This window comes from Ignavibacteriota bacterium (assembly GCA_016212665.1).
Taxonomy (GTDB): Bacteria; Bacteroidota; Ignavibacteria; order UBA10030; family SZUA-254; genus FW602-bin19.
In genome coordinates, this window is sequence record JACREZ010000019.1 from 1 (window position 1) to 57671 (window position 57671).

The 57671-nt window shown below is 43.8% G+C and carries 44 protein-coding genes (1 of these 44 running past the window's edge); 37 read left to right on the forward strand and 7 right to left on the reverse strand.

Going from position 1 to position 57671, the window contains the following annotated elements; all coding sequences use genetic code 11:
* Window positions 1-506: 506 nt before the first annotated feature.
* The 25 genes from HY960_06325 (at window position 507) to HY960_06445 (ending at window position 30820) form a co-directional block, all read left to right on the forward strand.
* On the forward strand, window positions 507-743 hold the full coding sequence (locus HY960_06325) for a hypothetical protein (protein MBI5215352.1): 237 nt from the start codon (window positions 507-509) through the stop codon (window positions 741-743).
* A 338-nt stretch (window positions 744-1081) separates the two neighbouring features.
* On the forward strand, window positions 1082-1588 hold the full coding sequence (locus tag HY960_06330) for a universal stress protein (protein MBI5215353.1): 507 nt from the start codon (window positions 1082-1084) through the stop codon (window positions 1586-1588).
* A gap of 64 nt (window positions 1589-1652) precedes the next feature.
* Complete coding sequence (locus HY960_06335; GenBank protein MBI5215354.1) at window positions 1653-2201, forward strand: cytochrome C554; 549 nt, start codon at window positions 1653-1655, stop codon at window positions 2199-2201.
* A gap of 26 nt (window positions 2202-2227) precedes the next feature.
* Window positions 2228-4480 carry a cytochrome b/b6 domain-containing protein gene (locus HY960_06340; GenBank protein ID MBI5215355.1) on the forward strand — a complete coding sequence of 751 codons (2253 nt, stop codon included), beginning with the start codon at window positions 2228-2230 and terminating at the stop codon, window positions 4478-4480.
* Complete coding sequence (locus tag HY960_06345) at window positions 4473-6494, forward strand: hypothetical protein (protein MBI5215356.1); 2022 nt, start codon at window positions 4473-4475, stop codon at window positions 6492-6494. The genes HY960_06340 and HY960_06345 overlap by 8 nt, the downstream gene beginning before the upstream one ends.
* On the forward strand, window positions 6487-7326 hold the full coding sequence (locus HY960_06350; protein ID MBI5215357.1) for a cytochrome b/b6 domain-containing protein: 840 nt from the start codon (window positions 6487-6489) through the stop codon (window positions 7324-7326). The genes HY960_06345 and HY960_06350 overlap by 8 nt, the downstream gene beginning before the upstream one ends.
* Before the next feature lie 115 nt (window positions 7327-7441).
* Complete coding sequence (locus HY960_06355; protein ID MBI5215358.1) at window positions 7442-8329, forward strand: electron transfer flavoprotein subunit beta/FixA family protein; 888 nt, start codon at window positions 7442-7444, stop codon at window positions 8327-8329.
* A 4-nt stretch (window positions 8330-8333) separates the two neighbouring features.
* Complete coding sequence (locus tag HY960_06360; protein MBI5215359.1) at window positions 8334-9347, forward strand: electron transfer flavoprotein subunit alpha/FixB family protein; 1014 nt, start codon at window positions 8334-8336, stop codon at window positions 9345-9347.
* A 4-nt stretch (window positions 9348-9351) separates the two neighbouring features.
* Window positions 9352-11073: an acyl-CoA dehydrogenase family protein gene (locus tag HY960_06365; protein ID MBI5215360.1), complete on the forward strand. Its 1722-nt coding sequence runs from the start codon at window positions 9352-9354 to the stop codon at window positions 11071-11073.
* Window positions 11074-11178: 105 nt separating this feature from the next.
* Entirely contained in the window at window positions 11179-11376 is a 198-nt protein-coding gene (locus HY960_06370) for a hypothetical protein (protein ID MBI5215361.1), read from the forward strand.
* Window positions 11377-11505: 129 nt separating this feature from the next.
* A complete protein-coding gene (locus HY960_06375; GenBank protein ID MBI5215362.1) occupies window positions 11506-13002 on the forward strand; it encodes a NapC/NirT family cytochrome c in 1497 nt (498 codons plus the stop codon).
* A gap of 11 nt (window positions 13003-13013) precedes the next feature.
* Window positions 13014-13466 (forward strand): Rieske 2Fe-2S domain-containing protein, encoded by a 453-nt coding sequence (locus HY960_06380; GenBank protein MBI5215363.1) that lies wholly within the window; start codon window positions 13014-13016, stop codon window positions 13464-13466.
* The gene (locus HY960_06385) at window positions 13463-14536 is read left to right on the forward strand and encodes a cytochrome bc complex cytochrome b subunit (GenBank protein ID MBI5215364.1); all 1074 of its coding nucleotides are present in this window, start codon (window positions 13463-13465) and stop codon (window positions 14534-14536) included. Before HY960_06380 ends, HY960_06385 begins: the two co-directional genes overlap by 4 nt.
* The gene (locus tag HY960_06390; protein ID MBI5215365.1) at window positions 14533-16014 is read left to right on the forward strand and encodes an ammonia-forming cytochrome c nitrite reductase subunit c552; all 1482 of its coding nucleotides are present in this window, start codon (window positions 14533-14535) and stop codon (window positions 16012-16014) included. Before HY960_06385 ends, HY960_06390 begins: the two co-directional genes overlap by 4 nt.
* A gap of 14 nt (window positions 16015-16028) precedes the next feature.
* Complete coding sequence (ccsA, locus tag HY960_06395; protein MBI5215366.1) at window positions 16029-18260, forward strand: cytochrome c biogenesis protein CcsA; 2232 nt, start codon at window positions 16029-16031, stop codon at window positions 18258-18260.
* A gap of 97 nt (window positions 18261-18357) precedes the next feature.
* A complete protein-coding gene (locus tag HY960_06400) occupies window positions 18358-19866 on the forward strand; it encodes a hypothetical protein (GenBank protein ID MBI5215367.1) in 1509 nt (502 codons plus the stop codon).
* 2 nt (window positions 19867-19868) lie between these two features.
* Window positions 19869-21242 (forward strand): sigma-54-dependent Fis family transcriptional regulator, encoded by a 1374-nt coding sequence (locus HY960_06405; GenBank protein ID MBI5215368.1) that lies wholly within the window; start codon window positions 19869-19871, stop codon window positions 21240-21242.
* A 138-nt stretch (window positions 21243-21380) separates the two neighbouring features.
* Window positions 21381-21812, forward strand: a complete 432-nt coding sequence (locus tag HY960_06410) for a response regulator (GenBank protein ID MBI5215369.1) — start codon at window positions 21381-21383, stop codon at window positions 21810-21812.
* A gap of 37 nt (window positions 21813-21849) precedes the next feature.
* On the forward strand, window positions 21850-23187 hold the full coding sequence (locus tag HY960_06415) for a cytochrome c3 family protein (GenBank protein MBI5215370.1): 1338 nt from the start codon (window positions 21850-21852) through the stop codon (window positions 23185-23187).
* Entirely contained in the window at window positions 23178-24017 is an 840-nt protein-coding gene (locus tag HY960_06420; GenBank protein ID MBI5215371.1) for a hypothetical protein, read from the forward strand. Before HY960_06415 ends, HY960_06420 begins: the two co-directional genes overlap by 10 nt.
* Window positions 24010-25029 carry a hypothetical protein gene (locus tag HY960_06425; protein MBI5215372.1) on the forward strand — a complete coding sequence of 340 codons (1020 nt, stop codon included), beginning with the start codon at window positions 24010-24012 and terminating at the stop codon, window positions 25027-25029. Before HY960_06420 ends, HY960_06425 begins: the two co-directional genes overlap by 8 nt.
* 96 nt (window positions 25030-25125) lie before the next feature.
* A complete protein-coding gene (locus HY960_06430) occupies window positions 25126-26016 on the forward strand; it encodes a hypothetical protein (protein MBI5215373.1) in 891 nt (296 codons plus the stop codon).
* Window positions 26017-26123: 107 nt separating this feature from the next.
* On the forward strand, window positions 26124-27782 hold the full coding sequence (locus tag HY960_06435) for a hypothetical protein (protein ID MBI5215374.1): 1659 nt from the start codon (window positions 26124-26126) through the stop codon (window positions 27780-27782).
* 147 nt (window positions 27783-27929) lie between these two features.
* Complete coding sequence (locus HY960_06440) at window positions 27930-28922, forward strand: 6-bladed beta-propeller (protein MBI5215375.1); 993 nt, start codon at window positions 27930-27932, stop codon at window positions 28920-28922.
* Window positions 28919-30820: a hypothetical protein gene (locus tag HY960_06445; protein MBI5215376.1), complete on the forward strand. Its 1902-nt coding sequence runs from the start codon at window positions 28919-28921 to the stop codon at window positions 30818-30820. The genes HY960_06440 and HY960_06445 overlap by 4 nt, the downstream gene beginning before the upstream one ends.
* Before the next feature lie 152 nt (window positions 30821-30972).
* Here the strand turns inward: HY960_06445 and HY960_06450 are convergent, their stop codons facing one another.
* Window positions 30973-31695: a hypothetical protein gene (locus HY960_06450; GenBank protein ID MBI5215377.1), complete on the reverse strand. Its 723-nt coding sequence runs from the start codon at window positions 31693-31695 to the stop codon at window positions 30973-30975.
* A 184-nt stretch (window positions 31696-31879) separates the two neighbouring features.
* Here HY960_06450 and HY960_06455 point away from each other — a divergent pair, with 184 nt between their 5' ends.
* The 11 genes from HY960_06455 to HY960_06505 all read left to right on the forward strand — a co-directional run bounded on the left by HY960_06455 (window position 31880) and on the right by HY960_06505 (window position 46262).
* Entirely contained in the window at window positions 31880-34603 is a 2724-nt protein-coding gene (locus tag HY960_06455) for a T9SS type A sorting domain-containing protein (protein ID MBI5215378.1), read from the forward strand.
* Window positions 34604-35306: 703 nt separating this feature from the next.
* Window positions 35307-38267: a hypothetical protein gene (locus HY960_06460; GenBank protein MBI5215379.1), complete on the forward strand. Its 2961-nt coding sequence runs from the start codon at window positions 35307-35309 to the stop codon at window positions 38265-38267.
* A gap of 238 nt (window positions 38268-38505) precedes the next feature.
* A complete protein-coding gene (locus HY960_06465; protein MBI5215380.1) occupies window positions 38506-39165 on the forward strand; it encodes a response regulator transcription factor in 660 nt (219 codons plus the stop codon).
* A gap of 252 nt (window positions 39166-39417) precedes the next feature.
* Window positions 39418-39768 (forward strand): response regulator transcription factor, encoded by a 351-nt coding sequence (locus tag HY960_06470; protein MBI5215381.1) that lies wholly within the window; start codon window positions 39418-39420, stop codon window positions 39766-39768.
* Entirely contained in the window at window positions 39765-40010 is a 246-nt protein-coding gene (locus tag HY960_06475) for a hypothetical protein (GenBank protein ID MBI5215382.1), read from the forward strand. The genes HY960_06470 and HY960_06475 overlap by 4 nt, the downstream gene beginning before the upstream one ends.
* An 86-nt stretch (window positions 40011-40096) precedes the next feature.
* The gene (locus HY960_06480; GenBank protein MBI5215383.1) at window positions 40097-40939 is read left to right on the forward strand and encodes a hypothetical protein; all 843 of its coding nucleotides are present in this window, start codon (window positions 40097-40099) and stop codon (window positions 40937-40939) included.
* 57 nt (window positions 40940-40996) lie between these two features.
* Window positions 40997-42205: a hypothetical protein gene (locus HY960_06485; GenBank protein MBI5215384.1), complete on the forward strand. Its 1209-nt coding sequence runs from the start codon at window positions 40997-40999 to the stop codon at window positions 42203-42205.
* Window positions 42206-43540 (forward strand): hypothetical protein, encoded by a 1335-nt coding sequence (locus HY960_06490; GenBank protein MBI5215385.1) that lies wholly within the window; start codon window positions 42206-42208, stop codon window positions 43538-43540.
* 30 nt (window positions 43541-43570) lie between these two features.
* Window positions 43571-44347 (forward strand): hypothetical protein, encoded by a 777-nt coding sequence (locus tag HY960_06495; protein ID MBI5215386.1) that lies wholly within the window; start codon window positions 43571-43573, stop codon window positions 44345-44347.
* 106 nt (window positions 44348-44453) lie between these two features.
* Window positions 44454-45701 carry a hypothetical protein gene (locus HY960_06500; protein MBI5215387.1) on the forward strand — a complete coding sequence of 416 codons (1248 nt, stop codon included), beginning with the start codon at window positions 44454-44456 and terminating at the stop codon, window positions 45699-45701.
* Between the two features lie 24 nt (window positions 45702-45725).
* Window positions 45726-46262 carry a T9SS type A sorting domain-containing protein gene (locus HY960_06505; GenBank protein ID MBI5215388.1) on the forward strand — a complete coding sequence of 179 codons (537 nt, stop codon included), beginning with the start codon at window positions 45726-45728 and terminating at the stop codon, window positions 46260-46262.
* 115 nt (window positions 46263-46377) lie between these two features.
* Here the strand turns inward: HY960_06505 and HY960_06510 are convergent, their stop codons facing one another.
* Both HY960_06510 and HY960_06515 read right to left on the reverse strand, forming a co-directional pair.
* Window positions 46378-49662, reverse strand: a complete 3285-nt coding sequence (locus tag HY960_06510) for a glycosyl hydrolase (GenBank protein ID MBI5215389.1) — start codon at window positions 49660-49662, stop codon at window positions 46378-46380.
* 221 nt (window positions 49663-49883) lie between these two features.
* Window positions 49884-51569, reverse strand: a complete 1686-nt coding sequence (locus HY960_06515; GenBank protein MBI5215390.1) for a YHYH protein — start codon at window positions 51567-51569, stop codon at window positions 49884-49886.
* A 240-nt stretch (window positions 51570-51809) separates the two neighbouring features.
* Between HY960_06515 and HY960_06520 the strand changes: the two genes are divergently transcribed.
* Complete coding sequence (locus HY960_06520; GenBank protein MBI5215391.1) at window positions 51810-52838, forward strand: radical SAM protein; 1029 nt, start codon at window positions 51810-51812, stop codon at window positions 52836-52838.
* Between the two features lie 88 nt (window positions 52839-52926).
* Here HY960_06520 and HY960_06525 read toward each other — a convergent pair whose 3' ends face one another.
* From HY960_06525 to HY960_06540, 4 genes are all read right to left on the reverse strand, one after another.
* Window positions 52927-53991 (reverse strand): hypothetical protein, encoded by a 1065-nt coding sequence (locus tag HY960_06525; GenBank protein ID MBI5215392.1) that lies wholly within the window; start codon window positions 53989-53991, stop codon window positions 52927-52929.
* Between the two features lie 83 nt (window positions 53992-54074).
* Entirely contained in the window at window positions 54075-55217 is a 1143-nt protein-coding gene (locus HY960_06530) for a DUF2029 domain-containing protein (protein ID MBI5215393.1), read from the reverse strand.
* Window positions 55218-55312: 95 nt separating this feature from the next.
* Window positions 55313-56788, reverse strand: a complete 1476-nt coding sequence (locus HY960_06535) for a hypothetical protein (protein ID MBI5215394.1) — start codon at window positions 56786-56788, stop codon at window positions 55313-55315.
* A 180-nt stretch (window positions 56789-56968) separates the two neighbouring features.
* Window positions 56969-57671 carry the final stretch of a T9SS type A sorting domain-containing protein gene (locus HY960_06540; GenBank protein ID MBI5215395.1) on the reverse strand. The gene runs 2399 nt beyond the window's last position, so only the last 703 of its 3102 coding nucleotides appear in the window; the start codon falls outside the window, past its right edge; the stop codon is at window positions 56969-56971.

Genomic DNA, 57671 nt, shown 5'->3' on the forward strand with positions numbered 1-57671 from the left:
ACCCGTAGCCGTACCACGGACACCCGTAGCCGTACCACGGACACCCGTAGCCGTACCACGGACACCCGTAGCCGTACCACGGACACCCGTAGCCGTACCACGGACACCCGTAGCCGTACCACGGACACCCGTACCTGTGCTACGGACTCCCGTAACTGCGTCACGAACTCTAGCAACTGCGCTACGGACATCCTCAAACGCTCAACGGAATCTTGCAAATATAACCACGGAGAAAGTCCACCTTCAACCATTACGAAAACGCCCTTGTACAACTGGCATCGCCACGAAGACAAATCTATTAGATTATCAGGATTCCGAGAGAACTTCGGTTGCGAGGCTATGCAAGTGTGTCACTAATGAAATACGAAACGGACTGTCGAGAAATTGTACACTGCTTTTTGTTTGATTTGTTTTGAAAGCGTCATGTTGCTCTTCTTGTATGTTGTTTGTGCATGGCATAACGATTGCACATTTTCCTGTGATTATTTGAACTACATTTTTTTTTGATGAATCAGGTTTATGGTTCTTCTCCGCAAGGGAATTCGGACAATGCTCGCTTGGTGAAGTTGATGCACTCACGTTCTGTTCTCCATCATTTAATCTATTCGATGGAACACGATGCAACGTACAGGGATGAACAGGTAAAAATCGCTTCGCTTAAAGTTGAACTATCTACACTCGACCGGATTCTCCGTCAGCCGACGCTTGGCGCAGAGAAGAGAAACAAAGAAACAGAGCATTAGGCTATTTCTATTCGAATAGAATTGCCGACAATTGTTGAGGAACACGTACGCTTGTTCGTGTGAGAGGGGAGAAATATTTTTCCACGATTACGAAAAAGCATAGTCCAACGATGCTCGGTTGTCCCCTGTGTTGAAACTTTCAATACGGGGAGAGGGGCGATTATTATCCTTCCATCAATTTAATACCAACCTTTCATGGCTGAGAACGACTTCTCAGCATTGATATTTTCAACAATAGAGATATATTATATGGGTTATTTCACACAGTCTTGCATGGCATTATTGTTGCTGAATCAGTAGTACAAACATAAATCTTCAGAGAATGAAGGAAAAAAACCATGAAATTCATCAATAAAATATTAGTACCGACTGATTTTTCAGACTTCTCGCTTGCGGCGATGGAGTATGCCACGTCGTTCTCGAAAATTTATGATGCGAAGATTTATATGATTCACGTCGTGGAGAACCCATCGGTATTGGCTTTTCATTCTGTTGATTTACATTCAGAAACGCTATTGCGTGATGCTGAAGATGAGGGGGAACAGGAGTTACGGGAATTTATTTCAGACAAACTGCCGAACGTGAAGGGAATTATCCCGATCGTGCGGCGGGGAAACGCGGCGAAAGAGATTGTTCATTATGCAACGGATGAAGAGTTCGATGTCATCATTATGGCGACACACGGTCGGACCGGATTCGCACACATATTGATGGGGAGTATTGCGGAAAGCGTTGTCCGGTATTCAAGCGTTCCCGTCCTGACAGTGAAGCCGGAGGAAATGCAAAGCGGATACGTTGATGAGTATGATGTGGAAGAACAACTTCATATGAATCATTATCAATAAGGAACAAAGAGTGTTTAAGGTAAAACAAAACATATTATTCATGAATAATACACAAGGAGAAAGAATGAAAAATCTCATTCTGACGGTTGTTGTGCTTGCGTGTGTTGCAATGTTTGTCACACCGGGTATAGCAGCCGATAACAAATATGTAGGTGTAAAACAATGTTCGATGTGCCACAAAGCGGACAAATCCGGAAATCAGTTCGGTGTATGGCAGAAATCGAAACATGCGGAAGCCTACAAAGTGTTGACTTCGGATGCGGCAAACGAGATTGCAAAGAAAAAGGGATTGAAGAAGCCGGCGGCTGAATCACCCGAGTGTCTCGAATGTCATACCGTAACAGCAGATGCGAAATTGCTTGATAAAGGATTCGATGCCAAAGAAGGCGTACAGTGCGAAAAATGCCATGGTGCAGGTTCGGCGTACAAAGCGATGGCAACGATGAAAGACCATGCAAAAGCAGTTGCAGCCGGAATGACAGACTTCAAAGACGACAAAGCGATTGAAGCATTTTGCAAAACATGCCACAACGACAAAAGCCCGACGTTCAAAGAATTTAAGTTCGCTGAAATGTGGGCGAAGATTAAACACGACGTACCTAAAGCAAAGTAAATCAGAATCAATGCCTGTCCGCTATCATGAACATGGTGGATAGCGGACAGGTTCTTTATGATATGAAAATCAAAAATCTTGTTACCCTCGGATGGTTCCTCATCCTCCTTATCAGTACACACCATGTTCTTTTCAGCCAGACACGTGAAGATTGTTTAACCTGCCACAGCGACCAATCTCTTTCCAAAGAGTCGGAGGGTAAGCAGGTTTCATTATATGTAGATGAAAATGTTCTCAATCATTCACCCCACAAAAAACTTGTCTGCGTTGCGTGTCATACGAAATTCGACCCGAATAATGTTCCGCACAAAGAAAAAATTACAGAAATAAATTGCTTAACCTGCCATCAGTCAGCGCCGGTGAAACATCCGTTTCATCCGCAGTTGGCGGAGGCAATCAAAAATAAACAAACTCCGAATGTCGGGTGTAAAGATTGCCATGGAACGCACAATGTCGTTTCTCCGAACGTCCCCGACTCGAAATTTTCCAAAACGAAGTTGACCGAATCGTGCGGCGAGTGTCATTCCGATGTTCAAGAACATTTTGCAGAGTCCGCGCACGGGAAAGCGGCGGCGGCAGGAGTGACGGGCGCACCCAATTGCATTCGTTGTCATCAAAACAATATCATCGGAGTGAACGGCGAACGGGATTCCATAGAGTTCAAAATAGCACAAGAGAAACTCTGTCTCTCCTGTCATCTAGATGATGCGAATGTTCGGTCGAACACTTCTCCTTCCGCCGGATTTATTGCGGCGTATGAACAGAGTGTCCACGGCGCCGCTCTGCAACGCGGAAACGCGAAGGCCGCAACCTGTATTGATTGCCACGGAAGTCATGACATGAAAGTCGGACTTGACCCGTCGGCGACTGTGAACAAGATGCACTTAGCCGAGACGTGTTCAAAATGTCATGGTGATGTGGCAAAAGCATTTGGAGAAAGCGTTCATGGAATGGCGTTGCTCAAAGGAGTGGAGGATGCGCCGGCATGTACGAACTGTCACGGCGAACATAATATTCTAAAACACACAGACCCGAATTCTCCCGTTGCGATAAAAAATCTTTCTCAACAAGTTTGTTCGCCTTGTCATAGTTCATTGAAATTATCTGCCAAGTATGGACTTTCGAACGACCGGTTTACAACGTTTTCCGATAGTTATCATGGACTTGCATTACAAGGTGGTTCGGTTGGAGTTGCAAACTGTGCAAGTTGTCATGGCTCGCACAACATCAAACCATCAAGCGATTCAACATCTACCATTTACAAAGCCAACCTTGCAACGACGTGTGGTAAGTGTCACCCGGGAGCGAACGAACGGTTTGCTGTCGGTTCGGTTCATGTAACCGAAGCAAAGGCGGATGAGCCGATATTATACTGGATTGCAACAGGGTACCTTATTCTGATTTTCACAACCATCGGCGGAATGTTCATCCACAACGGACTCGACTTCGTGAAGAAATCAAAACGGAAACTGATGATTCGACGCGGCTTGATTGAAGAAGAACATCACGGGCACGCACTCTATCTTCGGATGACGGAGAATGAAAGACTTCAGCACGTAGCGTTAGTGATGAGTTTTTTCCTGCTTGTCATTACAGGGTTCATGTTGCGGTTCCCGGACGCGTGGTGGGTACAGGCAATCAGAAGTATTAGCGATGATGTATTTGCCGCGCGAAGTTGGATTCATCGTATCGCCGCGGTGATTATGACCGTGGCGAGTTTGTATCATCTCTATTATATCTCGTTCACGCAACGAGGTCGTCAGTTGGTGAAAGATTTGTTCCCGAAATTGCAGGATGCAACGGAAGCAATCGGAATCATGAAATACAATCTCGGACTTTCCCCGACGAAACCGAAACTCGGTCGTTTCAGTTACATCGAAAAAGCGGAATACTGGGCGTTGATTTGGGGAACGATTGTCATGGCAGTCACGGGTTTCATCATGTGGTTTGATAATACATTCATCGGTATCTTCACAAAACTCGGTTATGATATTTCCCGAACCATTCATTACTATGAAGCATGGCTTGCAACACTGGCAATTATCGTCTGGCATTTTTACTTTGTGATATTTAATCCCGATACGTATCCCATCAACCTTGCATTCTGGAAAGGAACGTTGACCGAAACGGAAATGCTCGAAGAGCATCCCCGCGAACTGGAAGAAATCAAACGGAAGCAAATGCTTGATGAACTTGTAGAGAATGAAGGGAACGGAAAGGGAGAAGCGGGAAACAGTAAGACAATCAAACAAAAAGAAGAAGGAACAGTGCATGGATAAACCTACACAGTTCTTCTTCAAATCAATCCTGTTTGTTCTTTTCTTTGTTCTGTTCTTTATCGGTAAAACCGTTGCGCAGGAAAATTCAGAATGCCTGACATGCCACGAGGATAAATCCGCGACAGGCACACGCAAGGGGAAAACAATTTCTGTTTTTGTTGATGAGAGAAAACTTTCTCACTCTGTTCATCAATCGCTTTCGTGTGTTGCCTGCCATAGTGATGTGGAAGGAAAAGAATTACCGCACGAAGATGATTTGAAAGCGGTGAACTGCGGAAACTGTCACTCCGATGAACAAACTCAACATGCAAAATCATTACACGGCAAAGCGATTCAACGAGGGGACGCTCTTGCACCGAAATGTTCAGACTGCCATGGCAACCATGAAATTCTTTCCGCATCGAACAGCAATTCTCCGACATCGCCCCTGAAGATACCGTTCACGTGCGGCAAGTGCCATCAGGAGGGAACGAAAGTTCAGCAACAGCGGGAGATTCATCAGGACCATATCATCGAAAATTTTTCCGAGAGTATCCATGGCGAAGGATTGCTCAGGAAAGGGTTAATCGTCGCGCCGAACTGCGCATCCTGTCATACTTCTCATTCGATTCTCCCCCATACGGATAACAACTCCTCTATCTCGCGAAATAAAATTGCCAACACCTGCACGAAGTGCCACGCGCAGATTGAGCAGGTTCACCGGAAAATAATCAAAGGAGAATTGTGGGAGAAGCAAGCGCATGTTCTGCCCGCCTGCGTTGATTGTCACCAACCGCACAAAGTACGGAAAGTATTCTACTCGCAAGGGATGGCAGACAGCGATTGTATGCGGTGCCACGATAAGCAGGATGTGAAGTCCACGAAGGATGGTCGCTCGCTGTATGTAGATTTCACGCATGTGAAGCAATCGAAACACGCGAAAGTGTCATGCAGTCAATGTCACTCGGAAGTGAATGCTTCGAGCGTGCGTCCGTGCGAAACGATTACACAGAAAGTTGATTGTGCATCGTGTCATGCGGAAGTCGGGACGCAATATCAAAAAAGTATGCACGGGCAACTGACTGCAAAGAACGATCCGAACGGACCGACATGTAAAGAGTGTCACGGCGAACATACAGTCAAAGGAAAAACGGACCCGACCTCTCCCATCTTCGCGACCAATATTCCGAATCTTTGCGCTGAGTGTCATCGTGAAGGAGAGAAGGCAACGCGAAAGTACAAGGGAAGTCAACACGAAATTATCGAGCATTACACGGAAAGCATTCACGGCAAGGGATTAATGAAGAGCGGGTTGACCGTAACGGCGACCTGTACGAATTGTCACACGGCGCATAACGTGTTGCCGAAGAGCGATTCCGCATCGAGTGTGAACCCGGATAATTTGCCAAAGACGTGCGGCAATTGTCACCATGGAATTCAGGAACAGTTTGAAAAAAGTGTTCATGCTCAAAAGATTTCGGATAACGGTAAACGGAAACCTGTTTGCAACGATTGCCATACGGCTCACACTATCAAGCGAGCAGATGAGCAAGGATTCAAATTGGAAATTATGCAACAGTGCGGGCGATGCCATGAAGAGATTACCGAAACGTATTTCGACACGTACCACGGAAAAGTTTCTCAACTTGGTTATACAAAGACGGCGAAGTGTTATGATTGTCATGGTGCGCACGACATCTTGCCGGTAACTGACCCAAAGTCGCATTTGAGCCATGATAATGTTGTCGGGACTTGCCAGAAGTGCCATGAAGGAGCGAACAGAAGATTTGCCGGATACCTGACACACGCAACGCACCACGACCCGGAGAAATATCCGCTCCTGTTCTGGACGTTCTGGGGAATGACTTCACTGTTGATTGGAACATTCGTGTTTGGCGGCATTCACACATTGCTCTGGTTGCCGCGAGCGTTACAAATGAAACGGGAGATGAGACAAAAAGCAATGATGAAAGAGAAAGAACAAACGGAACAATTAGATTCTACTACGAAGAAGGAAGGAGAGAACAATGGCTAACGGAAATGGAAAACAGTTTCTCCGTTTCATCCGTCTTAATCGTGTTCTCCACATCGTCATGATTGTGAGTTTTATGAGTCTTGCACTGACCGGAATGACGTTGAAGTTTTCTTATACAACGTGGGCGGTGATTCTCGCTCATTTGTTTGGCGGGTTTGAATCGGCGGGGTACGTGCATCGGTTAGCGGCGGTGTTCATGTTCGGAATTTTTGTTGCGCACATTGTTGAATTGTTCAAGATGAAAAAGCGGGAAGATAAAACGTGGCGCAAACTTATATTTGGTCCCGACTCAATGATGTTCAACCGGAATGATTTAAAGGAGTTCATCGGCTCCATCAAATGGTTTCTTGGAAAAGGTCCTCGACCGAAATTCGGACGATGGACGTATTGGGAAAAGTTCGATTACTTTGCTGTGTTCTGGGGAATATTTGTCATCGGTTCAACCGGGCTGACACTCTGGTTCCCTGAAATCTTTACGCTCGTTCTCCCCGGGTATTTTCTGAATATTGCAACCATCATTCATAGTGATGAAGCGTTGCTGGCAGTCGGATTTATTTTCACCGTGCATTTCTTCAACACGCATCTCCGTCCCGAAAAATTTCCGATGGACTTGGTTGTGTTTACCGGAAGAATGGACCTGGAAGAATTCAAACATGACAAGCCGGCTGAGTACGAAGCATTAGTCAAGAGTGGTGAGTTGGAAAATTATTTAGTCGAACCGTATCAGCCAATCGTTATCAAGGCTGTTCGCGTGTTTGGTTATACAGCATTGACGGTCGGATTCAGTATCGTCATCTGGATTATTTACGCTATGCTATTTGCATATAGGTGAGTGGGTAGTTGTGAGTGGTGAGTAATCAGTAAAAAAATATCAACTCACCACTCACGAATCACTAATGACCAATGACCAATGACGAATAACAAATAACAAGTTGCAAAAACAAAAGATGTACAATTCAATAGTATTAGTAAAGCAAGTTCCTGACACGACGAATATCTCCGGTCAGGTGATGAAGGAAGATGGCACGGTAAACCGTGCGAAACTTCCGGCTATCTTTAACTTTGAAGATAAAGTTGCTCTGGAATTTGCGCTGCAGATTAAAGATAAATTTGGCGGCAAAGTTACGGCGATAACAATGGGACCACCGCGTGCTTCCGATGTTCTGCGCGAATGTTTGTACATGGGCGCGGATGAAGCGTATCTCATCACCGATAGAAAATTTGCCGGAGCGGATACCCTTGCAACATCGTACGTATTGAGTGAAGCAATCAAGAAAATCGGGAATTATGATTTTGTCTTTGCCGGTCGGCAGGCAATTGATGGAGATACCGCTCAGGTCGGACCACAGACGGCGGAGAAGTTAAACATTCCGCAAATTACTTACGCGGAAGAAATACTTGATGTAAAAAACCGGAAGGCGCGTATTAGACGAAAGATTGAAGGCGGATATGAAATTCTCGAATGTACATTGCCGGTGCTTGTCACGGTCATTAAAGATGCGGCAGAACCGAGACCGTTCAGTGCAAAGCGCGTGATGGCATACAAGGGGGCGAAGACACTACTCGAGTTGGAAAAATTAGCAGAAGGAAATTCGTTGTTGTACAGCGACCAACTTGTTCATGAATACAAACTGCGTTCACTGTTCCTCCCGACCCTGACAACGGACGATTTGAATGTGGATGTTGAACGATGCGGTGTCAAAGGTTCGCCGACAAAAGTGTATAGCATTGAGTCGGTGGTGCTTGCAGGCGGCGACCATGTGCGAATCGAAAATACAAAAATCGGGATGAACATGCTGATTGATAAATTGATGGAAGACCATATTTTCGGATGATAAGATGAAGAAGAATGAAGTTTGGGTGTTTATAGAACAGCACAACGGAAAGCCCGCTGATGTGAGTCTCGAGTTGTTGAGCAAGGGACGAAAACTTGCCGACACCATGAAGGGATTACTCAAGTCGGTTGTTATCGGGAATGATGTGAAGAGTATCGCTATTGAGTCGTTCAAGTTTGGCGTAGATGATGCAATGCTTATTGATCATCCTGAGTTGAAGCATTACCGGACGATGCCATACAATAGAATATTGAACGAACTTGTCGAACAGCATCAACCGAGAGTTGTGTTGTTCGGCGCGACTATCATCGGTCGGGATTTGGCGCCGAGAGTTGCATCGCACACGCGAAGCGGACTGACTGCCGATTGTACAGAGTTGAAGATTTCCGAAGTAGAATATCTTGGAAAGAAATTTAATGACTTGTTGTTGCAGATTCGCCCGGCGTTTGGCGGCAACATCATCGCAACGATTATCACGCCGGATGTTCACGTTCAGATGGCGACGGTGCGTGAGGGCGTGATGGAAATGCACGCGGTTGAAAAACCGAAGCCGGTGAAGATTACTGAAATTCCCTACGTGCCGAATGAGATTGATAATCTCATAACCTTAGTCGAACAGCATCGCGAAGAAAGCAAAGTGAATTTGAAAGCCGCTCCGATTATTGTTGCCGGAGGATACGGACTCGGGACGAAAGAGAATTTTAAACATGTGGTAAATCTTGCACACACAATCGGAGGCGAAGTTGCCGGAAGCCGGGCCGCCGTGGATGCAGGATTCATTCCGCACGAACGGCAGGTAGGACAGACCGGTGTCACCGTGCGACCAAAGTTATATTTTGCTATCGGAATTTCCGGTGCGATTCAACACCGTGCAGGAATGTCGGAGGCAAAAAAAATTGTCGCCATCAACACCGACCCGGACGCGCCGATTTTTGAAGTCAGCCATTACGGAATTGTCGGAGATGCGATGGATGTCATCCCGAAATTTATCGAAGCATACAAAAGCAGATTGAAGTAAGTCTATGCCGAATTTTTTTACAGAGAATCCTGACATTCAGTTTCACTTCAACAAGTTTGAATTGAAAGAAATCGTTTCGCTCACGGAAGACAACTACGAGCAATCAAAGCAATTCAATTATGCCCCAATCAATTATGAAGATGCGATGGAAAATTATCGCAAGGTGCTTGAAGTGGTGGGGGACATTGCCGGGAATTATATCGCGCCGCGTGCCGCCGATGTTGACAACGATGGTGCGTCCTTCAACGATGGAAAAGTAGCGTATGCTACCGGCACACAGAAAAATCTTCAGGAACTTTCTCAGGCGGATTTGATGGGAATGATTTTACCGCGCACGTATGGCGGTTTGAATTTTCCCTTCTCAATTTATATGATGGCGGTGGAAATGGTTTCCCGCGCCGATGCCTCGCTGATGAACATTTTTGGTTTGCAGGATATCGGTGACACAATCCGGAAGTTCGGAAACGAAGACCAGCGGATGGAATTCCTCCCGCGCATCAGTTCCGGTGAACACACCGGTGCAATGGCATTGACGGAACCCGATGCAGGTTCGGATTTGCAAGCAGTGAAACTGACTGCCTATCAAAACGAACAGGGAAAATGGTTTCTGCGCGGTGTGAAGCGATTCATCACCAACGGCAATGCGCAAGTGCTTCTTGTCCTCGCTCGTTCGGAAGCAGGAACGAAAGATGGACGCGGCTTGAGCATGTTTGTTTGCTACGGCGATGAAACTGTGGTTGTGCGACGCATTGAACATAAACTCGGTATTCACGGCTCGCCGACATGTGAACTTCAGTTCAACGATACTCCCGCGCAATTAGTTGGTAGTCGGAAGTTCGGATTGATTAAATATGTTTTGGATTTAATGTACCGCGCACGTATGGGAGTTTCATCACAAGCATTGGGAATTTCCCAAGCCGCGTATGAGGAAGCAGTGAAGTACGCGAAAGAACGGAAACAATTCGGCAAGGCAATTTACAACATTCCGGTCATCTCAAACATGTTGATTGATATGAAGGTGATGCTTGAAAGTAATCGCTCTCTTCTTTATAGCACAGCAAAGTGTGTAGATGAAAAAGAAAAACTCGAAGACCTGATTGAAAAACTCAAAGCGGAAGGGAAATCATTCGCTGAGGAAAACAATCGCTTGAAACAGGTAACGAAGATTGCTAACCTGCTGACGCCAATGACAAAGTTTGTGCTTGCCGAATCATCAAACAAGATTACCTACGACGCATTGCAAATCCACGGCGGAACGGGATACATGAAAGAATTTCGAGTTGAGCGGCTTGCACGGGATGCCCGTATCACGAACATCTACGAGGGAACCTCTCAGATGCAGATTGTTGCGGCAAGCGGCGGTGTCATCAACGATGTTATGGGTGAGTATTTCGATGAAAAAGAAAAGCGGGAATACAAAACAGGCTTGACAAAGCTTGCCAATCATTTAAAAGAAATCCGCCAACTCTTTCTTGATTGCTTGAAATATGTTCTTGATAAAAAAGAGACAAGTTTTCAGGATGTTGCGGCGAAAGATTTGGTTGAATTATACAGCTATTTATACATCGGCTATTTGTTGCTTGATGAAGCAGAGAAAGAGCCGAGAAAAGTATTTATTGCTAATCGTTATATTGTCACCGCTTTAGCGAATGCACGGAAGAATGTTGAAGCAATTAAGAACGAATTGTTCTCGGATTTGCTCCATGCAGAGAAGATACTTGTGTAGATTTACAATTAATGATTTAGGATTGAAGATTAAAGATACTTGATTCTTGAAACCGGAAAACTGTAACCACAAACTAAAAACAAGACTGTAAACAAGGAAATGAAAATGTTTTACTACAAATTATACGACGACGAAGAAAAAATCAATTACATTAAAACGACGTTCGAACAGAAACGAATCCGGCAGCTTTTGCAGGATTTTGAAAAAGTCCATCAGGAGTATCATAACTCCGAGTTCATTCATTTTCTCAAAGAGCATGATGCTCAGGCAGAGTTGATTGAAGTAACAACAATTACCTATTGATACGTGAGTTGTGAATGGTTAGTGGTGAGTTTCGTTAATCACCTTATACTAACTAATGACTATTGACCAATGACGAATGATAAAAAATAACTGACAACAACAAACCGACAACCATCAACTAAATAAAAAATGAAACGAATCTTCCCAAGTTCTTTTTACAACCTCATGACACTCATCGGCACTATGGTTGCCGGCGTGAGCGTTGGACTTATCATCTTCATGATTGTTCTTGAATCCGTAGCGGAAAATCCAAACCCGTATATGGGTATTTTTACGTTTGTTCTCCTGCCGTTCATTCTCATGATTGGTCTTGGAATGATTTTCTTCGGAATCTTCCGTGAACATCGGAGAGCACGCTTAGGAAAGCCGCATGGATTGCATTTACCGCAGATAGATTTGAACAACCCCCGACATCGAACAGCATTTACATGGGTTTCCATCGGAACGATTCTTATGCTTTCCGTGATTGGGTTTACCAGTTTTCAAGCGTACGAGCACACGGAATCAGATGAGTTTTGCGGCGAAACATGTCATACAGTCATGGAGCCGGAATACACAGCATATCAATTTTCACCACACGCAAAAGTTGGATGCGTTCAATGTCATATCGGTTCCGGCGCGAGTTATTTTGTGAAGTCGAAATTGTCCGGCAGTTATCAGGTTTATTCGGTCTTGTTCGATAAATATCCGAAACCGATTCCGACACCGATTGAAAACCTTCGCCCGGCTCAGCAGACCTGCGAGCAGTGCCATTGGCCCAAACATTTCTTCAGCGAGAAACAGCATGAGAATACATATTTCCTTTCCGATGAACAGAATACGAAGTGGACATTGAATTATTTGATGAAAATTGGCGGCGGCAATGTGGAAGCAGGACCGACCTCCGGTATCCACTGGCACATGAATATCTCTCATGAAGTTACGTACGCTGCGCTCGACCGTGAACGGCTCATCATTCCATGGATTCGTTCGCGAACACCGGATGGAAAAGAGACGATTTACCGGAGTACGGAAATAACCGTCAGTGATGATTCGATTGCAAAATCGTTTCAACGAAAAATGGATTGCATCGATTGCCACAATCGTCCGACGCATATTTATCATCCGCCAGCTCGTTCAGTCAATCATATAATGGCGCTCGGATGGATTGACCCGAAAATTCCGAATGTGAAAAGTATTGCGGTGAAAGCGTTAGAACTTCCCTACACGACAAAACAAATCGGACTTGATAGCATCAAACTATACATCAATGATTATTACAAAGAAAATTATCCCGAAGTTGTCGTTTCGATGAAACCACAGATTGACAGTACGATTGTTCAGGTGCAGAAAATTTTCAGCAGAAATTACTTCCCGGAAATGAAAGTGAACTGGAAGAACTTTAACAATAATATTGGGCATCTCTACTATCCGGGGTGCTTCCGTTGTCACGACGGAAAACATGTTACACCGGAAGGAAAAGTGTTATCAAAAGATTGCAACACGTGTCATACAATTCTCGCACAAAAGTTCGAGCAGGACACATTGCGTATATCATTAGGCGGAGTGGACTACCAGCATCCTGTTGACATCGGTGATGCGTGGAAGGAAATGAATTGCTCTGACTGTCATAATAGTAATCAATAAGGAATAACAGTATGCAAGAACAACCTCAACCGACTGAACAGCCGCGGCGCAGTTTTCTCAAGTACGTCCTTACGGGCGGACTTGTCGCGTGGGCTGGTTCGGTTTTATATCCCATCTTAGCGTATCTCAAACCACCGATACAACCGGAAGTGGAAGTATCGAGTGTGAAAGCAGGAAAACTTGCCGACATACCGAAAGAGAGCGGTACGATTATCAAATTCGGGTCGAAGCCGGTTATTCTCGTTCGCTCGGCGAAAGATGAACTCCGCGCCTTCGATGCGACATGCACGCACCTCGATTGTACCGTTCAGTACAACAAAGATAAAGGAATGTTATGGTGCGCGTGTCATAACGGAACGTATGATTTGACAGGAAGGAATGTCGGCGGTCCGCCACCGCGCCCGCTTGAAGAATACCGCGTCATTACTCAAGGAGAGGAGGTACTCATTTCGAAGAAATCATGAAACAGAAACTATCAAAACTTTATTCGTGGATTGATGAACGGGTTGAACTTCAAGACCTCGTTCAGTTTATGGGAAAGAAATATGTTCCTATCCACAGCCACTCTGTGTGGTATTACTTTGGCGGTGTGTCCCTCTTCCTGTTTATTATTCAAGTAATAACAGGAATCATGCTGTTACTTTATTACAAAGGAAGCGAAGAACTTGCGTTCGAGAGCATTCAGTTCATCATCTCGAAAGTACAGTTCGGCTGGTTGATTCGTTCGATTCATAGTTGGGCGGCGAACCTGTTCGTCCTTGCCGCGATGATTCACATGTTCAGCGTCTATTTTGAAAAAGCATACAAGAAGCCGAGAGAAATTACATGGCTCACTGGTATGCTGATGTTCTTTATGGCGCTCGGATTTGGTTTCAGCGGGTACTTGCTTCCATGGAATGAACTCGCTTTCTTCGCGACGAAAGTCGGAACGGACATTGCCGGAGTTGTTCCTGTCATCGGCGAGCCGATACTCATGTTTCTCCGCGCAGGTGAAGATGTAACCGGCGCAACGCTTTCGCGGTTCTTCGGATTTCATGTCGCAGTCTTCCCGGGAATCTTCACCGTGTTACTTGGCATTCATCTCGTTCTTGTTCAGCGACAGGGAATGAGCGAACCGGAAGGATTCGACCCGAACGTTAAAGAAAAGACGATGCCATTTTTCCCGAATTTTTTACTGAGAGATTTATTACTCTGGTTGATTGTCCTGAACATTCTTGCAATTCTTGCAGTCTTCTTTCCGTGGGAATTGGGAAAGAAAGCGGATGCATTTGCACCTGCACCTGCCGGCATCAAACCCGAATGGTATTTCATGTTCATGTTTCAAACATTAAAATTTATTCCGGCGAAAGTGTTATTCATAGATGGAGAAATCCTCGGCATTCTTGCATTCGGATTTGCAGGAGCGTTGTGGATGTTCGTTCCGTTCTGGGATAGAAAGAGCGCACAAGGCGAAAAGAACAAACTTGTCAATTACTTGGGAATTTTTGCTGTCATCTATATTATCATCTTAACAACTTTGGGATGGTTCCTATGAAAAAGAAATTATTGATTATCCTTACGAGCGTGGCGGCTATGTTCTTCCTTACCGGAGTGGTATTTGCAGACGACCAATGCGTCGTGTGTCATCAAGGACTTGGCGATAAACCATCATCGTTGTATAAGAAGGACATTCACTTTGCAAAAGGAATTTCCTGCGCCGATTGTCATGGCGGAAATAAAAACAAAGATGAAATGGAAGCGGCAATGGATGTGAGCGCCGGATTCAAAGGCGTACCGAAGGGTGATGAAATATCCAAAACGTGTGCAACGTGTCACTCCGATGCAGAGAAGATGAAATCGTTCGGTTCGTCGCTCCCGACCAATCAAATGGAACATCTCCAGACAAGTGTTCACGGAAAACTTTCTCTTTCCGGGAAAGAACATATTGCTCAGTGCGTGACGTGTCACAGTGTGCATGATATTGTTTCTGTGAAGAATCCTGCTTCGCCGGTGTATCCGTTGAATGCCACAAAAACATGTTCAAAATGTCACTCGGATGCTTCGTTTATGCGGACATACAATCCGTCGCTTCCGGTTGACCAATTGGAAAAATATCAAACAAGTTTACACGGAACATTAAACGCCAAAGGCGACCCGAAAGCCGCCGAGTGTGCGAGTTGTCATGGAAGTCATAACATTCGTTCGGCGAAGGATGCGAAGTCCTCAGTCTACGCTGCAAACTTACCGGCAACATGCTCGAACTGTCACAGCAATGCTGAGTACATGAAAGAGTATAATATTCCGAGCGACCAATTCGATAAGTATGCTCGAAGCGTTCACGGAAAAGCATTGTTAGAAAAGCACGACATCGCCGCGCCTGCTTGTAACGATTGTCATGGTAATCACGGTGCGATGCCTCCGGGTGTTGAATCCATCTCCAAGGTCTGCGGAACGTGTCATGCACTCAACGCCGATTTATTCTCTGCCAGTCCGCATAAGAAGGCGTTCGACGAGAGGCAACTTCCTGAGTGTGAAACATGCCACAGTAATCATGAAATTGTGAATGCTACCAATCAATTGCTTGGAGTGACATCGGAAGCGGTATGCAGTAAATGTCATTCGGAACAAGAAAATCAAAAAGGATTTATCGTTGCGAAAGCGATGCGAAGTGCAATTGACAGTTTGGAAATGAATGAAGCACACGCCGCCGCCCTGGTAGATGAAGCCGAACAAAAAGGGATGGAAGTCTCGGATGCAAAATTCAAGTTGCGGGAAGCACACCAAGCACGGTTGCAATCGCGCACCGCGATTCACTCGTTCAGCGAAGAAAAATTCCGTGAAGTTGTTGGAAAAGGATTGAATGTTGCATCTCTGGTTGCAACCGAAGGACAGGATGCAATTGATGAATTCTATTTCCGTCGGTGGGGATTGGGTGTTGCAACGCTCATTATCACCATTGTTTGTATTGCGTTGTGGCTGACTATCAAACGTATCGAACAACGGCAGAGTATTAATAAATCAAAATCGAAATAACAGAAACTTAACTTATGAATCCCGGACAAATCATCATTATCATAGCGTTCTTATCGTCACTCGGCGCGGCATTATTCTATTTTGTTGAAGGCAAAAAGAATGCACGCCAGCAACCAGGAAAGACAATTGCTGAGCGGCTTTTTCTTGTCTCGGCAGGTGCAGGCATAGTCGCATCACTTTTGATGTTGTACTTACTTATCACAAATCAATTTCAGTACGAGTACGTGTCAAAGTACAGTTCGCTCGACCAACCGTTCATCTATCTTTTCTCAGCCTTATGGGCAGGACAGGAAGGGACGTTTTTGTTTTGGGCGATGCTTACCGGCATCATGGGCTTCGTCTTCATGAAATCAAAAACCAACGGGGACAACATCGCACTTGGTGTGGTGAATGTCTTTACCGCGTTTTTGTATTTACTGATGATTGTGAAAAGTCCGTTTCAAACGGTATCGCAGGTTCCGCCGGACGGACAAGGAATGAATCCGCTCTTGATGAATCCGTGGATGGCTGTTCATCCTCCGATTCTGTTCGTTGGATATGCGGCAACACTCTTCCCGTTTGCGCTTGTTCTCTCTGCGCTCGTCCGACGTTCGTATGATTCATGGAACGAACGCGGGTTTGCCTGGACATTATTCGCAACGGTCATGCTCGGTGCAGGAATTATCATCGGTGGTTTCTGGGCGTACGAAGTATTGGGTTGGGGCGGATATTGGGGATGGGACCCGGTAGAAAATTCTTCTCTCGTCCCATGGATAACTTTGCTTGCGCTCATTCACGGACTGTTACTGTTCAAGGCAAAAGGAGCAATGCAACGGACGAACATGTTTCTGGCAATCATTACGTTTCTGCTCGTTCTTTATGCAACGTTTCTCACACGAAGCGGAGTGTTGGCAGATTTCTCCGTCCACTCATTTGTAGATTTGGGAATCAACAATTACCTCGTTGGCATCATGGTTCTTGGTTGCACGGCGGGCTTCGGTTTGCTGGCGACACGGTTTCGCGAAATCCAATCGCCGAAACTTAATTTTTCGAGTTTGAATCGGGAAGTGACGTTACTGTTGAGTCTGTATGTGTTGCTTGCAATGGCGGCGTTCACATTTGCGGGCATGTCATCACCGATTTTTACCGGTCTCGTCGGCAAAGCATCGCAGGTTGATATTACATTCTACAACAAAGTGAACTTACCTGTCGCAATTGCGATGGCGTTACTTCTCGGCATCACCCCGTTTCTCGGATGGTCGGAAGAAAAAAAATCTTCGTTACTGAAACGTTACTCGATGCCACTCATTCTCACTGGCTTATCCTGTGTGATTGCGTATGTTGCCGGAGTTACTTCCGCAGTCTTGCTCACATTCGTTGGCGCATCGGCATTTGCACTCATCAGCAATTCAATTATAGCATTTCGACAGTATCGTTCCGGTTGGCTTACACTTGGTGGACCGATTACGCACATCGGTACTGCATTGATGTTGATTGGGATAATCGGCTCAGGAAATTATGATGAGACAAAACAAATCATGCTCAAACAAGGAGAGCCGAAGGAAGTGTTCGGATACTCTGTTCTCTTCAAAGATTTTATTGAAGACCCGAATAAGAATGAAAAGCCGATAGTCAGTCTCGAAGTGAAGGACGGGAACAATACGTTTGCGGCATTCCCGAAATTATATTTCAGCAATTACAGTCAATCCATTATGCGGGAGCCGGACATCAAAGTATTTCCATTGAAAGATTTGTACCTGTCGCCGTTGGAAATGAAAGCACCGCACGAACGTGACGAACATCCGACGTTGGAAATCGGGAAAGGTGAAACGAAAGAGTTTAACGGGTATCAGATTCAATTTGTGAGTTTTCAGACCGGTGAACATGGACAGCCCGGTTCGATGCAGGTGGGTGCCTTGTTGAAGGTTACTGCTCAAGGAACAGAACACGAAATCGCCCCGGCAATTGTTATTGATGCGCAGGGGCAACAATCATACGCGCCTGCCGAAATGCCGCCACTTCACAACCCGACCAAAGGAATACAAAATCCCGTCATCACGTTGGTGGACATGAGTGTTGAGCAGAAACGAATTCTCCTTTCATTTCATGGACTTCAAGGAGACGACCATGCGGCGCAGGGATATGAATTACTCCTCGAGGCCAGCATCAAGCCGTTGATGATGGTTGTGTGGACCGGTGTTGTGTTAATCATCGCCGGAACTATTATCGCCTTTAAGAGAAGACTGTCGAACAAAGAAAGTAGTTAACTAAACAAAGATGGAGTCCACCTGTTTTGACAAATGAACTGAAAATTCCAAGAGCAAATAATTTGATAGGAAAGGTGGACTCCATCTTATTAAGTCAATGAGACAGTTCCTCGACAAAATATTTCCGACACTTCACTTAAAGATTGCCGCTTCTATCGTTCTTGTTCTCAGTGTCGTTGGTGGAGGATTTGTGTATTATGCAATGCAAACGGGACGTTCGTTGTTAGCACAACAAGCGGATGCAAAAGCACATAGCATTGCAGAGTTTGGAAAAGTAATGCTTGAACAGGAAATGCTGATTGGGAATAACGACAAAGTGCGTGAAGTGCTTGTCAAACTTTCACAATCAACACAAGCAAAAGAAATTATCATCGTTCGTGCCGATGGTTCGATAGCATTGAATCAGGATATTGAGGATACGACACGGCGTCTTCCCATAGAACTCTTCCAGGAAAAACCTGAGTTACCCGGCGAAAAATTCCTCGATGTGGTTGAAGGAGGAAAACAGTACGAGTATATTCTTACCCCGATTTATAAGAAAGATGCTTGTTTAAAATGCCATTCGAACTCACCGTCATTGATGGGCTACGTTGCTTCAAAAATTAATATTGAAGATATCCAATCGCTCGGCATTCAACATCGGACAATGAACATTATCATGAGTGTAGTGATGTTTGCCGGACTTGGCGGCGTTGTGTATCTCGCATTACTGTTTCTTGTCGTTCGTCCTGTAACAAAAATGAAATCGCAGATGCAGGACATTTACAAACAAATAGAAAGCGTGGAAAGCGGGAACCGTGTCAAGTTCTCCTCACTACCCGTTCCGGCTTCTCGGGATGAAATTACCGACCTGATACTTACCTTCAATAAACTTGTGGAGAAACTGAATACAGCGCACGAAAAATTGTATGAACTGCATGAGAAACAACTCGAGCAGGCAGACCGTCTTGCAACCGTCGGTGAAATGGCGGCAAGCATGGCACATGAAATCAAGAATCCCATTGCCGGTGTGCTTGGCGCAGTTCAGATATTTGACAGCGAGTTGCCAGCCGATGATGCACGGAAAGAAATCTTTTCCGAAATGAAAGTTCAACTTGAACGTGTCAACCACGCAGTGACGGATTTGCTCAGTTATGCCCGACCGACTCCTCCAATCTTCGAGGAGGTTCATGTCAATGAAGTCATCCAACGAACGTACTCAATGCTCTCAAAGCAAATCAGAGAGAATCGGATTGCTGTTACGTTGAATCTTTCGGAAGAAACTAATCATATTTCGGCTGATAAGAAACAAATTCAGCAGGTGTTGTGGAACGTTATGCTCAATGCTGTTCAGTCAATCGAAGGTTCGGGAAGCGTGACCATATCTTCTGTGCGTGAACACAATGCCGTTGTGTGTACGGTTTCTGATTCGGGAAAAGGAATAGCAAAAGAATGTTTGAATCAGGTATTCAAGCCGTTCTTCACAACGAAGCATAAGGGAACGGGCTTGGGAATGACGATTACAAAACGCATCATCGAACAACACGGCGGAATGATTGAACTATTGAGCGAAGTCGGAAAAGGAACGACGGTGAGGATTGTCTTACCGCAAGGAAAACGAGTGTAGCAATGCGTGGCGAAACTATTTTAATTGTTGATGATGAAAAATTGATTCGTTGGTCATTGAAGACAGAACTGACGAAAGAAGGATTCAGCGTTCTTGAGGCGCAGAATGTTGCTGAAGGATTGGAATTGTTCAAACAGCATGACCCGGACTTAATTATTCTCGACCAAAAACTTCCCGATGGAACAGGCATTGACCTGCTCCATCAAATCAAAGATGGCGAACAAATTCTTCCGGTCATCATGCTTACGGCGTATGACAAATCAGACGTTGCCGTCCAGGCGATGAAGTTAGGCGCATTCGATTATGTCACGAAGCCGGTGAACATGGAGGAACTCAAGATGGTCATCGAAAAAGCGCTTGAGTCCACACGGTTGAAGCGACAGGTTGCGCATTATCTGAAAGAGCAGGAACGAATCAACGGCTTTTGCGGGATGGCAGGTTCATCTGTTGCGATGAAGAAAGTGTTCTCGCAGATTGCCCGCATTGCACAAAGCAGCGGAACGACAGTTCTGATTACCGGTGAGAGCGGAACGGGAAAAGAACTCGCCGCGAAAGCAATCCACTTCCTGAGTGAGCGGAAAGAAAAGCCGCTGATGTCGGTGAACTTTTCCGCACTGACGGAATCCATCATCGAAAGCGAATTGTTCGGATACGAAAAAGGCGCTTTCACAGATGCAAAAACGCAGAAGAAGGGATTGTTCGAACTTGCAGACGGCGGGACAATCTTTCTCGATGAGATTGGAGACCTCGCTCCGAAGATTCAGGTGAAATTGCTTCGCGTGATTGAACAGAAAACGTTTCAGCGTGTCGGAGGGACGACGGATATTACGGTTGATGTCCGCATCATTGCCGCGACGAATCAGCCGCTCGAAGAATTGATTGAGAAAAATCTGTTCCGCCCGGATTTATATTACCGCCTGAATGTTGCCGCTATTCAGATGCCGCCTGTTCGTGAGCGTGAAGAAGATGTTATTCTCTTGTCGGAGTACTTCATTGAAGAATTCAACTCAAAATTTCATAAGCAGTTCAGAGGATTATCGGATGAGACGAAAACATTATTTCTTCATCATCCGTGGCGAGGCAATGTTCGGGAAATCAAAAATGTTCTTGAGAGGGCAATCCTGCTCGGCGACGGCGAATTGATAACGAATGACCACATCGAATTTATGATACCTCAAAAAGCGCCTGCTTCAAACGCAGCGTTACTTGGTGTTGGCGATGACGGTCCGTCGTTGTTTGAATTGGAACGGCAGGCGCTTGTTCAGGCATTGGAAAAAACACATCACAATCAAACACATGCGGCGCGCCTTCTGAAAATCAGCCGCGACACTCTTCGTTACAGGATGAAGAAGTTCGGACTTTCATCCCACGAGTGAGTGAAAACTCACTGTTGGGTGAAATGACTCACCAATCATAAGAAAATTGAAATACAGAATTCAATTTTCTATTAATTTCAAGTAGAAACTCTGTTTTTTGTTTTTTCATTGATGGCACATATCTTGTGCTTTGTCAGAATGAATGAACACACGACAGACAGCAACCCGATAATGACTACAATGACGAATCATAAAAACGGTCAGAATATCCTCATTGTGGAAGATGAACAACTTGTTCGTTGGTCGCTTACTCATGCGCTTTCAAAAGCCGGTTTTAATATTACAACCGTTGCTTCCGGTGATGCTGTGATGGAACAACTTCATTCTGCTCACTACGATTTGGTTATTACTGATGTTGACCTTCCCAAACTCAACGGATTTCAAGTCGCTTCTCAGGTCAAACATTATTGTTCAGAGATTCCTGTCATACTGACAAGCGCTGTGGGTGTAGGAGACGCAAGAATGAAAATGCAACAGGAAGGTATTGATGCTTTTATTGAAAAACCGTTCGATTTGAATGAAGTGACGGAGATTGTTACACGGCTTTTATCCTGCAAAAATGAAGCATAGCGGTACTATCAAAATCGAAAAAAAATCAGTGGGTGATATGCCCCAGAAATTCAAATCTGATAATTCTGCCATTAATAATACAGATTTTCAGGTGGAAAAGGGAAAAAAGAGACGGTTTAGTGTGGCATTGTATATGCCATTACAGACAGTACTTATGCAATCAGTCATACGTTCTCATTTTCAACCTGTTCTTTTTATCCTGCTTTGCTGGGTTCTCTTTCTTGGCGACAGCCCGACAGCAGATATTATTGTGCTCTTTCCCCCTTCTTCTGAAACAACTTCCTATGACCAAGCCAAATTACTATTGGTTTCTGCATCGAAAGAGACAGGAAGTGAAATGAAGGTCTCAACACTATGGCAAAGGGAAGAACGGTTTTTGATTGGAACAAAAGCCGAGAAGGAAAATTTCCCGAAAGAATTTTACAAATTGTTTGATTCAAAAATGACGCTTCAGTCGTTGTCATTCACTTATAAATATTATGAAGGATACTCAAAGCCGGAAACGTTGAAGTATGAACATGCGGATACGATGACAGTCAAATCATTATGGAAACGAAAAGAGTTCGGTGATTGGGTGAAAGCGCTTCAAACAAAACAAGCGTTGGAAGTGATTTTGAATTTACGCGGATGGAGAGATAGCGTGTACACCGCGGTGTATGATGACCCGGTTGCTGATAACCGGATGTTATATAAACTGCATGTCCAACTCGTTCCGGGAGAAAACAGAATTTATTTTTCATCAACCGGGGAGAAGAAAAGCACTGCTGAGTTTTTTACAACATATCTGAACGAGTCAAAACCGACGACAGACCGTTCTGTGTTATTTCACAACTCAACACTCGAAGAAAGTTGCACAAGTTGTCACGAGGGATTACCCAGCGCCGATAGCGGTGCGACGATGAATGCCGATTGCAATGTTTGTCATAAAGAAGTTGTCGGCGCATCGTATGTACATTCTCCGGTTGAGATGAAAGAATGTGCATCGTGTCATTCGTGGTCGGCGGAGAAGAAAGCGGTGGTGCTTGAATCAGGAATTCCGGAAACATGTTTCGCTTGCCACGATGAACAGAAAAATCTGGTTGAGAATGCAAAAGTTCAACATCCTGTTGCAAGTGAATGTGGAACGTGCCACTCGCCGCACGGAACCGAACAACGACATCAGATAAAAGAGAAAGTGTACACTCTCTGTCTTGGGTGTCACGAGAATAAGAAGCAAAACCATCCGGTCGGTCGCCACCCGATGCAGTATATCAGGAATGAAGAAACTGGTGAAGAATTTTCATGTGTAACCTGTCATAACCCGCATGGTTCGGACAATCAGAAGATGATGAAATTCCCGGGTGAAACTTTAGACGTTTGCGCTCAATGTCATTAAGAAATCAATCATATTGCCTCGTTGTCTTGACGATTCTTATCGTGTCAGGAAGTTACGCACAGTTGTTTACCGACCAGGGTGTCTTCAGCGGTTCGGGGTTGACGGTACTTCCGACAGCGACAGTTGTTCCGATGTCTGAATTTCGTGTGCAATACACTCGCTCCAATAATTTCAACAGCGCCGGGTTCGGAGCGAACATTATCGGATTTAGTTGTGGTTTATCAACAAGTCTTGAAGGTTATGCACGGGTGAGTGATGAGCAGGTTGGAAAAGTCGCATCGCAGGTTGCATTCGGATTTGGCGGGAAGTTTCGTTTTCCAATGATGATACCAACCATAAGAAGATTAGCAATTTGGGGAGAAGCAACCAGTTCGGAAATGGATCCGGCAACGACGATTTATCCTTCTGATGTAGTACGAGGCGGGATTCTTGCAACATTCGATTCAAACGGAATCCACCCGACATTGTTGCTTGGCATCTCAAGGATGGAAGGAAAAACACTCCCGCTCATCGGCGCAGGCGTAACGTATGCTGTGAGCAATGAAACACAACTTGGACTGGAATTGATGCACGGTTATTTGAAGAAAAATAGTTTCCAGGCAGTTCTGAGCGCCTCGACAAGATTGTTTCCGAATATCAGTATTCAAATTGCACCGGGATTTGTTTCAACATCAACAATTTCTACATGGATGATTTCTGCCGGGATTTCCTGTTCAACGGCAGACATTGACTTTCATCCGGTTACCGAACAAGTTGTCATTGAAGAGTATCAGTTACCATCAATTGAAGATTTAGAAAAACAATCATCACAGGAAAATCAACGTGACTAAGTATCAATACCTACAGTTCTTTTTATTGAGTGTGCTTGTGGTTGCTTCGCTTACCGGATGCAGTTCATCGAGCGATATTGCAAATCAACGGCGCTACATTTGGCCCGAACCCCCTGACTCTCCCCGCGTCGAGTATGTGCAGACATTTCGCGGGCAAGATGACTTTGGTAGCAGTGTCGGGAGTTTCTTCAACTCAATTACAGGCGGGGAAGGAAGTGCAAACTTTTCACGTCCGTTTGATATAGCAATCGGTGAGAACGGAAAATTTTATGTTACCGATGCTAACTACGGCATGTTATTGTATGATACGAAGCAGAAAAAGTTTGAACAGTTCGGCGCGAACAGTACCATCGAACTGAAAGACCCGCGTGGTGTCGCCTATGCACGCGGAAAAATTTATGTCGGTCTTGCAGGTTCGAAAAAAATCGCTGTGTTGGATGAAAATGGAAATACCATTCGGGCAATAGGTCGTGAGGGAACATTCGAAAACCCTGTTGATATTGTCGCCGACACTCTCCGGAACAGAATTTTAATCGTTGATATCAAATCACATCAGGTGCATGTCTATTCAGAAAACGGGGATTCATTGTTCACGATTGGTAAACGAGGCGAAGACGACGGTGAATTCAACTATCCGCAAAGCGTTGCAGTGGATAACGATGGGAATATTTATGTTGTTGATGGGTTTAATTTCCGGGTGGAAATTTTTGACTCAACGGGAACATATCTCAGGAAATTCGGACAACAAGGTGAATACTTCGGCGAGTTTTCCCGACCGAAAGGAATCGCCCTTGATTCATACAAAAATATTTATGTGCTTGATGGCGTTCATCAGAACTTTCAGATTTTTAATAATGAAGGACAGTTGTTACTGTTCGTCGGAAAATTTTCTCCGCTCAATGATGGTTTTCAGAATCCTGTCTCCATCGCCATTGACAGGAATAATATGATTTATGTAACCGATAATCTGAACCGACGCGTTCAGGTGTTCCGGTTACTTAAAGGTGATTAGGTAAAAATAACAATCCCGTTTCTCATGCGCCTCGTGAGAAAGGTGGATTTTCTAAACAACTATGAGGCAACAACAATATCCACAAGGATCATATATATGAAACACTTAACGTTAGCAATGATCATGTTATTAGTTCTTACCCTGGTCGCATTATCACAGCCAGGTGGTAAACAACCCCTACCGAACTTTGTAGGCAATCCTGAAACAACAGCCACCAATATCTTTGGAAAGGGCTGGGGACTTGGTAAATTCACAGGCGGCGTACAAGGCGTTCGCTCTGCGATGTTACATGGACCGCACGATTTCACACCGGACTCCGGGAAAGTATTTGAACGAGACAGTCTTGGATTAGACACACTTGGAAATACAATTTGGGATACAGTGTATGGCGGTGGTACGCGTAATAAACGTCTCTGCAGTTTTTGCCACACAATCCACGTTTCGAAAGATGCAAATCCTCTCGTGTTGTGGAACCGTACTTCACAAGCAGGAAAAACATTCGGAAAATATGAAAACCCGAGTTCTATGGATGCGGAAGTGTATGACCCCGGAACAACAGCCGCAGGGTTCAAAGATAACTTCTCCTCATACTGTTTAAGTTGCCACGATGGTAGCGTTGGTATTTTCTCACCGACAGCATATCAAGGCGGCGGGACAACGGGCGATGTTTCTCACGTTCCTCATGGCGCAACTATCGGCGCGAGCGGTACATGGACAGATATGGCTCACACGCATCCGGTCAATTTCGACTACAATGCAGTGCAAGCAGTCGTTCCGGAAGAATTATATCCGGCAGTTGACCCTGTGTCAGCAGTATGGAAAGGGTACAGCGGCACGAATGGTAGTGGCGGAAATTATACAACCGTTCGCTTGTTCAACGGAACAATGCAATGTTCAAGTTGCCATAACCCACACATGAGCAGCGGCATCGGAACCGTCATCACCAGTGATTACGGCAGACGTTGCGTGGCTTGCCACAAGAAGTAACCTGAACGATTACTTCACACTCTATTTGAAAAAGTAGAAGTATTGGTGTGTGGCGCTGAAAAGCGCCACACACCGCTATTCAATCATCTTTGAACGAGCCTAGGGAATTGAAAAAAGTTCTTTCTATCGTCTTCTTGATAGCCGCGTTCTACCTGTGTAGCGACGCGCAAATCAGTTCGTTCAGAGGTGAGTTACGCTACGAGCAAAACTATCATGACTACCGCTCCGGCGGTACACTGACAAAGTTCGTCAGCAGAAGTCCGAGAGTGAACCTGCAATTCCGGGGAAATTTGCTTTCACCAAAGATTCTTACCTATTCATTATTCACATCGCTGTACGGAAATTTTTCAACCAGTAGTAACGAGTTCTTCAATTACTACGGTGAACAATTTTCATGGAACAGATATAATCTCACCATGAATGTTATTCCGACATCTCCCGTGAAATTAAATCTTGCCTTTCGAGATAACGACTATGTGATAAAAACCGAATCTGACCGGTTGATTGACAGGTTAGGAAGCAGGTCGCAGGAACAGCGTGCGGAATTATCCGTTCAGCAAGTTCCATGGCTTCCTTCGATGTCGCTCAGTTACGTGCGAAGTCGTTCGTTCGCTACGGTGGGAAATGAATATGAAATTGTGAACCAGACGCTTTCGTTTACCGCTTCAAGCGCTTCCGATACGACAGGGTTATACAATCTTTCTGTGGTAACGAATACCTTGCGTGAGGATTTTAGTAACGCCGCAGACCGGTTCATCGCTGTTTCATTTTCCGCATCACGAGCGTTAGCACAGCAACATCATGTCAGTCTCACGACGGAATACAACAAATATGCAGGCTTCAGCCTGATGCAGAGTGCACTTTCGTACGGAGGCGTTTTGACCGATAAAATCCGGATTGCAACAAATTTGGTAGGGAATAACTCGATGAGTTCGTTCTCGCAAGGTCTTTCAGTGGGACTTTCTCAAACTATTGGTTACAATATCAATGCAAACTTTCAGAGTTCTGTCGGCGCGAGCGGGTTTCTCGGACATTCGAAAAGTATTGTTCCAGGGTTTGAACGAAGTGATGCGTATAGAAGCGCGGGACTTTTTGGAAATCTCCAACATCGCCGGGTCGTTGGAGGTTTTACGATCGCGAATGGGTTATCTGCCGGGAAAAATATCCAATTTCAGGTTGCACAGTTTTCGAGTTGGAACACACAATTTTCAAATAGCATTTCCCGGAACATCGGTTCATTTTCCGCGAGTGGATATTACAATTTCACATTTACCCGAGTCATCAACATTTCGGAATACACCATCGTTGGGAACACGGCAGGAATTATTCTGCGTGGGACTTTGCCGAATAATATTCAATCACAATCGGATGTTCGATACCGTGAAGACCGTTATCCCGGGAATGAATCTTCATTCCGTAGCCACCGAAACATTATCGTTACCCAGCGGATGAACGGTGCATTCAATATTCTGATACCATTTACCCTGAGTGTGTCAGGAAATGCTAATTGGTTTTTTACGGGCAATCTTGGTCGCACCTACGGCTGGACGTTTAATTTTTCCAGTTCTTCATTTTTCATCAGAGGTTTGATGGTTTCTTATGTCTATTCAAGAAACTTCGACCAATATTATCTTCGGGAAATTGCAGACCATACCGGTTCACTCTCGTTTAATTGGAGAGCGTTGTCATTCAGTTCCCGATTGCGTTATGCGACATTTCCGGTTCACCTGAGACAGGTTCAGTTTATTGTAAGCAGACCATTCTGAGTAGTGTTTTGAGTTTTGTGATTTGAGAATGAGCGGTGAAGGGTCAATAGTAAATGAGTGTGTTCTCATAAAAAAAACACTTACCACTCACAGGTCACTACTCCGAGTAACTCTTGTAAACATAGAGATTATTCATTATAGTCAAGCATGATGAAAACAATATTGACATATGGCTGTTTGATTTTATTCCTATCGGGTGGATTGGATGCGCAGTTGGATAGCGCAGGGAAAGTGTGGCCCTCACCGCCTGATAGAGCAAGAATCAAACACGTGCTGACAATTTCCTCGCTCGAAAGTTTTGAATCGAAAAGAGATTTTTTTTCCGGAGTTTTCACATTTCTCTTCGGGGGTGAGCAAACATCGAACTGGTTAGTTCAGCCGGTAGGAATTGCGGTTTCTTCTTCCGGGAAAATTTATGTAGCAGACCCGGGCGCAAGCGGAATTCATATCATTGACCAAAAAGAAAAAGAGTATGACTTCGTTTATGAAACAGATGAAGGAAGTTTTCATTCTCCGGTCGGGTGTGCTGTTAGTGATGATGGCATCCTCTTCATTTCCGATTCTGAACGCGGGGATATTCTTGCTCTGGATGATGACTATGATGTTGAGTTTCAAATCAAAGAGCATCTTGTGCGACCGACAGGTATTCAGATTCATGGTAACCGATTGTATGTAACGGATACAGGTCAACACAAAATTATTGTGTTCACTCTCGATGGAGAATATGTTGCGGAATTCGGTCAGCGCGGTGATGCGCTCGGTGATTTTAATTTTCCTGTTCAGTTAGCAACGCGCGACAGTTTATTTATTCTTGATGCTGTGAATTACCGGGTTCAGAAATTTAGTTTTTCGGGAAAGTTTAGTTCGATGTTTGGTCGGCAGGGGAATGTTGCCGGTCGGTTTGCAAGCCCGAAAGCAATTGCATTGGACTCGGACGGAAACATGTATATCACCGATGCGTTGATGGATAATTTCCAGATATTCAACAGCAAGAATGAATTACTGCTCGTTGTCGGAAAAAAAGGAACGGGCGACGGAGAGTTTATGACGCCGAACGGAATTGCGATTGACAGGGAGGATAAGATTTACGTGATTGATTCACTCAACAGACGAATACAAATTTTTCAGTATCTCAAATGAAACACTTTCTTGTAACAATTTGTGGAGCGTTGTTGTTGTATGCCTGCGGTATTCAGCAACTTTATGCTCAGACTCAGGCACAATCAAAAATGCTCGGAACGATGCACGATCTGACACCAACGGGTCCCGGAACAGTAAAGGCGGCGACGGAAAAAGATTTGTGCGTGTTCTGTCATACGCCGCATGTGCCGAAGCAATATGCCGCCGCACAACTTTGGAATCATAAACTCAGCGAAGCGGAATACACACTCTACACAAGTGACTACTTGAAAAGTCTCAGTTACGCGACACCGAATCAACCGAATCCGCGCTCGAAACTTTGTCTCTCCTGTCATGATGGAACGATTGCCATTGGCGCTGTGTATAGCAACGAAGGTGTTACAAATATTCTCCTTCAGGATGAAGTTACGGTCATGCCCGCGCATGTTCCGGGAAATCTCGGAACCTCGCTCGCCAACGACCACCCGGTCGGTTATGTGTATGACAATACAAAAGACCACGAACTTGTTGCGCGAACATTTCCGTGGGAAACTCCTGTCAAACTTGACCCCGATGCATCGAACGGAACCGTTGAGTGCATCACCTGCCACGAGCCGCATGATAATACGTTCACAAAATTTCTTCGCATGGATAATACCGATGCCGCATTGTGTACATTCTGTCACGACAAAGTTGGCTGGAACGAATCGGCTCATAAATTATCACAACAAAAATATAATCCGCCTGACAGGGAAGGAACGACGGTTGGGGAATGGTCTTGTCGCTCGTGCCATAAGTCGCACGGTGGAACGGGAACTCCGTATCTGCTTTCGTTAGTGGAAGAGCAGACATGTTTTACTTCAAGTTGCCACGGAAGTACATTGAAGGGGGATGAAACGAAGAATATTCAAAGTGAGTATGAAAAACAATATTCACATCCAACAACCGCAGTAACAAAAAAACATTTGAACCCGGACAATGATAAAAGTTTGGGATTATCCGGCAGACACGCAGAGTGTCAGGATTGCCACAATTCACATAGAGCGAAAAAGGGATTGCATGTGTTGAGAAGCAATCAGGTTTCAGAAGTCTTGACCGGTGTTCGCGGCGTCATGCCTCAGATTGCTGAAGAATGGACTCAGCCGACAACCTTCACCGAAATGAACCCTGCTACGACAGAGAATCAAATTTGCTTTAAGTGTCATTCGTATAACGCATTCGGAATCGCGGTGAACGGAGTAACGGAAATTATCGGACCATCGGGAGAGAACATCACCGACCAGGCGATGGAGTTTAACCCGAGAAACCGTTCCGCACATCCCGTTCAGGTTCCGTTGCAGGAACAGATTGGTTCGCTCGCTCCGAGAGCGTTGACATTTTCCCAACTGACAAACGATTGGAATATGGCGGGAACACAAACGATGTATTGTTCCGATTGTCACGGCAACGACCAACCGACTTCGTCGAGCGTACCGCAAGGTCCGCACGGTTCGAACAGCAGGTTTATGTTGACAGGGAATGCAAAGTATTGGCCCCAAAACATGTCCGGTCAGTTGTGGTCGTTGTATGATGTGAAAAAAGATATGAACAATTGGCAGAATGATTTGTACTGTGTGAATTGTCATCCCATGGTAAGTGGTGGTACTTTTTTGAATAATGTTCATGAAGCGAATGCACACATTACCGCGGATGTAAAATGTGTAACGTGCCATGTTACAGTACCACATGGCTCGAAGCGTTCACGGCTCATCGGGTACGAAACCGATGTGAAGCCGTACAATTATCAGGGAACGGGGACGTTTGATAAACTTGTCATTGCTGGATTTAAGAAGGCGGCGGGGTCAAATCTCTACAATGTTAATAATTGCTCAATGAACGGCGTGTGTCACGGAGAGCAAATCAATGATTATGAGAAGTAGTCTTCTTTAGTACAAAGTAGTTGAGTAGTTGAGATAGGGAGTCAACGTGTGGTGATTGGTGGAGGTTGATTCAGGATTTATGATTTCTGATTGTTGATGTATCCAATCCCGAAATTATTAATCCGCAATCCAAAATCCGCAATCCGAAATTTTCAATCAATCTTCTCACGAACGCCATTAAGTTGTGCCTGTACAGCATCAAAGATTCCGTAGTTCAGGTATTTGTTTTCAAACTTGCTTGAATTGGTGACACTTCCGTTCTCAATCACCTGTCGAACGGCAGAGAGTTGAAGTTGAGAGGTAGAATCGGTCAACGCTGTTGTGTTTACGGTGACAATATATTTGTAGGATGTTATTTTTTCATGAGATGAAGAAACAACTGTTGTTGTCGTTGTAGAAGTTGTTGTGTTGGAGTTCGATTGTGTCTCGTTGTTTGAATCACTTGTCAGCATGGCAATCAAACCAACAATAAGGAGAATACCGAGAATGCCGATAAGAATTTCTCCCGCTCCAACGTCGTTCGCTGAGTCCTTTGAAATTTGCTTATGCTCTTCCGGGAGAATTGAACTTCCGCTTTTTTCTCCGTTGATGAGTCCGGTTTGTGCATCGCTTAACGTAATGACGTAACCGCTCTGTTGTAATGCAAGTACGGTTGCTTTGTACGCATCATCTTTGTTCGCGTAGAAAGTTGCCTCATCGGAATATGGTTTTTCATTGTATTTATCGAGTGGATGAACCACAGCCGTTGAACTTCCACAGCCGGTAATCGAGTAAAAGAAAAAACAGGTTACAACGGAAAGTACGAGGTACTTCTTTGCAAATCGTGTCATACCTTCTCCTTTACGGACGATATTTTTACAGTGAACATTCTTCATTACCAATATCCTTATTTGAAAAAAATCAGTTTCGGAATTTTCTGTTTTTCCTAATTTCCTTATCTTGCTTTCAGAAATAGAATTACCGTACGCATATAAACCATCTATTTCCTGAGGTAGTTCCCATCAAGCCTCCCGTTCTTCCTAAATAAAAAGCATCTCAATTATTTTTAGGAACAATCCTATGAAACAACTTTTACCAATCATTGTTACACTTTTATTTCATTCTATTTTCTGTGTGAATATACACGCTGCTGACATCATTGCCAAAATAAAAATTGTTGGTGTCTCTGTCGGAATGAAGAACGCACACCCCAATCTCTATCAATCAACAACAACGGGGTTGCCGAACTTCGGGCGTGGAAGTCATGTCTATCTCGAAGCGAAAGCGCAGCATGGAACGAGTATTATAAAAAATATCCCCGTGGCAAGCGCAACGTGGGCAATTCTCTCAGCGCCCGATGGTTCTTCCGCAACAATTATTCCGACCGATTCTGCTACAGGCTTGTATGGTCTTTCGGCGTTATTCATCAGCGATGTTATTGGCTCATACGAAGTGCGTCTTGATGTAATCACAGATAGCGGTAATGCCTCAACAACGATGTGGCTTAATGCCGCGAATTATGTCGGCGCAGGAAAAATTATTGATGACACTCCGAACTTTCCGGAATGTTCTATGTGTCATTCCGGTCAGTTGACAAATCATTATGACTCATGGAAAACTACCGGTCATGCCTCAATCTTCAGAAAAGGAATTGATGGGCGCGAGGGAGCCCACTACGACAGCAACTGCGTTCGTTGTCATACAACAGGCTATGATAATTCGGGTACAGCAATGAATGACGGATTCGATGACCGTGCTACTTCGTTAGGTTGGATTTTTCCGACGATACTACAAGAAGGAAATTGGGATACGCTCAAAGCAAATTATCCAGAACTTGCCAAGGTTGCCAATATTCAATGCGAAAGTTGTCACGGACCGGGGAGCGGACACGGCGGGGATATCAGCAGGAATAAAATTGTAAAATCATTTTCTGCCGATGTGTGTGGGATGTGTCATGATGCGCCGGGCGATTATAAGAAAACGCTGGAATGGAAAACCTCGGCACATGCGAAAGCAGTTGGTGAGCCTGATGATATTGAAGGAATGAATAAACCCGCCTGTGCTATTTGCCACACGACGCAAGGTTTTGTGCTGGAACGAATCGGTGGAAAACCAACAGCCGCTCCGTATGTGGATGCTCACGGTATTAACTGCATTGCTTGTCATGACCCGCACAGCAAACAATTCCCGCATCAAGTTCGGAAACCGCTTGCGGAATTATGCACAGAGTGTCACATGACGAATCTCAGTGCCGGCGAACTGCATCATTCAACACAGGGTCCGATGATTGCCGGTGTGCTTGGCGTTCCATATACGGGAATGCCGGATTCCGGCAGCGGAAAGTGGGGCGGTTGGCAACTTAGCGGGTATCGGTATGCAAATTCTTCACACTCCGGTTTGGAGGAAAATTGCATCACGTGTCACATGGCAGATTCCCATGCAGATTCGCTCGTTGGAAAACTTGGAGGGCATACGTACAGAGTTTCATTTGAAGATGAGAACGAAACGGAAATTATTAATCCGAAAGGTTGCGAGGATTGTCATGGTGTCGTTTCGGTGGAATTTGTTGAGCGAAGCCAGAACAAGGTAAAATCACTTCTGGAACAATTACGCCTTCTTTTACCGCATAAGGCAACGGGCGATACAACGCAACCATTACCGCCGGGTGATATTTCTTTGAGTCAACTTCAAAAAGCGGCATCATACAATTATTACTTTGTGTTGAATGACGGAAGTTACGGTGTTCATAACCATACCTACGCGACCGGATTACTTGTATCCTCAATTGAACAACTACAGATAGGCGCTGGCGCCGCTCCGATTGTTGCAATCCACGATGTGCCGAACGACCAAGGGAAGATGGTGAACATTCATTGGAACAAATTCCCCGCAGAAGAATTCAGCATTGATAAGGTCATCAGTTACGGAGTCTGGAGAAAAGACGAGATGGCAAAAACAGGCTTGACTACGTTCAGTTCGTATAAAGAAATGTTCCAAAAAGGAAAAATCGGTTCCAGTTATTTCATGAACGGAGACGTCTGGACATTTGTCGGTAGTGTTCCTGCGGCAAAGCAACCGGTGTACAGTTTCGACGTTCCGACATTATTCGATTCAACAATATCTCATGGAATGAAATGGACCACATTCTACGTGACCGGTCATTCAACGAATCTCTATGTTGTTTATGCCTCTGCGCCGGACAGCGGTTACTCTCTTGATAACCTTGTTCCGACTGTTCCTGTAGGTGTCGGCGCCCGGATGGTAAGCGGCGGAGTGGAATTGCGATGGGAAATTTCTGAAGAACTGGACTTCAACTATTATGCAGTCTATCGCGGAACGACCCCGAACTTTATCCCCGGCGAGCCAATCGGTGAAGTGACTGATGCAATGTATCAGGACAATAATGTTGTTGATGGTCAACGGTATTATTACAAACTTGCTTCGTTCGATTTCTCCGGGAATCAAAGTGCGTACTCAGCCGAGTTGGAAGTGAATGTTCTTGATGTTTTGGAAAACGGAATACCGGAAACGTTCGCTCTCGGGCAGAACTATCCGAACCCGTTCAATCCGTCAACATCTGTGAAGTATCAGGTTCCTCAAACGTCGCACGTTCGACTCATCGTGTATAACACGCTGGGTGTTGAAGTAGCACGTTTGGTGGATGAAACACTTGAGGCAGGATACTACACAATCAGTTGGGATGGAAAAGATAATCTTGGTAAGTCGGTCAGCACCGGAATTTATCTCTGCAAGATGGCAGCCGGGACGTTTACCGATGTGAAGAAGATGATATATGTGAAGTGATATGATTGATTGACTGTTCACAAATGAGGCGACATTCTAAAACAGTATCCGAAGTGGAAGAATAAAGCGCTGTTAGAAACCCTAACTGCGCTTTTTTTATGTATTTTTTAGCATTTATAACTGACACATATCACCTTCAACTTGCCATTGTTGAAATTTTTTACTATCATCGCGTGAGCATATCAAACTGATTTCTTTCCTTTTCGTTCTTTTCTCATAATGTGAATTCCTAAGACTTGTTCTTTGAGGACGTGTTGTCTTTTTCATCATTACATAGCGTTCTCATTCCTTGGGAAGTTGTTTGTGTCTCTTTCCTTCAAAGGCGGGTAATTTATACAACCCCAAGTTCATAATTATAGTTAACAACTGATGTTACGCAAGCATGTAATCTCAAGAAAAAATCCTAAATCATAATATCGGAACTCTAAACAAATTCTAATCTCGAATGTTCAAATGTTCAAATTCACCTGAGAACAGTGGTTTAGTTTTTTGAATTTTGGATTTGTTTAGTTTTTCGGATTTGGATATTGAAATTTTTGACGTCACACAACGGTGTCGCGTAACTTCAGTTAACAATTGTTGATGTAGAACAATCTAATAAACATAACAAAGCATGAAGTTCGATTGTATCGGTAAATACTGTTACTCAATCATTTGCACGATTTGTATTACATGTGCCAGTCTTTCTACAGTATTGATCGCCATGACGGTAGAGAAGCAACGGAACCTGTTCGTATCCTTGTCAGTTCCAAAGCAAACGTATACGGTACGGAACGGACTTTTTTCTAACGCGATAACAAAACTTTATCAAGACTCGCGGGGTTTTCTTTGGATTGGAACTCTTGAAGGTGTTTCCGTCTTCGATGGAAAATTATTCCGACACTACACCACGCTTGATGGTCTTGCATCGCCGAGTGTGAATGATATTCATGAAAGCCGCACTCATCCGGGAACGATGTGGATTGCGACGAACGGAGGAGGAGTCAGTAAATTTGAAGGTGATTCATTTACAACGTTGAAGATAGGAACGGGAAAATGGTCGAATCGTGTCAACAACTTGAGAGAAGACCATCAGGGAAGAATTTGGTGCTTGGCGGATAGCGGTGTGTTTTATATCGAACATGATAGTGTGAAATCATTCGATGCACTTCCATTTGTATTTGATAATTTTTATTCTTTGGAACATGGCGACACCGAACTTTGGTTGGCAAATAGGGAAGGTGTGTTCATCTACAACGAGAAGACAGGAAAGGTGACTACGACGGGAATTTCCGTTGATGTAGGAACATGGGCTTTCCATCAAGCAAGGAACGGAGATTTCTGGGTAGTAACACGCGATAGTGGTTTCCTTCAATACCGGGATGGGGTGCTTTTCAAACGTCATCCTCTCATACTTTCCGGATATGTCATCATGGTGGAAGACCGGCACGGATATTTTTGGGCAGGGACAACTTCCGGTCTCTATAAACTTTCAAACGAACATGATTCTCTTCGTATTGTTGCTCAGTACACCATAAACAACGGTTTGCCGGAAAACATCCTACAAACTGGATTGATTGATAGGGAAAACTGTCTCTGGTTCGGGACGCTTCACGAGGGATTTTTCCGATGGATGGATGGCATTACAGAAATACCTTTCCCCTTGCTCGACATCAAGACAAATATGAAAGCAGTCAAGGATAAGAATGACCATCTCTGGATGGGGACAGCAGATGGACTTCTCGAAGTTTGGAGAGATGACAATCAACAACCACACTCTCATCTGCATCGGCTCAACCATAGAAACAAGGTTCAATCAACGCTACTCGTGCTTGATTCAACAGGGCATCTTTGGGTGATGGTTGATACTCAGGAAATTCATGAGTACTCTATCATTCCGGATGATGGTCATCCTTCGCAGTTAAAGAAATTAAAAATTTTAGTAAAAGGAAAAGAACTTCCGGCGGGAACAATCTATCCGTTCATGGTTGATAGAAAGAGTCATCTCTGGTACAATACGGACAAAGGCATCGAGGCGTTCAATCCACATCGTAGTGTACCTCGCATCAGATCCATCACACAATCGGATGGCTTACCTGACCATAGTATTTGGTCTCTGCTTGAAGATAGCAAAGGCGGCTATTGGTTCGGTGGCTATATCGGTGGTTTGTCAAAATTTACGTTTGAGCCCGGAGAGGAACATCAAATCAAATCTATTCATCGGTATTCCGAATTTCCGGATAAGAGTGTTCGTGTACTCTTCGAAGATAGCAGAGGAAGAATTTGGATTGGTACGCGGTACGGAGGAGTAGCTATCCACGATGGGGAACAACTGATAACACTTACGCGTCAAAACGGATTACCGAGCGAATGGGTGTATTCTTTTGCAGAAGATTTCCATGGCGATATCTGGATTGGTACAAACTCAGGCTTGGTAAGTATCGAGAATCCCTCTGAGGGAATCATAAAAACACATCATGATTTTTCAGGATTTCCAATACAATCATTAGGAGTGTTGAATGACGAAACAATTTGGTTGGTCTCGAACGATAAACTTATTTTTTATGATGTCTATCATCGAGCGGAAACGCCAATGCCTCCGTCAATCAGTTTCACGGCGTTGGAAGTCAACCATCATTCCATGACGATAGAAGAGACGATGGAATTTCCGTATGAACAAAATAATTTCATGATTGAGTACGTCGGATTGAGTTTCGCCGGAACCCCAAACCTCCTCTACCAACACAAACTTGAACCGGTGGATCGGGATTGGTCTTCCCTTTCCGATAGGAGTTCTGTCCATTTGTTATCTCTTCAGCCGGGAACATACCGTTTTCTTGTCCGGGCTGTCAACAATGCAGATATGAAGAGTGAGAATCCTGCTGTGTTCAATTTTACTATTCTTTCTCCGTACTGGTCGACATGGTGGTTTTATTCTCTGGTCACAGGTGGGTTGATTATCCTGATATTTGGCACAATCTTTCTGTTAATCCGTTTCCACCACAAAAAAATTAAACGAGAACAACAAGTACAACAGGCGTTTACCCGCATGTTGATGCAATCTCAGGAAGCAGACCGGAAGCGTATTGCGGCGGAGATGCACGACGGGCTTGGGCAAGACCTCATGGTCATCAGCAGCAAAACACAGATTGCATTGAAATCAGCCGAACCGGAAAAATTACTGAAACGAATAAAGGAAATTTCTGAGACTGCTTCACAGGCAATTAACAACATGAGAGAAATCGCATTCAATCTCAGTCCCTATCAGATTGAAAAACTCGGAATCACCTTATCGCTTCAATCTATGGTGAACAAAATCTCATCTTCTTCCTCCATTGCATTTAACTCCGATCTTGAAAATATTGATACTGTTCTTTGCAAGGAGAATGAAATCCACCTGTACAGAATCGTTCAGGAATGTCTGAATAATATTGTCAAACATTCTGCGGCAACAACGGCAACCGTGCGGCTGAAGAGTTTCCCAGAACGCATAGAGTTGTGTATCCATGATGATGGAAAGGGCTTCGATTACTCCAATGTCGTAGAAAACGGGAAGGGGGATACAGGATTGGGATTAAGAAATCTATCCGAGCGTGTGAAACTGTTAAACGCAGAAATGTCAATATCCTCGAACAACGGACTTGGAACACAAATACGAATCATTATACCAATACATACTTCATAACTGATGCTAAACAAAGGAACTCAGATGAATGAAAAATCTCGTAGGGATGTCATAATTGTAGAAAAATTACAAAGCAAAATAATAAACCCCGACAGGGGTGAAATAGGAATTACAATATCACCCCCTTGGGATTTAGCTCGAGTGCTATTCATTTCTATAACTATTTCACCCTCTACGAGTCGTAGACCGATGGGGTTAAAAAGTATGCATACATCAGATACATAATTGGAGAACCTTTATGAACACAACCTCTCATATTACTATCCTTCTCGCCGATGACCACCCCGTCTATCGGAAAGGTCTTCGTGATATTATTAATGAAGAACCGGCGATGAACGTCGTCGGTGAAACGGGCGAGGGAGACCGAGTCATTCCGCTTGTTCGCGAGCGACATCCCGATATTCTTTTTCTTGACCTCAGTTTACCCGGGATGGATGGAATGGAAATCGCCGAACAAATCTCCCTCAACAAATTGCCCGTGAAAGTTATCATTCTCACCATGCACAACGAAGAAGGAACGTTCAACAAGGCATTAGACTTTGGCGTATATGGGTATATGTTAAAAGATTGTGCGCCAAATTATATTATTGATGCCATCAAAAAAGTTCATCGGGGCGAACAATTTATCTGCCCGCATATTTCTGAATACCTCCTTCGCCGTCATGCAACAGCAAAGAAGATTCTCAAACAAACTCCATCGCTCACCGACCTTACAGAAACGGAACGAAAAATTCTCAAACTTATTTCGCTCGAAAAAACCAGCCAGCAAATTGCCGATATGTTGTTCATCAGCATCCGAACTGTTGATACCCATCGCAGTCACATCTGCGAGAAACTGAATATCCACGGGTGTAATGCGTTGCTGAAGTTTGCTATCGAGAACAGGTCATCGTTGTGATTCGTTCATTGGTGAGTAGTGATTCGTGAGTCGTGATTGGTGAGTAATGATTCAGAAAAAGTGGTTTTACCTTTTTCGATTTACGACTCACTAATCACTAATTAACGACTCACCAATCCGCTCTACGAGCCGTAGGCAATTGGCAATTCGAAATCCGAAATAAAAAATACGTATTCCTACGTATCTCAAAATACGTAGTCCCCTGTATTCCCCTGCCTGCCTTTCTTCCTTATCTTTACAAAAAAAATGACCGTGATGATCGTTGACGACAATGACAGCGTCAGAAAAGCTATACGACACACACTGAACGATTATGCTGATAAAATTATCGAGTGTAGCGATGGAACTGAAGCCGTTCAATTGTACCCGATGGTTCATCCCGATTGGGTGCTGATGGATATTGTCATGAAAACAATGGATGGTTTTGCCGCCACAAGTGAAATTAAAAAAAAAGACGCAAATGCAAGAGTCATAATCGTGACTCAGTATAACGACATCGGATACAAAGAAAAAGCGAAATCTGTTGGCGCTGTTGGTTTTGTGAATAAAGAATTACTCGAAGAGATGCACACTATTATGCAGAGTGAGAAAGAGCCGAGATGAACGTGCCGCATCGTGGACTGATACGCATAGTAAAGAATCTCGACTGCGTCGTGATTTACTCGATGCGAGGTGTCGAAACAACCTACACGATGTTAGACCGCGACACCCGCTCCCCCTTCGACGACAGCCGCCCGAATCTCGTCCCCGGCGTACCGGAACAACGCAAATACAAGTACGTCTATTTCCTCAACGATGAAGAAGTGGGCTTACCGCTGGAACTGAGCGTGGTGGTGATGATGTGAGAAAAGTATACACACGGATATATAAAATCAAAATGCTCGAATAACAGTTTTTTCATTTTTAAACCACAACACAAAGGAAAAATATTATGTCAAAAATGGATTATGATCTTAATGATTCAGAACTCGAAACTGATTTTGAACTCGAAAACGACGGGGAACTTGAGGAACATTTAGAACTTGAACTCGAAGGGATAGATGAGAGAGAGTTCGAAGATCAGGAAGATAGTGAGTTGGAAGAAGAAAACGACTTTGAATTAGAGGCCGAGTCAGAAGAGAATGAGAGTGACCTCATTAATCGCTATGCAGAACGATTGTACGAACTCTCCACTCGCTCTTATGAAAATGAGTATGAAGTTGATCAGGAAGTCGATAGGATACTTAACGAAATGGAACGTGATTTCTTTTTTAAGGGGCTCGGAAGAAGGTTAAAAAGAGCAGGTAAAGGATTGTTGAAAAAAGGATGGAGAATGATGAAATCGAAGGGACTGTCGTTCATCAAAGGAAATCCACTATTTCAAGCCGCAAAAGGAGTAACTTCGCTTGCTCGAGGAAATCTGAAAGGTTTTTTAGGAACCTTAGCAAAAACGGGACTCAAAGGTGTGCTGAGTGCGATTCCAGGCGGTTCAGTAGCATTACCGGTGCTGAAAGGATTAGGGTTTGAGCATGCCGGAGACGCACAAAACCAGAAAGAAGCTTGGAGAAACTATGTTCATTTGACCAGAGAAGCATATAATAATCTGGCTCAGGAATTAAATGAAGAAGCAGATAATTATGAAGTGGCACCCAAGATTGCTCTGGCTGCATTTAATAAAGCCGTGAAGAACATGGCGTCTCCGGTGCGGGGAATAGAGACCGGGATCAAGGGAGAGAAAAAAATGAGAAGAATATCCTTGAGAAAAGGTCAAAAGATAGTAATACGGAGTATCTAACACAACAATATGTTAGCGACCGAACGTCAGTTCCAGAGAAGAATTGCTTCACTCTTTATGAGGATCCGTACCCTGACGAGATTAAGAACAATTGTGAATATTCCGAAAGAATTCGACATAAGTGAAAGAAGTTGGTGGATGTTGCAATCTCAATTGACTGCCTCTGCTGAAAAATTATTGTCTTCAGTAAAATCAGCAACAAGACAATATCTTCCACATGTATCAAGAAGAATAGCAAAACAGCGGCTGAATGCTCGCTTAGGTGAAGTAGAAATGGAGATGACGAAAGCATATACTTTTTTTGATACGTATATGGATGTGTTAACACAGCGAAATTCAAAAAGTCTTGGTGGATTATTATCAGGATGCGATGTTCTCGCGGCTGATGCTCTGAAGAAAAACCATGTTGCGCTTCAGGAAATTGAATCCCCAATTGTCTATTGTGATAGAGGATTTGGGGCATCTATCCTACGGGAAGGGGTGTTACTTCCCGATATGAGTAAAAACCCATTACCCCTGATTCAAATACCCTACTCACGGTTGAAAGAAAAATACAACTTAACTTCACTGTTACATGAAGCGGGTCATGAAGCGCTGGTGCGGCTTGGGATAAAGCAACTTCTCCCCAAAATGTTTGACGATGCGCTCACAAAAGCCGGGGCGACACAAGAAATTTCTGAGATGTTTCAGGTATGGGCTTCAGAAATAGGACCGGATTTTTGGGCATTCTGTGCTTCTGGTATTGCTCAGCCTGCTAGCATAAGGGAGATTATGGCATTACCGATAAGACAAGTATTGCGTGTCTCAATTACTGACCCGCATCCACCACCCTACTTGCGTGTACTTCTCTCTTTTGAATGGTCGAGACAAGTTTGGGGAGAGGGAATGTGGAATACCTGGGAAAAAGAATGGAAAGAATTATATCCTCTTGAAGCAGCGGGGGAAAGTACACGTCGAATTCTTCAAGAAGGAAATGTTTATCTCCCGGTTCTGAGTAGAGTGCTGCTTCGAACGAAATTTAAGATACTGAATAACAAGACCCTGCCGGATTTATTTGAATTATCGAAATTGCATCCCGTCCGGCTGCGGGAAGCAATGAAACAATGTCTGCAACACAAAAAACCATTGAGAGAATTATCACCTTCAGCGCAACTTGCGGTGTTCAGACTCTTGCGTGAAGAAAATAATATCAAGGAAGAAGAACTTAATTCCATGATGAGTAAATGGTTGATAAATCTTAGTATGAACAAACAAACAATAAATTAAATGAAAAAGGAGAAAAAAATGCCACCACAAGTTGACCAATCTATATCCAGCAAGAGCGGAGATTCTCCGGGAAATGCGCCTCAAGCAACTAACACTGGACAATCTCAGAATATCACACCATTAGTACAAATAATTGATGAGCAAATAATTAAGTTTCTATCTGGTATGACTCCAGTTCCAGTCGCTTTTCCTTTTTGTACGGATGTTTTATTAGCACTAAATAACCCTACCACCACCCCACCCACTCCACTATCAGAAGTAATGTCCATTTTTTATGATTATTTTGAGTATGGTGATTATAATGTTTATCAGGCTATTTATCCACGTCCGCCATTAGATGAGAAGTTAATTGGATCAGCAGGAGCTCTCCGTCCATGGCCACCCTCTGAATGTTTGCCTAATTATCATGTTTGTTTAAAGGGTCGCAGACGGATGCGACCGATAACAACTTCGCCGGCGATTTTGGATCCAAGAATTAAAAGACTATTTCTCGCCGATTTAGTATGGCTCTTTTATTATGATAGGATGGGCATCTTCGAAATGTTGAACATCATATTACACGACGTCGCGATGAAAGGAAAATTACCCATTCAAAATAATGACTATCTTGCGATCATACTCGAAGGAATGATCCGAGCGACAAAGATGGGTCTTCATTCTTCAGCGAGAGATAGAAACAGTTCCTATAGAAGATGTTTATCATGGAGTACCACCAACGGTATCAAATTAAACCTCGAGACAGAGAAGAACAATGCGTTCAATTCAATGTTTCATAAGTTCATCCAAAATGCCCTTGAGTATTATAAAGAAAAACGACTTCGTGAAGCCATCAATGCAACCGGTAGCGCTCCCTCCATGGAGACCTTGTCGGCGATTGGAGAAAATATCAAACTGCTCTATCTTGCATTCGACCCATTCAATTATGGGAGGAATTACGCTCTTACGCTGAGCGGCATTGTTTGGAATATTGCAGGCATTGCAATGATTCGCGAATTAAAATCTTTCATCGGCATTCCGACCAGTTTCACTAAGCCGGAACAATATATACCCGCAGCATATGATTTACTCGTCCTGAATCGCTCGATCACGCCAAGTGAAGTGAATCGTTGGAAAGCACATAAGAATTGTGCTGAGTATTCGAGAAACATCTTACTCGATATCGAATTCTTGGGTCAGAAGGATTCCCTAGATATTAATACCGAAATAAAACCATGGTTGGATCTTGTTGAACGCGAGATCGAAGGTTATCGCTCTGCATATCAAATCTTGATTGGAGCAAATCTTGGATTAAAGGTAACCGAAATTAGTGAATTGAAAATTGAACAAAGAGTATAATATTGGTGTATCAATTGGGACAAAATTACTATGCGTCATGAATCATGGTTTGAACGGGAAATAGCCGATTTACAAATTAATATTCCTCAAGTGAGTCAACAAGATGAACAGGAGTTGAAATCTCAAGTTTCTCAAATACCCTTAGTTAAAGTTCCAGCTGATAGTTTTAAGGGAGGATACCAACGGTTCCGTATTCGTAAAGATTTCCAGGAATCATATTACAGGGTTTATAGAACAGTGAAAGCATTGGGTGGAATACTTACTTCAAGCGGCAGTTTACGAGACCTGACAGCGACTGCTTCTCAGGGACGCAGTTCAACGAGTCTGCATTATCTCGGCAGAGCCATAGATTTATATCTCTACTCCGGAATGCAAAGCATCAACGATCCCTATGTCATTCATAATGACGGGGGTAATGACAAACATCCTCTGTGGAAAGTCTATTGTCGAAGCATGAACCCTATTCCGACAGATAATTTATATAATTCAGCGCTCATAAAAGAGATAGAACTCGAAGTTTGTCTCTGGAAAAAAGATATAGGTTATGAACGAAAAAAAGTCTATGGTCGCTTCTTCGACCTCTCCGATATTTTTCTTTCTCAAGGTTGGAAACGTATCCCAGCGCGTCAGGCATGGAAATCAAATTATGCGAGTGTTGAATGGTGGCACTTCCAGAATGAATCGTGGCTAATCGAAGACCAGACAACCTTTGGCGATGAATTAAAGAAAATCTGGAAGTTGGCAGATGTTCAAAAGAGTAGTCTTCCTTTGAATGCCATCTGGCGAAAAGGAGCGTTTAGAAAATAAAATTAAGTAGAATATTATCAGATTCAAAGGGATGGAACAATCTACGCGCGAAAACAAATTATAAACACCCAAATACCAACACACAAAAATTACGGAGAAAACCTCAATGAAAACCTTCTTTACTCTTATTACATTTATCCTTTTCTTCGGCATCCTGAATGCTCAGGTTCCGAAGAAAATTACCTATCAAGGAACGCTTGCGTATCTCAATACACAGGGCAAAATGAAGCCGGTCAAGGCGACAACTGCCACGACAAGCTATAACGTGCGGTTTAACTTCTATGATGCTTCTACTTCCGGGACATTGATGTATCAATACCCTTCTCCGAGTACAGGGAAGTCTGTAAAGACGGATAAGAACGGCTTGTACACGATAATACTTGGAGAAAACGGAACAGCGCTTGGTGATTTCGATTTGTCTCAATTTACTATTCCACTCTGGGTTCAGGTGACAATACTTTCAGGACCGGAAACAAAAATTAGTTATCCATACACCGTACCGGGTAGAGTGCAACTGACAACAGTTCCGTACGCCGCCGTAGCATCCGACCTCAGTTCCACAGCGAATGTAAGTATTACCTCTTTATATGCTACACAGGGGATAAAGGCGTCCAACGAAGATCCCAATGGTGATGGTTTGCTGGGAGAATCTCAGTCCGCTGCTGGTGTTGTAGGACATGGACTCAGCGTAAACGCGACCGGGGTGTTCGGCTATGCTGATAACGAAGGTGTCGGAGTGGTTGGATATAGTTGGGATAACATTGGGGTTAATGGTTTTAGTCATGATTCTTATGCTGGCTATTTTTTTGGAGATGTCTTCATCACCGGAACATTAAACGGGCATACCCCTCTCTTGATAGACCATCCCTTGGATCCTGCCAACCAAACACTCACACATTCATTTGTCGAAAGTTCTGAAATGATGAATGTGTACAATGGGAATGTTTTGTTAGACGCTTCCGGAAGCGCGATCGTCACGATGCCAGATTGGTTCGAGTTACTCAACACAGATTTCCGTTATCAGCTTACTTCTCTCGGCGCTCCGGGTCCGAATCTCTATATAGCAGAAGAAATTACTAAAAATACGTTTAAGATTGCAGGAGGAACTCCCGGTGGTAAAGTCTCATGGCAGGTAACCGGTGTACGAAATGACCCGTATGCCCGGGCGCATCCAGCACAGGTAGAACAGATAAAGAACGATCGTGAACGCGGGAAATATTACTCCCCGGAACTGTATAACCAACCGGAAGAAAAGAAGATTGAAGCGATCCCCCATTCAATCAAAACCATGATCGAACAAGAAGAAAGATTCCGGATATCGCAGTCGACTTACAAGCAATCAGACAAACATTAATTGAACGAGAAAGGAAAGAACGCTATGAAGTTCTATCAGATTTTTGCTTTTACGATGATAATGCTTATCAACGTTGCATTCAGTCAAGAACAACCACAATCGCTACCGGATGTTGTGTCGGAAGAAGAAGCGGAATTTTCAGAAACGGGTATGTACGATGATGAAGAGACCACGATTCCTTTCTTCACCGGAACAACAGAACCATTCGGGCGCGTGCTGATTGCCGCGACTTCCCCTACTTTGGTATCAGTTGTTGAAGATGAAGGAACAGAAGAGTCAACCGAATCGGTGAAGCCAGTTGTGTTTGCCTTGTATGAGAATTATCCCAATCCGTTCAATCCCTCAACCGTTATTCGTTATCAGTTACCTGTTACAAGTTTGGTAACACTGAAAGTGTACAACGCGCTTGGTCAAGAAGTGGTAACACTCATCGAAGAACTACAGGAGGCAGGCTTCCATTCTGTTGATTTCGATGCAACGAATCTTGGTAGTGGAATATATGTGTATCGTTTGCAAGCCGGAACGTTCGCTGACCAAAAGAAGATGATTCTGGTCAAATAGTGAAAATATGAACCATGGAGTTGTGGAGTAATTGAGCGTCATGCACCGCTTCATTACTCCAACAATCCAAAACTCCATCATTCTAATATTCCACCCCTCCATTATTCCAACGAGGTTATTCCATCTTCCACTCCGGCAATCTTCCCGGAGTGTACGGCGCACCGATTGTTTCAAGCGCTTTTTCCAGATTTGCTACATCGACCTTGATGAGTGTTTGAAGTTTCTGAAGTTCTTCGGCGAATTCATTTCCTGCAATTGTATAAGCATCTCTATGTGTCTGTGTCGGCGGGGAAGTGGACATCCGCTCATCATCAACAATGCGATTGATTCGCTCGCTGATGGATGGTGGAGAATTTTCATTTCGTGAACGAAGTGTTCCATCTCCCTGCAAGTTCCGCAGAATTGCTGTAAGTTGTGTTTCAATTGATAGCGCAGTCGGCATAAGGTTGTCTGTCGAAGCAGGAGTTTCCTGTATTGCTTTTTTGATGGAACCAAGCCGGGATTTCAATTCATTCGCAACCTGATTTGTTCCATACAATGCACGTTGTAATCGGTTCACCTTTTGTTGGAACGCAACCAATAATGTTCGGTCATCGGCTTTCATGTTCTGCTGTTCATGAACATAGACGGAAAAAGTTTGTGGCTCACCGAGTTGTGTCATTACGCCTGCAACACGTTTATACAACGTTGCAGTAAATTGCCCCGGCATCACAAGCGGACCGCCCTCCGGTTCGTCGTCGCTACCGGGTGGCGGAGGAGATGAGAGCATCGGCAAGGGATAGCGCAAATCCCATGTAACGCGATTAATGCCTTTAGAATTTGCGGCAGGTAATCTGCGTACAATGTTTCCCTCTTTATCAGTAATGACCAAAATCATTGAAGGGGCTTCTTCCGTATCTTCCGCGCGAAGTTCTTCCCACGTCGGATATTTCACCGGCTGTTTACTTTTCTCCGCTTCTTTTTCTGCTTCCTGTCTGATTTCCTTTTTCGTCTTCAACGCGTCTTTCAAAAAGTATGTGAACGTCGCACCGAACGCGGGATTCGAAGCAGTGTAATACGATTCGCCCTGCGTTGCCTTTTTCGAGCCGCCAAGCGGATAGGCGAGGATGTACATCATCGCATCTTTCACAGCGAATGTTTTTGCTTCCTGATTCAAATCTTCCGTCTTGAGTGTTCTCAACGGCGTGTAATTATCAAGCACATAAAATCCGCGCCCGAACGTTGCAAGCACCAAATCATTTTCCCGCTTCTGAATTGCGATGTCGCGCACGGCAATGGTCGGCAAACCGCTTTTCATTTGAATCCATTTCTTCCCGCCGTCAATCGTGAAGAACACACCGTACTCCGTTCCGACAAACAACAGGTTTGCGTTCACATGGTCTTCCGCAATTGCAAGCACGGGTCCGGTTGTCGGGAGATTCGCTTTGATGGATTGCCACGATTTTCCCGCATCGGTACTCTTCAAAATGTACGGAGCGAAGTCAGCATTTTTATGATTATCAAACGTAGCGTAGATTGTTTGAACATTATGCTGAGAGGTAAGAATACGCGTAACAAATGTTCTCTCCGGAACTTCAGGAAATTTTTCGTACTTCGTCCACGTTGCGCCATCGTTTTCCGTTACGTGAATTAATCCGTCATCCGTCCCGACCACTAACATTCCTTCTTTCAACGGAGACTCGGAAAGCGCGGTACAATTTCCGTACAACGATGTTGAAGCATTCTTCGCCACAGCATCAACGCCCCACACTTTTCCCATTACTTCGAGCGTGTTGCGGTCAATCTGTCGTGTCAAATCTCCGCTGACAGGTTTCCATGTGTCGCCTCTGTCATCGCTTTTGAAAAGTATGTTTGCGGCGAAATATAATCTTGTATGTTTGTGCGGGCTGATAATGAGCGGCGAATCCCAGTTCCATCGCAAGCCCGGTTCACCTTTTGCCGGTTGTGGTTGAATGCCGATTTCTTCTCCTGTGCGACGATCGTAACGGACGAGTCTGCCGTATTGACTTTCACTATAGACGATGTTCGGATCTTCCGGGTCAACACGTGATTGGAAACCATCGCCGCCGGTGGTGATGAACCAATCGGCGTTGGTAATTCCCGATGCGTTGCGCGTTCGTGATGGTCCGCCGAGTGTTGAGTTATCCTGTGTGCCTCCATAGATATAATAGAACGGTGATGAGTTATCAACGCAGACATCATAAAATTGTGTGATAGGCAGATTCGCTTTGTAGTTCCAGTTTTGCCCGCGGTCAAAACTTTCGTACAAGCCGCCGTCGCTCCCGACGATGTAGTGGTTTGTGTTCGTCGGGTTAATCCACATTGCATGATTATCCACATGCTTCGATTTTTCTCCGAGTCGTGTAAATGTTTTTCCTCCATCATCCGAAACTTGCAACAACACATCCATCGAATAGACGCGGTCAACATCTTTCGGGTCGCAGTAGATTGTTTGATAATATTGCGGACTGCCGGAAACATAGTCACTCCGTTTTTCCCAGTTGGCTCCGTGGTCGGTCGAACGGAACACGCCCCCTTTACGTTGCGCGGCTTCGATGATTGCGTAGAGAACGCGGTTATCAACCGGAGAAATCGCCAGACCGATTCTCCCCATATCAACGGAAGGCAAACCGTTTTTCAGTTTTGTCCATGTCGTTCCGCCGTCGGTGGATTTATGAATTGCAGAACCGGGTCCGCCGTTAATTAATGTCCATACATGCCGCCGCCGTTGATACGAAGAGGCATACATCACGTCGGAATTTTTCGGGTCGAACACGAGGTCGCTGACGCCTGTGTTTTCATCAACCGTAAGAATTGCTTTCCACGTTGTGCCGGCATCCGTGCTTTTATACAGACCGCGGTCGCCGCCCGGTCCCCAGAGCGGACCTTGCGCCGCCGCGAAAATGATGTTGCTGTTTCGCGGGTCAACAAGAATGCGGGCGATGTGTTCCGATTTTTTCAATCCCAGATTTTTCCAAGATTTCCCTCCGTCTTCCGAGCGATAAATTCCATCGCCCCACGAGACGCTTCGTTGACTGTTGTTCTCTCCCGTTCCGACCCAGACAACGAGCGGGTTGTTTGGGTCGAGCGTAACGCAACCGATAGAGAACGAACCTTCGCCATCGAAGATGGGAGAGAAGGTTGTGCCTGCGTTTGTGGTTTTCCATACTCCACCCGATGCAACTCCGAGATAATAGTTCGAGTAATCATTCGGGTTGACTGCGATGGAAGAAATTCTTCCCGACATAAGCGCGGGTCCAATAGAACGGAACTTCAAGCCGCCGAATGTTTCCGAAGCGAGCGGGTCTTTTGGTTTCTCTTTTTCGTCCGGCGGTGATGAGAGAGCAAAGAACGAAACGAGTGATAAGCAAATGAGAAGGAGGGAGAAGTGTTTTTTCATGACTGCAATTTCCTTGCGGATTATTATTGAGTGAGTTGAGTTAGATTCTTAGAGAAAAAGAACGGAGGGAATGTAACAATTCAAGGATTCTCCGCCAAAGGCGCCTGCCCGTCCGACAGGCGGGGATGAGCCTTCGGCTCAAAAATTAAAAATGAAAAAAGTGCATCAAACTTACTCCAATGCTCTTTTTACTCCTTGTACAATCGGGTTTTCGCTCCTGACTATTTCATCAATGCCTTTGACCTGAGTGCAGAAGTAATGACCAATTGTCCCTCCTGACTCGACTTCACCCAATATCCTTTTCCGGGTTCAAGAACTGTGCTCGAAGCGTAGCCGACGTTGTATCCGAAAAATCCTGATGAAAGAATTTCCGGAGGAATTGTTTCAAGAGAACTTGTTGTAACGGATGTTCCGATAGTTCCGATGAGATTCCATCCGGCTACAACATTAATGGTGTCGGCAGTAAGAATACTGTCGCCGAGAGAAAGTACCTGTGAACTATCGAATTTCACCCAGTAACCTTTGCCGTTTACCAGTGTGTCGTTTTGTTCGTATCCGTTATTGAAGGAGAATGCTGCAGACGTGGCAGTCGGAAAGAGGAGAGACGTTGAATAATCATTGACGAACGACGGAACGGAAATAATATTCCATTCACTGTTGACGTGAAATTGTCCGGGGAGAAGTGAATCATCTACTGCATTGATGGTGAGAGTGATGGCTCCCGTATCCCAAACAGTCGCGGCATTCACTGTAAATTGGAAATTGTCAGTACCGGAATAATTTGCCTCCGGGTGATACGTTACTGAAGGAAGTGTGCCAGTCAATGTTCCATGATTTGGAGAGTCAATGACTGCGAATGTCATCGTGAGACCGCCGCTCGCCTGCCCGGAAAGAGAAAACGAAACGGAGGCATCTTCATCCAGCATGAATGAGGAATCGTATGCCACAACTCCGCGAAACGTTTGCACCGCTTCTGAAATTGTAACATGCCCGCCGCCGGGTCCGGTATTTCCTGCAATGACAACTCCGTAGAATGAAGAACCGAGAAAGTACGGGTATTCCGTGTTTCCTGCCGAGTCGAGTGTTGCATAATACGCGTACGTTCCTTCGGGATACTCCGGCGTGACGGCAAAGCGTCCGTTGTATTCGTCTAAGTGTCCCAAGCCAGAGACGTATTCAAAATCCTCCACGTAATAACCGAGCGGATATGTCGCCGAGACATTCGGTCCCGGTTGAGATGCCGTTGAACCATCCGGCAGAGTCGTTCTCGTGGTGATGTTTCGTTTGCGGTAACTTGTTCGTACGCGGGTGATTCCGCCAGAGCCATCGGTGTTTGCAAATGCGTATGCGCCGTAAATCGGGAAGCCATCGAACGCGTAGCCGATGACAGGCGAATGTTCACTGCCCGATGCTGTGTATAAACATGGCGGGTTTTGGTGGTGATGATATTCTCCCTGCTGTTGCGGATGGCCGAGACAATTATCCATCGAAGGTCCTTCCACAACAACTGCATTCTGATGCCAGACATTTTGATTGTTGTATGACATCGCATCTTTTGGATTGAACAATGCAACGCCGTTCACCAGCACGGCAATATGTCCGAGCGGTGTTGCGGTTTTTGTTCCTGAATTGACTTGCGGTGAGCGTGCAATCTTAAACACGAAATTTTGATTAGATGCCTGATTCGGATTGCCGGGCCAAGGACCGATGGTGTACGCCGGAATTCCCGAACAGGAAACATACACATAGTCGTTGGAATATTTCACGGATTGAACATTCGCCGGCAAACTATTGTAACCGGTCGCGCCCGTTAGATTCAAATACCACGAAGTGACATCAGGCGTAATGCTTTGTGAAAAGCAGCGTGAAGAAAAAAGAAGAAGAACACAAAGAACAAATTTTTTCATAATGAAGAACAATGATTGATGATGGAAACGGATGAATATAGAAAAAAAGTTGAGAATTCCCTTTAAACATACCTTTTATTGTAATGTTACAGCGTGATGATATTAAATCTTTCGCTTTGCATCAACTCTCTCCATAAGTCGGAAATAAATATTTTTATGAATAACTAATGTTTCTCATTTTTCAAGTACAATTTGATTATTAATATTTTTATCGCTACTCTGTAAAAAAAACAATTTGCTTTGGAAACAATCTATAATCTAATTAAACTCAACAAACTGATTCGAAGCCACAGAATAAAGTTCAGTTCTGTTTTACTGGCCCACCATCTTAAGCTCCGCCATTTGTTTCTTCGTTTTGATCCGGTGATGGCATGCAACCTTCGATGCACGATGTGCTATTTTAGTAACGATGAATACCGTACGCAAATCAAAGGTGTTTTTACTGAATCTGAAATAGAACGGATTGCATCATTGTTTTTTTCTAAAACTGTTCAGCTTGTTATTGGGTGTGGCACTGAACCTACGTTATATAAACACTATCCTAACCTTGTTGCTATTGGTAGAGAGTATCACGTACCATTTATTGGCTTTACTACAAACGGTCAACTACTTAATGCTAATGCTATTGAACAATTCATCAAACATAAACTTGATGAACTTACAATTTCTATCCACGGAGTGAAGAAAGATACATACGAACAGTTTATGGTTCATTCCTCTTTCGAGACACTTCAAAATGTTCTTGCACTCATTGATGAAATTAAAAGAAAACACGATTCAATGTTACCACATCTGCGCATTAACTACACTGTCAACTCAGATAACATTTTCGAACTTTCCGATTTTTTTTCTGTTTTCGGTCAATACAATATCAAAACCCTTCAAATACGACCAATCATAGATTTTGTCGGTTTGTACCGTACTCTTTTACAACCCAAGCATATTCAGAAATACAACGCGATAATAAATAAATTAGCTGGTGAGTGTAAGCGGAAGACAATAACGTTTCTGGCAAATACTGTTGACCCAGCATACAGTAATACAAACTACTCCAGTGTAATTTTACAAGCAGTACGACGACATATTACACCGCAAATAGTCTGGCAGTCAGACTTTGATTGGAAAAATGAGACATATGAAGAATATTGCAAACGGACTCATTACAGCAAACACCTCCTGAACCTCATTTTTTCCAATATTGATGAAGTGCGTAAATACAATGCGGGCCATTGGGGAGAACATTCAGTCAAATATGATGTTATCAGATAACGTGATTTATTACTGAAAGTTTTTCTTCTACACGTCACTGCCATATGGCGTTCATAATGACACCTTGTTCTATTACAATCAAACTATGCTAACTGATGGGTGTTTCTTGCTCAAAGAGGTGTGTCTGTCTGCTTTGTATAAAATGATATAACGTAATACTAAATGCTATAGCCCCCAGTCCGTATTGTGTAACAAAATATCTGTTCAGTAAGTCAGGAAAGAGAACGAAATGAATGACGATACTTAATGCCATAATAATGGTAATATGACCGTAGATGAATATTTTACTATCGCGATTTATCAAACGAAAGAGATAACCTGTTGAGAATCCTGTCACAAGAAAAAATGAAAGTAGCGGGTTTGTTACAAACTGAATGAGCCACCTTTTGATAAGAATAACAATATAATCAAGGAAAGAGAGTGGTGATTGAAAATTTTCCGGAGTTATTATTTTATTCACTGTAATATGGTAAATGAGTGTTGACCATCCATAATTTGTTATTCCATAGTTGATAATGATGTAAGAAGTCGCACATAAAGCAATTGATACGAAATAGATTATGGTGGCTATGCGATAATCCTTAAATGAAAAAAAATGCAAGTACGTAAAGATGAGTAGGAAGAAAAGCAGATTGTCAACTCTCACCCAAATGGAGGCAACAGCTAAAACAATAACAACCCAAATATTTTTCTTTTTCAAAAGCAAGAAAATTGCAAGTAAACTGATACAGGCGGATAACGCATCCGGTGTAAACAATCTTGCAACATCAAGAAGACCGGAAATGTTAATAATCAGCACAGAAAATACATAAGGATAGATTCCTGAGGTTTCATGGAGTAAGAACAGGAGTATCATAAGCGAAGCGATGAAACTCGTTGTGACAGAAAGTATGCTCATAGCCGTTATGCTGTTGAAACCAAGTTGAGTTAGAGCATGGATGAGCCAGACATACAGCAATTTAGGTTTGTAAAATGGCAATTGTTGATAGAATGCCTCAACATCATTCAACATTGTCTGACGGTAATCTCCCTGCGTCAACTCAGTATATACATGAGATGGGACGGATTTTTTTACTTCCTCATAAACTTTATCGTGAAGTTGTTTTTTATCATGTTGCTCAAACGAATGTGCGGCGGCAATATATGGTATCATATCCCAATTGTAAAAAGGCTTATAATAGGCATAAATTGAAATGCCACATAAATAAACAAAGAATAAAATGGGCAATAGTTTTTTCATTGAAAATTCTGCATAAATCTTACTTTGCGTGTGATAAACGAATAACAAATCAAAATCAACAATCCCGCATACAGTTTTGGATATGCAAAGAAAATCAATGGCGCTTGTGCAAATTGCAATTTCTCATATTGAATCGGTACGGCAAGAAGAGCAATTGAAAGAAGAAAAGTGAACGTGAAAAAATTCAATGTTACCCTTCCCTTGTTTTCGTTCATAATCTGAGTCAGTAAACCGATTATCAATGGAAGAAAAAGTATGTAAGCATGTTCTTCTGATATTGGAGCAGTGATAACGCCTAATGCAATCACTGCCGAGTACGATAAGTAACTCTGATTCTTTCCAAAAATTGCAGTGTATGTAAACACAAGTATCATCAATAGCAGATTGACAATAAGACTCATGGCGAATACAATTGTATTTGGCAAATGTATGAGCGGGGTGGGAAGCCAATGTTCATCGAACGTAAACATGTGAAGCAGAAATCCATTTACCGTTTGATAGGCGACATGACCATCTAACGGAGTGCGCCCAAGGTTCGAGACAATTTCAGTACTGTAAGCATTCCATGTTGAGAGTGAAAAGAGGGGTAAGGAAATTATAACAAGAACGATGAGAAGAAGGATGATTGAACAGGTAATTTTCCAGTTTCGTTTGAACGCAAACCAGAGCAATGGGACAATGCCATTTCCTTTCAGCAGGAGTGTACTAACTATCGGTAGAGATGATAAAGCAACTTGCTTTTTTGTCAGCGCGTAAATACTAAGAGTAAACAGGAACAAAAGAGCGATGTAAAACTGTCCCATCACGATATTCTCATACAGTGGTCGCCAGAGCAATGCGAATGCGAAGATACCTATTCCAAGATTATCTTTTAACTGTAATTTGTTCATCTTGAGAAGTAGTGTAACAGAAAAAAGATAGAGAATGAGAGAAAGAATCGTCCATGCAATTTTTGCATTGCGCGGAGATAGCCATGCAATTGGCAACATGCCGAATGCATTCGTCGGGAGATTGTGCGGTTTTACCTTCATTTCCGGAAAACCGAGCGTACCGATGTATTGATTGAAGGTGTTGTAATCGTAATACTCCTCCAATTGTTTTCCTTCAAGCACTAAGCGAGAGTAACCATAATATGCCATAAAATCACTCGTTGGCGTTGCCCCCCATTTTATTGAATAGCCAATCACCATGATCAGGGCGATAATGCAAAATGTAAGTAGAATAAATCTGTACATTAATTGTCCTTGCTATCAAGGACGACGGTAGGTGGATTTCCTTGTAGAGTTAGCAACACCGGGCTATCAGGAGGAATCCATGTATTGAGGTCGCGCTCATTCACCACATACGTCTTGAAATCTTTGCGTAGTGAAATGTAGTTGAAAATATTTTCACCATGTCTGAAAACATTCAACCCATGCATGATAAAAACAGAATACTCGGGTTCTCGGGATTGTGGGGTAACCAAGACAAGCGTTCCGTTTTCAGGGACTTTGAAAACGAAAGGTACAACTTGTTTCAGTAAATACGTTGCTCGGTTTCCATTTTCCTTCATTAAACTTGCTTTGGTTTGAATTGCAGTAACATGGAGAACAAGGAATGTAACTCCCACTATCAACAATCCTGTTCTCAACAATCGCTTTCCATTTTGATATGATGAAGCTAAACCAGCACCGATAACACATGATAATAATGGCATGGCGCTATATACATAAAGTTCACTAACATGCGAAATCAGAATTGCAGGAAGGAGAATGGTGAAGGCAAGAATAAGCAATCCAAGATATTCTTTTTTTCTCCCACTTTTCCAGACACCATATGCAACAGTTGCAACAAGAGTTATCGAAGTAAACGATGTCAGAACGAGTACCGTTAATTCTTTATTCTGAAATGCCTGAAAAACCGAGACACTTGAAATCGCGGTCGTCGCGGCAATCATCAACATGACCGAGTTTTGAATGATATTGATGCCAAACTCGATAGAATATCGCGCAGCGGGTTCTTTTGTAATTACATAAGCACGAACAAAGAGATACACGATGGCAATAAGAGCAAATGGAAAGAATAATTTTGCTTGATGAAAGATGTGAAGCCATGATTTTTGTTCCATCGCTTTGAATATGAATAGACAACCAACCGCCACAAGAAATCCAAGGCTCGTCTCTTTCATCCAGAGTGACCAGATAAACGTTAATAAACTGAACATGTATAGAAAAATCCCTCTCGGAGATTTTCTTGTCTTATGGAATCTCCACAGAAACCAAAGAGCCAAACAGCCAAATAGTGTTCCTCCTACTTGTGAAAGTGTATCAATACTTAAAACTGCAAGTGCATTTGCTTGAGAAACAAGCATGAATACGGAAGCGATGGTAGCACTTAATGTTGAGAACCCTGAGGTTTCCATAAAAACCATTACGCATAATGCTACAACAATGTGAAAAAATAACACTATGAGATGAATGGGAATAGGATTTAACCCAAAGAGTGATTGGATTGCAGATAACACCATTGCCTCCATCGGACGATACCACGCAGCGTTACCGTTTTCATTCGTGAAATAATGAAATAATTTTGTTGACGGAGATTCGAATATAAATTTATAATCGTCAGCATAATATGGGTTCATCAAGCCGGAGGAATAAACAACAATGCCTGCAATTGCGAGAATAAGAAATTGCATCCAATGAGTTTTCAACACGTATTCATTGTTCATGCGGATTATTCAAGATATTTCCTTGTCCTGAGAAACTGATACCAGTGCATTGATGTTATTCCTTCCGTCATCGTTACAGAATTCTTGTAAATAAAAGTTATACAAATTGAATCTGTCACTTTCAATTTGTATAAGTTCCTCATCGTCTTGTTTTCTCATGATTGCTTCCAGTCTTTCTTCTCAGCGAAGTAAGAGCATTCTCTTTGTTTCCAAAAACGTTCCTGTATTCAATGAATAAAAATATACACCGCTCGGAGTTTCACGTGAATCCCATTGAACTGTGTACACGCCTGTCTCTTTTACTTCATTGACCAACGTCGCGACTTCTCTTCCGCGAACATCATACACTTTCAAACTGACATACTGTTTACCGGGGACTGAAAACTGAATCACCGTTACCGGATTAAACGGGTTGGGATAGTTCTGCTCCAAGTTGAAGGTTACTGGTTTCAGGTTTGAGGTTACAAGTGTATTGCCGTCGCCTTCAGGCGGCGGCGGAGGTAATTCATTGGTCGTGACAATCTTAATTTTCCCTAATGACGAATGACTATCTTGCCCGCCTTTGGCGGGTGAAACCAATGACGAAAGAGTTAACGTTCCCGCCTGATTCACTTTCACCCAATACGCTTTCCCCGGTTCAATGGTGTCCGATTCGCTGTACGCGCCGTTGTATCCGAAGAATTGCGTGGTGACAATTCCGGGAGGATTGGAAGTAATGTTTGCTATCGGTATAGATGAACTAATCGAACCGATAAGATTCCATCCAATTCGCACTGAGACCGATTGCGAATTCATTAATACGCCGGAAATATTTTGTACCGCGGAAGCGGGAAACTTCATCCAGTATCCACTCCCTGAATTGAGTGAAGTTTGTTGCTGGTAG

Bases quoted from the DNA above. Each gene is read 5' to 3' on its own strand.
- HY960_06325 (MBI5215352.1), top strand. From the start codon at position 507: ATGAATCAGGTTTATGGTTCTTCTCCGCAAGGGAATTCGGACAATGCT.
- HY960_06330 (MBI5215353.1), top strand. From the start codon at position 1,082: ATGAAATTCATCAATAAAATATTAGTACCGACTGATTTTTCAGACTTC.
- HY960_06335 (MBI5215354.1), top strand. From the start codon at position 1,653: ATGAAAAATCTCATTCTGACGGTTGTTGTGCTTGCGTGTGTTGCAATG.
- HY960_06340 (MBI5215355.1), top strand. From the start codon at position 2,228: ATGAACATGGTGGATAGCGGACAGGTTCTTTATGATATGAAAATCAAA.
- HY960_06345 (MBI5215356.1), top strand. From the start codon at position 4,473: ATGGATAAACCTACACAGTTCTTCTTCAAATCAATCCTGTTTGTTCTT.
- HY960_06350 (MBI5215357.1), top strand. From the start codon at position 6,487: ATGGCTAACGGAAATGGAAAACAGTTTCTCCGTTTCATCCGTCTTAAT.
- HY960_06355 (MBI5215358.1), top strand. From the start codon at position 7,442: ATGTACAATTCAATAGTATTAGTAAAGCAAGTTCCTGACACGACGAAT.
- HY960_06360 (MBI5215359.1), top strand. From the start codon at position 8,334: ATGAAGAAGAATGAAGTTTGGGTGTTTATAGAACAGCACAACGGAAAG.
- HY960_06365 (MBI5215360.1), top strand. From the start codon at position 9,352: ATGCCGAATTTTTTTACAGAGAATCCTGACATTCAGTTTCACTTCAAC.
- HY960_06370 (MBI5215361.1), top strand. From the start codon at position 11,179: ATGTTTTACTACAAATTATACGACGACGAAGAAAAAATCAATTACATT.
- HY960_06375 (MBI5215362.1), top strand. From the start codon at position 11,506: ATGAAACGAATCTTCCCAAGTTCTTTTTACAACCTCATGACACTCATC.
- HY960_06380 (MBI5215363.1), top strand. From the start codon at position 13,014: ATGCAAGAACAACCTCAACCGACTGAACAGCCGCGGCGCAGTTTTCTC.
- HY960_06385 (MBI5215364.1), top strand. From the start codon at position 13,463: ATGAAACAGAAACTATCAAAACTTTATTCGTGGATTGATGAACGGGTT.
- HY960_06390 (MBI5215365.1), top strand. From the start codon at position 14,533: ATGAAAAAGAAATTATTGATTATCCTTACGAGCGTGGCGGCTATGTTC.
- ccsA (MBI5215366.1), top strand. From the start codon at position 16,029: ATGAATCCCGGACAAATCATCATTATCATAGCGTTCTTATCGTCACTC.
- HY960_06400 (MBI5215367.1), top strand. From the start codon at position 18,358: ATGAGACAGTTCCTCGACAAAATATTTCCGACACTTCACTTAAAGATT.
- HY960_06405 (MBI5215368.1), top strand. From the start codon at position 19,869: ATGCGTGGCGAAACTATTTTAATTGTTGATGATGAAAAATTGATTCGT.
- HY960_06410 (MBI5215369.1), top strand. From the start codon at position 21,381: ATGAATGAACACACGACAGACAGCAACCCGATAATGACTACAATGACG.
- HY960_06415 (MBI5215370.1), top strand. From the start codon at position 21,850: ATGCCCCAGAAATTCAAATCTGATAATTCTGCCATTAATAATACAGAT.
- HY960_06420 (MBI5215371.1), top strand. From the start codon at position 23,178: ATGTCATTAAGAAATCAATCATATTGCCTCGTTGTCTTGACGATTCTT.
- HY960_06430 (MBI5215373.1), top strand. From the start codon at position 25,126: ATGAAACACTTAACGTTAGCAATGATCATGTTATTAGTTCTTACCCTG.
- HY960_06440 (MBI5215375.1), top strand. From the start codon at position 27,930: ATGATGAAAACAATATTGACATATGGCTGTTTGATTTTATTCCTATCG.
- HY960_06445 (MBI5215376.1), top strand. From the start codon at position 28,919: ATGAAACACTTTCTTGTAACAATTTGTGGAGCGTTGTTGTTGTATGCC.
- HY960_06450 (MBI5215377.1), bottom strand. From the start codon at position 31,695: ATGAAGAATGTTCACTGTAAAAATATCGTCCGTAAAGGAGAAGGTATG.
- HY960_06455 (MBI5215378.1), top strand. From the start codon at position 31,880: ATGAAACAACTTTTACCAATCATTGTTACACTTTTATTTCATTCTATT.
- HY960_06460 (MBI5215379.1), top strand. From the start codon at position 35,307: ATGACGGTAGAGAAGCAACGGAACCTGTTCGTATCCTTGTCAGTTCCA.
- HY960_06465 (MBI5215380.1), top strand. From the start codon at position 38,506: ATGAACACAACCTCTCATATTACTATCCTTCTCGCCGATGACCACCCC.
- HY960_06475 (MBI5215382.1), top strand. From the start codon at position 39,765: ATGAACGTGCCGCATCGTGGACTGATACGCATAGTAAAGAATCTCGAC.
- HY960_06480 (MBI5215383.1), top strand. From the start codon at position 40,097: ATGTCAAAAATGGATTATGATCTTAATGATTCAGAACTCGAAACTGAT.
- HY960_06485 (MBI5215384.1), top strand. From the start codon at position 40,997: ATGAGGATCCGTACCCTGACGAGATTAAGAACAATTGTGAATATTCCG.
- HY960_06490 (MBI5215385.1), top strand. From the start codon at position 42,206: ATGAAAAAGGAGAAAAAAATGCCACCACAAGTTGACCAATCTATATCC.
- HY960_06495 (MBI5215386.1), top strand. From the start codon at position 43,571: ATGCGTCATGAATCATGGTTTGAACGGGAAATAGCCGATTTACAAATT.
- HY960_06500 (MBI5215387.1), top strand. From the start codon at position 44,454: ATGAAAACCTTCTTTACTCTTATTACATTTATCCTTTTCTTCGGCATC.
- HY960_06505 (MBI5215388.1), top strand. From the start codon at position 45,726: ATGAAGTTCTATCAGATTTTTGCTTTTACGATGATAATGCTTATCAAC.
- HY960_06510 (MBI5215389.1), bottom strand. From the start codon at position 49,662: ATGAAAAAACACTTCTCCCTCCTTCTCATTTGCTTATCACTCGTTTCG.
- HY960_06515 (MBI5215390.1), bottom strand. From the start codon at position 51,569: ATGAAAAAATTTGTTCTTTGTGTTCTTCTTCTTTTTTCTTCACGCTGC.
- HY960_06525 (MBI5215392.1), bottom strand. From the start codon at position 53,991: ATGATACCATATATTGCCGCCGCACATTCGTTTGAGCAACATGATAAA.
- HY960_06530 (MBI5215393.1), bottom strand. From the start codon at position 55,217: ATGGCATATTATGGTTACTCTCGCTTAGTGCTTGAAGGAAAACAATTG.
- HY960_06535 (MBI5215394.1), bottom strand. From the start codon at position 56,788: ATGAACAATGAATACGTGTTGAAAACTCATTGGATGCAATTTCTTATT.